The sequence below is a fragment of the Halovenus amylolytica genome (assembly GCA_004015825.1).
GTDB lineage: Archaea > Halobacteriota > Halobacteria > Halobacteriales > Haloarculaceae > Halovenus > Halovenus amylolytica.
Genome location: SAYS01000009.1, coordinates 113,373 through 162,976, shown reverse-complemented (window position 1 = coordinate 162,976; position 49,604 = coordinate 113,373). Strand labels below are relative to the sequence as shown.

At 59.0% G+C, this 49,604-nt stretch carries 51 protein-coding genes, 3 tRNA genes and 1 pseudogene; 33 read left to right on the top strand and 22 right to left on the bottom strand.

Annotated elements, in window-relative coordinates:
* The first annotated feature begins 140 nt into the window (after nt 1–140).
* The 6 genes and pseudogenes from EOW68_RS09865 to EOW68_RS09840 all read left to right on the top strand — a co-directional run bounded on the left by EOW68_RS09865 (nt 141) and on the right by EOW68_RS09840 (nt 7,477).
* On the top strand, nt 141–761 hold the full coding sequence (locus tag EOW68_RS09865) for a J domain-containing protein (protein ID WP_128224986.1): 621 nt from the start codon (nt 141–143) through the stop codon (nt 759–761).
* A gap of 171 nt (nt 762–932) precedes the next feature.
* Nucleotides 933–1,148: pseudogene (locus tag EOW68_RS09860) on the top strand (RNA-guided endonuclease TnpB family protein); the annotation flags it as partial.
* 711 nt (nt 1,149–1,859) lie between these two features.
* Complete coding sequence (locus EOW68_RS09855) at nt 1,860–3,218, top strand: PQQ-dependent sugar dehydrogenase (RefSeq protein WP_431358850.1); 1,359 nt, start codon at nt 1,860–1,862, stop codon at nt 3,216–3,218.
* A 413-nt stretch (nt 3,219–3,631) separates the two neighbouring features.
* A complete protein-coding gene (locus EOW68_RS09850; protein WP_128224984.1) occupies nt 3,632–4,558 on the top strand; it encodes a hypothetical protein in 927 nt (308 codons plus the stop codon).
* Between the two features lie 207 nt (nt 4,559–4,765).
* Nucleotides 4,766–5,896 (top strand): hypothetical protein, encoded by a 1,131-nt coding sequence (locus EOW68_RS09845; RefSeq protein WP_128224983.1) that lies wholly within the window; start codon nt 4,766–4,768, stop codon nt 5,894–5,896.
* Between the two features lie 585 nt (nt 5,897–6,481).
* Complete coding sequence (locus EOW68_RS09840; RefSeq protein ID WP_128224982.1) at nt 6,482–7,477, top strand: DUF7983 family protein; 996 nt, start codon at nt 6,482–6,484, stop codon at nt 7,475–7,477.
* A gap of 48 nt (nt 7,478–7,525) precedes the next feature.
* Here EOW68_RS09840 and EOW68_RS09835 read toward each other — a convergent pair whose 3' ends face one another.
* From EOW68_RS09835 to EOW68_RS09825, 3 genes are all read right to left on the bottom strand, one after another.
* Nucleotides 7,526–8,020 carry a DUF8045 domain-containing protein gene (locus EOW68_RS09835; RefSeq protein WP_128224981.1) on the bottom strand — a complete coding sequence of 165 codons (495 nt, stop codon included), beginning with the start codon at nt 8,018–8,020 and terminating at the stop codon, nt 7,526–7,528.
* Nucleotides 8,021–8,117: 97 nt separating this feature from the next.
* On the bottom strand, nt 8,118–8,414 hold the full coding sequence (locus EOW68_RS09830; protein ID WP_431358848.1) for a DUF8065 family protein: 297 nt from the start codon (nt 8,412–8,414) through the stop codon (nt 8,118–8,120).
* A gap of 188 nt (nt 8,415–8,602) precedes the next feature.
* The gene (locus tag EOW68_RS09825; RefSeq protein WP_128224980.1) at nt 8,603–8,920 is read right to left on the bottom strand and encodes a hypothetical protein; all 318 of its coding nucleotides are present in this window, start codon (nt 8,918–8,920) and stop codon (nt 8,603–8,605) included.
* Between the two features lie 94 nt (nt 8,921–9,014).
* On the opposite strand from EOW68_RS09825, the gene EOW68_RS09820 reads away from it, so the two are divergent.
* A complete protein-coding gene (locus EOW68_RS09820; protein WP_128224979.1) occupies nt 9,015–9,359 on the top strand; it encodes a DUF8612 domain-containing protein in 345 nt (114 codons plus the stop codon).
* Nucleotides 9,360–9,442: 83 nt separating this feature from the next.
* Here the strand turns inward: EOW68_RS09820 and EOW68_RS09815 are convergent, their stop codons facing one another.
* A complete protein-coding gene (locus tag EOW68_RS09815) occupies nt 9,443–10,795 on the bottom strand; it encodes a DUF790 family protein (protein ID WP_128224978.1) in 1,353 nt (450 codons plus the stop codon).
* Complete coding sequence (locus EOW68_RS09810) at nt 10,782–12,191, bottom strand: DEAD/DEAH box helicase (protein WP_128224977.1); 1,410 nt, start codon at nt 12,189–12,191, stop codon at nt 10,782–10,784. Before EOW68_RS09810 ends, EOW68_RS09815 begins: the two co-directional genes overlap by 14 nt.
* Before the next feature lie 339 nt (nt 12,192–12,530).
* On the opposite strand from EOW68_RS09810, the gene EOW68_RS09805 reads away from it, so the two are divergent.
* The 3 genes from EOW68_RS09805 to EOW68_RS09795 all read left to right on the top strand — a co-directional run bounded on the left by EOW68_RS09805 (nt 12,531) and on the right by EOW68_RS09795 (nt 17,949).
* On the top strand, nt 12,531–13,634 hold the full coding sequence (locus EOW68_RS09805; protein ID WP_128224976.1) for a hypothetical protein: 1,104 nt from the start codon (nt 12,531–12,533) through the stop codon (nt 13,632–13,634).
* Entirely contained in the window at nt 13,627–15,942 is a 2,316-nt protein-coding gene (locus EOW68_RS09800) for a hypothetical protein (protein WP_128224975.1), read from the top strand. The genes EOW68_RS09805 and EOW68_RS09800 overlap by 8 nt, the downstream gene beginning before the upstream one ends.
* Nucleotides 15,943–16,833: 891 nt before the next feature.
* Nucleotides 16,834–17,949 (top strand): tyrosine-type recombinase/integrase, encoded by a 1,116-nt coding sequence (locus EOW68_RS09795; RefSeq protein WP_128224974.1) that lies wholly within the window; start codon nt 16,834–16,836, stop codon nt 17,947–17,949.
* A 14-nt stretch (nt 17,950–17,963) separates the two neighbouring features.
* Here the strand turns inward: EOW68_RS09795 and EOW68_RS09790 are convergent, their stop codons facing one another.
* The 3 genes from EOW68_RS09790 to EOW68_RS09780 all read right to left on the bottom strand — a co-directional run bounded on the left by EOW68_RS09790 (nt 17,964) and on the right by EOW68_RS09780 (nt 20,601).
* Nucleotides 17,964–19,067, bottom strand: a complete 1,104-nt coding sequence (locus EOW68_RS09790; protein ID WP_128224973.1) for a tyrosine-type recombinase/integrase — start codon at nt 19,065–19,067, stop codon at nt 17,964–17,966.
* Between the two features lie 245 nt (nt 19,068–19,312).
* A tRNA-Glu gene (locus EOW68_RS09785) sits at nt 19,313–19,387 on the bottom strand.
* Between the two features lie 62 nt (nt 19,388–19,449).
* Complete coding sequence (locus EOW68_RS09780; RefSeq protein ID WP_128224972.1) at nt 19,450–20,601, bottom strand: helix-turn-helix transcriptional regulator; 1,152 nt, start codon at nt 20,599–20,601, stop codon at nt 19,450–19,452.
* Between the two features lie 248 nt (nt 20,602–20,849).
* Here EOW68_RS09780 and EOW68_RS09775 point away from each other — a divergent pair, with 248 nt between their 5' ends.
* Nucleotides 20,850–21,095 (top strand): hypothetical protein, encoded by a 246-nt coding sequence (locus tag EOW68_RS09775; RefSeq protein WP_128224971.1) that lies wholly within the window; start codon nt 20,850–20,852, stop codon nt 21,093–21,095.
* Between the two features lie 5 nt (nt 21,096–21,100).
* Here the strand turns inward: EOW68_RS09775 and thyX are convergent, their stop codons facing one another.
* Entirely contained in the window at nt 21,101–21,844 is a 744-nt protein-coding gene (gene thyX / locus EOW68_RS09770; protein WP_128224970.1) for an FAD-dependent thymidylate synthase, read from the bottom strand.
* Between the two features lie 73 nt (nt 21,845–21,917).
* On the bottom strand, nt 21,918–24,002 hold the full coding sequence (locus EOW68_RS09765; RefSeq protein ID WP_128224969.1) for a DHH family phosphoesterase: 2,085 nt from the start codon (nt 24,000–24,002) through the stop codon (nt 21,918–21,920).
* A 312-nt stretch (nt 24,003–24,314) separates the two neighbouring features.
* On the opposite strand from EOW68_RS09765, the gene EOW68_RS09760 reads away from it, so the two are divergent.
* A complete protein-coding gene (locus tag EOW68_RS09760; protein ID WP_128224968.1) occupies nt 24,315–24,629 on the top strand; it encodes a hypothetical protein in 315 nt (104 codons plus the stop codon).
* Between the two features lie 18 nt (nt 24,630–24,647).
* On the opposite strand, the gene EOW68_RS09755 is transcribed toward EOW68_RS09760, so the two are convergent.
* Nucleotides 24,648–25,709, bottom strand: a complete 1,062-nt coding sequence (locus tag EOW68_RS09755) for a M20/M25/M40 family metallo-hydrolase (protein ID WP_128224967.1) — start codon at nt 25,707–25,709, stop codon at nt 24,648–24,650.
* A gap of 260 nt (nt 25,710–25,969) precedes the next feature.
* Here EOW68_RS09755 and EOW68_RS09750 point away from each other — a divergent pair.
* The 13 genes from EOW68_RS09750 (at nt 25,970) to rpsB (ending at nt 32,039) form a co-directional block, all read left to right on the top strand.
* A tRNA-Ser gene (locus EOW68_RS09750) sits at nt 25,970–26,052 on the top strand.
* Nucleotides 26,053–26,067: 15 nt separating this feature from the next.
* Nucleotides 26,068–26,589 (top strand): 30S ribosomal protein S13, encoded by a 522-nt coding sequence (locus EOW68_RS09745; protein ID WP_128224966.1) that lies wholly within the window; start codon nt 26,068–26,070, stop codon nt 26,587–26,589.
* Entirely contained in the window at nt 26,590–27,114 is a 525-nt protein-coding gene (locus EOW68_RS09740; RefSeq protein ID WP_128224965.1) for a 30S ribosomal protein S4, read from the top strand.
* A gap of 1 nt (nt 27,115) precedes the next feature.
* Nucleotides 27,116–27,499: a 30S ribosomal protein S11 gene (locus EOW68_RS09735; protein WP_128224964.1), complete on the top strand. Its 384-nt coding sequence runs from the start codon at nt 27,116–27,118 to the stop codon at nt 27,497–27,499.
* A 3-nt stretch (nt 27,500–27,502) separates the two neighbouring features.
* Nucleotides 27,503–28,279 carry a DNA-directed RNA polymerase subunit D gene (locus EOW68_RS09730; protein WP_128224963.1) on the top strand — a complete coding sequence of 259 codons (777 nt, stop codon included), beginning with the start codon at nt 27,503–27,505 and terminating at the stop codon, nt 28,277–28,279.
* Nucleotides 28,280–28,381: 102 nt separating this feature from the next.
* A tRNA-Leu gene (locus tag EOW68_RS09725) sits at nt 28,382–28,466 on the top strand.
* Nucleotides 28,467–28,484: 18 nt separating this feature from the next.
* The gene (locus EOW68_RS09720; RefSeq protein WP_128224962.1) at nt 28,485–28,835 is read left to right on the top strand and encodes a 50S ribosomal protein L18e; all 351 of its coding nucleotides are present in this window, start codon (nt 28,485–28,487) and stop codon (nt 28,833–28,835) included.
* The gene (locus EOW68_RS09715; protein ID WP_128224961.1) at nt 28,832–29,269 is read left to right on the top strand and encodes a 50S ribosomal protein L13; all 438 of its coding nucleotides are present in this window, start codon (nt 28,832–28,834) and stop codon (nt 29,267–29,269) included. The genes EOW68_RS09720 and EOW68_RS09715 overlap by 4 nt, the downstream gene beginning before the upstream one ends.
* Complete coding sequence (locus EOW68_RS09710; RefSeq protein WP_128224960.1) at nt 29,263–29,661, top strand: 30S ribosomal protein S9; 399 nt, start codon at nt 29,263–29,265, stop codon at nt 29,659–29,661. The genes EOW68_RS09715 and EOW68_RS09710 overlap by 7 nt, the downstream gene beginning before the upstream one ends.
* A gap of 6 nt (nt 29,662–29,667) precedes the next feature.
* Nucleotides 29,668–29,868 carry a DNA-directed RNA polymerase subunit N gene (locus EOW68_RS09705; RefSeq protein ID WP_128224959.1) on the top strand — a complete coding sequence of 67 codons (201 nt, stop codon included), beginning with the start codon at nt 29,668–29,670 and terminating at the stop codon, nt 29,866–29,868.
* Between the two features lie 2 nt (nt 29,869–29,870).
* Complete coding sequence (locus EOW68_RS09700) at nt 29,871–30,050, top strand: DNA-directed RNA polymerase subunit K (protein ID WP_128224958.1); 180 nt, start codon at nt 29,871–29,873, stop codon at nt 30,048–30,050.
* 19 nt (nt 30,051–30,069) lie between these two features.
* Nucleotides 30,070–31,269 (top strand): phosphopyruvate hydratase, encoded by a 1,200-nt coding sequence (gene eno, locus EOW68_RS09695; protein WP_128224957.1) that lies wholly within the window; start codon nt 30,070–30,072, stop codon nt 31,267–31,269.
* Nucleotides 31,266–32,039, top strand: a complete 774-nt coding sequence (gene rpsB, locus EOW68_RS09690) for a 30S ribosomal protein S2 (protein WP_128224956.1) — start codon at nt 31,266–31,268, stop codon at nt 32,037–32,039. Before eno ends, rpsB begins: the two co-directional genes overlap by 4 nt.
* A 40-nt stretch (nt 32,040–32,079) precedes the next feature.
* On the opposite strand, the gene EOW68_RS09685 is transcribed toward rpsB, so the two are convergent.
* A complete protein-coding gene (locus EOW68_RS09685) occupies nt 32,080–33,234 on the bottom strand; it encodes a S1C family serine protease (RefSeq protein ID WP_128224955.1) in 1,155 nt (384 codons plus the stop codon).
* A gap of 36 nt (nt 33,235–33,270) precedes the next feature.
* On the bottom strand, nt 33,271–34,143 hold the full coding sequence (locus EOW68_RS09680; RefSeq protein WP_128224954.1) for a CheF family chemotaxis protein: 873 nt from the start codon (nt 34,141–34,143) through the stop codon (nt 33,271–33,273).
* Nucleotides 34,144–34,263: 120 nt separating this feature from the next.
* Here EOW68_RS09680 and EOW68_RS09675 point away from each other — a divergent pair, with 120 nt between their 5' ends.
* The 3 genes from EOW68_RS09675 to EOW68_RS09665 all read left to right on the top strand — a co-directional run bounded on the left by EOW68_RS09675 (nt 34,264) and on the right by EOW68_RS09665 (nt 36,023).
* A complete protein-coding gene (locus tag EOW68_RS09675) occupies nt 34,264–34,983 on the top strand; it encodes a metal-dependent hydrolase (protein ID WP_128224953.1) in 720 nt (239 codons plus the stop codon).
* 119 nt (nt 34,984–35,102) lie between these two features.
* Nucleotides 35,103–35,501: an OsmC family protein gene (locus EOW68_RS09670; RefSeq protein ID WP_128224952.1), complete on the top strand. Its 399-nt coding sequence runs from the start codon at nt 35,103–35,105 to the stop codon at nt 35,499–35,501.
* A gap of 69 nt (nt 35,502–35,570) precedes the next feature.
* Nucleotides 35,571–36,023 (top strand): DUF5799 family protein, encoded by a 453-nt coding sequence (locus tag EOW68_RS09665; RefSeq protein ID WP_128224951.1) that lies wholly within the window; start codon nt 35,571–35,573, stop codon nt 36,021–36,023.
* On the opposite strand, the gene EOW68_RS18670 is transcribed toward EOW68_RS09665, so the two are convergent.
* Nucleotides 36,020–36,160 carry a DUF7557 family protein gene (locus tag EOW68_RS18670; RefSeq protein ID WP_431358847.1) on the bottom strand — a complete coding sequence of 47 codons (141 nt, stop codon included), beginning with the start codon at nt 36,158–36,160 and terminating at the stop codon, nt 36,020–36,022. The genes EOW68_RS09665 and EOW68_RS18670 overlap by 4 nt on opposite strands.
* A gap of 80 nt (nt 36,161–36,240) precedes the next feature.
* Here EOW68_RS18670 and EOW68_RS09660 point away from each other — a divergent pair, with 80 nt between their 5' ends.
* The 3 genes from EOW68_RS09660 (at nt 36,241) to EOW68_RS09650 (ending at nt 40,204) form a co-directional block, all read left to right on the top strand.
* Entirely contained in the window at nt 36,241–38,091 is a 1,851-nt protein-coding gene (locus tag EOW68_RS09660) for a S9 family peptidase (RefSeq protein WP_128224950.1), read from the top strand.
* Nucleotides 38,092–38,281: 190 nt separating this feature from the next.
* A complete protein-coding gene (locus EOW68_RS09655) occupies nt 38,282–39,550 on the top strand; it encodes an MFS transporter (protein ID WP_128224949.1) in 1,269 nt (422 codons plus the stop codon).
* 282 nt (nt 39,551–39,832) lie between these two features.
* Nucleotides 39,833–40,204, top strand: coding sequence for a cupin domain-containing protein (locus EOW68_RS09650; protein WP_128224948.1), 372 nt, complete (start codon nt 39,833–39,835; stop codon nt 40,202–40,204).
* Between the two features lie 175 nt (nt 40,205–40,379).
* Here EOW68_RS09650 and EOW68_RS09645 read toward each other — a convergent pair whose 3' ends face one another.
* Genes EOW68_RS09645 through lonB form a run of 4 tightly spaced genes read right to left on the bottom strand, consistent with a single transcriptional unit; the run spans nt 40,380 to nt 44,417 of the window.
* Nucleotides 40,380–40,820, bottom strand: a complete 441-nt coding sequence (locus EOW68_RS09645) for a high-potential iron-sulfur protein (RefSeq protein WP_128224947.1) — start codon at nt 40,818–40,820, stop codon at nt 40,380–40,382.
* Between the two features lie 42 nt (nt 40,821–40,862).
* Nucleotides 40,863–41,291: a dCTP deaminase/dUTPase family protein gene (locus EOW68_RS09640; protein WP_128224946.1), complete on the bottom strand. Its 429-nt coding sequence runs from the start codon at nt 41,289–41,291 to the stop codon at nt 40,863–40,865.
* Between the two features lie 42 nt (nt 41,292–41,333).
* Nucleotides 41,334–42,242, bottom strand: coding sequence for a CPBP family intramembrane glutamic endopeptidase (locus EOW68_RS09635; RefSeq protein WP_431358846.1), 909 nt, complete (start codon nt 42,240–42,242; stop codon nt 41,334–41,336).
* 6 nt (nt 42,243–42,248) lie between these two features.
* Entirely contained in the window at nt 42,249–44,417 is a 2,169-nt protein-coding gene (gene lonB / locus EOW68_RS09630; RefSeq protein ID WP_128224945.1) for an ATP-dependent protease LonB, read from the bottom strand.
* Nucleotides 44,418–44,591: 174 nt separating this feature from the next.
* On the opposite strand from lonB, the gene EOW68_RS09625 reads away from it, so the two are divergent.
* Entirely contained in the window at nt 44,592–45,086 is a 495-nt protein-coding gene (locus tag EOW68_RS09625; RefSeq protein WP_128224992.1) for a nicotinamide-nucleotide adenylyltransferase, read from the top strand.
* 104 nt (nt 45,087–45,190) lie between these two features.
* On the top strand, nt 45,191–46,471 hold the full coding sequence (gene dnaG / locus EOW68_RS09620) for a DNA primase DnaG (RefSeq protein ID WP_128224944.1): 1,281 nt from the start codon (nt 45,191–45,193) through the stop codon (nt 46,469–46,471).
* On the opposite strand, the gene EOW68_RS09615 is transcribed toward dnaG, so the two are convergent.
* The 4 genes from EOW68_RS09615 to EOW68_RS09600 form a co-directional block, all read right to left on the bottom strand.
* Complete coding sequence (locus EOW68_RS09615) at nt 46,468–46,899, bottom strand: DUF7575 domain-containing protein (protein ID WP_128224943.1); 432 nt, start codon at nt 46,897–46,899, stop codon at nt 46,468–46,470. The genes dnaG and EOW68_RS09615 overlap by 4 nt on opposite strands.
* 52 nt (nt 46,900–46,951) lie before the next feature.
* The gene (locus tag EOW68_RS09610) at nt 46,952–47,632 is read right to left on the bottom strand and encodes a type I 3-dehydroquinate dehydratase (RefSeq protein ID WP_128224942.1); all 681 of its coding nucleotides are present in this window, start codon (nt 47,630–47,632) and stop codon (nt 46,952–46,954) included.
* A 38-nt stretch (nt 47,633–47,670) separates the two neighbouring features.
* Nucleotides 47,671–48,567, bottom strand: coding sequence for a methyl-accepting chemotaxis protein (locus EOW68_RS09605; protein WP_128224941.1), 897 nt, complete (start codon nt 48,565–48,567; stop codon nt 47,671–47,673).
* A 69-nt stretch (nt 48,568–48,636) separates the two neighbouring features.
* Complete coding sequence (locus EOW68_RS09600; protein ID WP_128224940.1) at nt 48,637–49,602, bottom strand: transcription initiation factor IIB; 966 nt, start codon at nt 49,600–49,602, stop codon at nt 48,637–48,639.
* Nucleotides 49,603–49,604 lie beyond the last annotated feature (2 nt).

Sequence of the window (49,604 nt, the reverse complement as noted above, 5' to 3'; positions counted from 1 at the left end):
CCGGGATGGTCTCCGAGCGGAGACCATCCCTGGAGAAGCTCAATTAGCCTTTGCTGAGGGTACATATCCCCTTGATTGGTCGCCTACTACGAGACAGTGGCGAAATTCGTCGGGGCTAAACACGTACGATTTGAGTAACAATGACCGAAACATATTATCAGCGTCTGGGAGTGTCCCAGAACGCTGACCAGGCCGCAATCAAGCAGGTATGGCAGGAAGCAGTCAAGGAGAACCATCCAGATCAGAACGACGACCCCGACGCTCAACAGCAATTCATCCAAATCAAGGAAGCCTACGACGTTCTATCGGATTCTGATAAGCGAGCACACTATGACGAGATCGGCCATGAAGAATTTGTGGATGATCGACAGCGAAATACCAGTCAGGACTCTCAAGAGGCATACCAGCGTGACCGGACGCAGCGAGACTCCGCGCAGAGTTCACAAAATGGGCAGACTACGTGGAGTGCAAATACGCGTGGCCACGAAGCGGCAGAACACGTCTGGACACCTGGCTCTGGACCAACAGCTGATACAGCTCCGCCAACGGGGACTGCTGATGCGAGTTTTGGGAAACGAGCTGTCGCATACGGTGCGCTCGTTCTTATTCCAGCGATGCTTTCGGTTGTCCTCTTTACCAGTGTGACAGACGGAATACCTCAATACGGGATTAAGGGAGGCATCAGTGCTGGCGCGATCGGTGTAGTAGCGCTCGCAGTTGGCATTGTCTATGGGCTCTTATTAGTGCCGAGTGGTTGCTAGATACGGACCGCCGTCTCTGGAAACCATTTTAATAGTTCGATTCAGCCACATCACGACATCGGGCATTCGAATGGCAATCTCACTGCAATCAGAACTGACGCGACGCTTAAACTCACCAGACAGGGCATCTATGACGGGATCGCAGAAGATTCGGATGCAAAACACTTCTCGACGGACGGCAATCGTGTCGAACGAGGACTGTACGTCTGTTCGTCGTGTGACCTGGTAGCGAATGCGGATTGTAACGGGGCGGAGAATATGCGACAGAAAATAACTCCGAGTCCTCACGGTGAGGATAGGAGTAACGGCTATGTGACACAGCCATCGGTACATCCGTTCGACCGCGAGAGCAGGACGTTCAGCATGAGAGAACAGAGCGTATCGTAGACCAGCGAATATCCCACTGCTCGGTACGGGAAGCCTCATCGTTCACGGCGAGGGGGATGTCACCCTTCGATTATCGTGATCCTTTCACGAGGTTCCGATATGAGCGGATAGATTTCGACCTGATCTGCCGTATCACAGTCGTTTGTCGCACTTCCCGAGGGTGGCGTGTCGCACACGATCAGTAATCGTGTGTCCTGGTTCCGGGGTAATTCTTCTATGGTTGACAATGAGGCAAACCCGTTGCCGTCGAGGAAAAATTCGACTTGATATTCGATTCCAGTATCGTACGTCAGCCATGCCGTACACCGATCCTCTGCGTGAACCGCGGCAAGATCCGCTTCCTGACTCAAGAGGACGTCTGCAACGTCGGTACCAATCGTACACAGGGCCCGGACGAATGTCCGTGGGTCTACATTCCACAGGCCGAGCACTTCCAGATCGACAATAAATCGAGGACTCGTGAAGACAGAGCCGGGGTCGGCGACATGAATTGGGAAATGCCGTGCAGTTCGGTCGAGCATCGGCGGGGTACGGTCGGATGCGAACATCTGCGCTCTTGTTTTCGGATCTCGTATGTAAATCCAGCTTTATACCTGGCTGACACGTATCCGGGGCTCTTGAGTATCAAGTATCCAAAATTCAGAACGAGAGACCGAGACAAGAGGCGACTCGAATGAGGGCGATTACGTTTTTGTCTGTGCCTGCCATTGCATAGACATGAATCGTCGCCAGTTTCTGACCACGTCGGCGCTTACCGTAACGGGACTCGCAGGCTGTAGCGCCGCGAGTAAGACCGATGGAAACGGCAGCGACGGGGCGGATGGAGCCGAGTCGAACAGTGAGCAGTTCGCGGGCCTTCCGGACACAGTCGGTTTAGACACGCTGACCAGCGGCCTCGATGGTCCGGTTGACGTGGTCTTCGGAGACGGCCGCCGGTACCTCGCCGAACAGCGCGGCACGATTCGGGTCCACGAGGACGGTACGTTGCGGTCGGAGCCGTTGCTTGATCTTCGCGAAGCCATCGAAACAGGCGGTGAGAAGGGGCTCCTCGGTGTCGCCGTCCACCCTCAAAGCGAGGAGCGGTTGTTCGTGCGGTACTCTGCGCCGTCGCGGCCAGGAACCCCCTCGAATTACAGTCACACGTTCGTCCTCGCTGAATTTCGCATCAGTGACGATGGGACCTCGGTACGTCCGGATTCCGAACGAACGGTACTGGAGATTCCACAGCCCCAAGGCAACCACAACGCGGGCGACATCGCGTTCGGGCCCGACGGCTACCTCTTCGTGGCCGTCGGAGATGGTGGTGCGGGCGGTGATCAGGGCCGCGGGCACGTTACCGACTGGTACGACCGTGTCGAGGGCGGGAACGGACAGGACGTGACCGAGAACCTGCTAGGGAGTATTCTTCGGATCGATGTCGACGCTGACCCATCCAGGCCACCGCTCCGTGGGACTCCGGCCGACCACGGGCCTGACGCCGGGTATGCCATCCCAGCAGACAATCCGCTGGTCGGTACGACGGGCCTGGACGAACACTTCGCGTGGGGCTTACGCAACCCCTGGCGGATGGCGTTCGATGGCGACCAACTCTACGCCGGCGATGTAGGACAGTCTCGCTTCGAAGAGATTGACCGAATCGAGGCCGGGGGCAACTACGGCTGGAACGTTAGGGAAGGACGACACTGTTACGGCGCTGAGGAATGCCCGGACAGCACACCAGCGGAGATTCGAGGTGGTGAACGGCTCCGTGAACCGGTCGTCGAGTACCCACACTCGGGGGCACCCGTCAGTGGTATTTCGGTCATTGGCGGGACGGTTTACCGTGGGTCGGCGCTGCCCGGTCTCGACGGACTGTACGTGTTTGGCGATTTCCAGGCTGACGGTGAACTGTTTGTCGCCGCACCTACCGACGCGGGGCAATGGCCGACGACGGTCCTTCCGGTCGCAGCCGGCGACGCAGGGCGGCTGCACCGAATCCGATCGTTCGGCCGGCACGACGGTGACGTATACGTGGTCGGCATCGGCACGGACGGCGGCGCACTCCACCGACTCGTGCCGGGTGGGGAATAACCATTGACTTGCGTCGACAGGCGAGGCATGTCCGCAATTAGAATGACACGGTGCCGCGAGCTGGCGGGAGATGTGGGACCGGGTGTGTCCACAATTAACCTAACATGACGGACTCAATATAGGTACACGCGGGGAGAGGGGGTGTGTCCGCAAAAGATTACCGCGTTGCGGCACGAGCCTGCTGTGAATCGGGTGCCTTCCAGAACGCACCATGTATACTGTAAGAATCATGTTCGAGGCGGGAGTGGCTGGAGCGGTCGTGGTCCGCCGGTCATGTGAGTTAGTGTCATGCAGAACTGTTTGAATTGCGATAAAATTACCTATGTAAACGTTAGGATAGTATCGATACGGAATCGATAGGGGCAGCAACTTTGCAACCACTTAAGAGGGTATACATAATTCGATACGACGTCATGCAGTCGAATCTGTTCGAGGCGATGGAGAATAGCAAAGTGGAAGTGCAGCGGGACGCGGGCAATCGAGTTGTCTCGGCGTTTCGGGATGACGATGCTCATTTGATCGTCATCCGGGAGCGGGAAACCGATGATGTCCAGTTGAAACGGGTGCCTGCAACCCGGACGGCCGTGGTGAAACATGAGAAGCTCTGGACGATTCCCTCCAATTGGGAGGAACGGATCCGAATCCGGGATGAACCCGCTGACTATCTCGTGTGTCACATCCCTGAATCAGGCGTGGACGTTGTCGTACAGATGCCGGGGCAGAACCAGGCCACCGATTCGCAGTTCCGGGTAGAGAAGTTTGGGACGCTGGAGATTGAAATCGCTGATGAACCGAAGTACAATCGGCTACACAAGGCGATCGTGAGCTTGGAGGCCCAAGATGAGACGCCGGAGGAGGTAGTTGCGGCGCTGCGAACGTTGGCTGAGAACTGGCGAACGTTCACCTGGAAGTACACCAGTCACATGCGCAAATGGGGGCACAAAGCGGTATGGCGGTACTTCACGCGAGATGATGTTGCGACGGTTGATTCGTGGGTCATTGATCCGTGGGAGGGAGATCGAGATATCACGCACCTCATTTGGGAGAGTACGGGTATTGGCGGCGAGATACGCGGGCAATTGGTGAGCAGGTTGCTTGAAGCGGGTGTCGTCTCTCCCTGTCCCGAGATGCATCTCAAGTTCGAAGAGCGACGAGATAGCCCGGTTGGATACGAGATGGAGGCACTCATTGAGGCGGGCTGTGCACCGACTGCGGCCATCGATTATGTGATGGTTGTGTTGCGTGGCGGGTCAGCATCCGCGTGGGCTCGCTCGCGTGACGTGAGCGAAGAGAGGGTTCACGAGCACATCTCGGCAGTTGAGGAGACGCTCGACGCCTAAGCGGGGTTATGCACGCCACCCCGCCACCGTGTCGCTGTGCGGCAGGCACATTCACGACGGCCATTGGATGCTGATGAGAGGGTGACTTGCTGGCTGATTTTCGCCGATTTACCCATATAAAGGTTAGGAAAATCGAATTATAAGGTTCTTTTCCCCGGAATAACTTTACATACTATTATATGTGCGGGGTTGATATAGACAGATGTAATGGTACCTGAAGATGACGTCCCCGCGACTGACGCGAACGAATCGACCGGTGGCAGCGTTGATCCTGACATTCGACCAGATATTGCGACAGACAAGAGGTTCTACCCGCCCGCAGATGCCACGGACAGCACTCGTCCCGAGACGGTAGATGCGACTGCGGACGCCACACAGCCACAGACACAGACAGGCACATCGGACGACGACCGCGAGGTTCTGAACTCCGAGTCGGCGCGGCGAGCCAAAACACAATTCCGACGCCGAACGGACAGCAAGGTCGTGAGCACCGCGTCGGTAGACGAGGGGTGCGTGCTCACGCTCGACAGTGAAAGCAGTGGCGAGTGGATGACTCGTGTCCCGGCGGAGCGACGAGCAGTGTTACAGGAGCAACGACTCTGGAGAGTGCCGGACAATTGGGAGCGTTTCGCCAGAGTTGCGAACGAGCACGGCCCCGATGAACTCCTCTTCTACATCCCGGAATCCGGCGTGTACCTTGTGCTCTTGGACCTCGAACACGGGGGCGCAGCGCGGGCAGGCTACCGCGTGGAGACACTCGGACAACTCGTCGTGAAAACTGAGTTGCCTGATAAATCGGCACTGACAGAGTTGCTGCGACGGATTGAAAACAGTGATGACGACGACATCGCCACGGCAGTCATAGACGCGTTGCAACTCCTCTCGAAGCGCTGGGACCACTTCGAAAGCAGCTATCGAATGTACTATGACAAGTGGAGTGACGAACGCGCGTGGAACGCATTCAAATATCACGACGATGTGATATTCGAGAGTTGGTCGATTGAACCGTGGGACAACCGACAGACTGTCGGGCATTTCATCGACGAAGTCTGTCAATCCACGCCCGACGTCTCCAGGTCGGTGAATGACCTGTTGATGGAAGCAGGGGTGGTGTCGCCGTCACCAACCGTCACGATATCGCTGCAGGACAGACGGTTCCCGATTGGGTACCGCGTGCAAGCGCTGGTTGAAGCAGGTTGTTCGCCGGGCGAAGCAGTGGATTACCTTATCGAGCGTTTCGAGGATAATATTCGTGCCTCGTGGGAGTCCATCCGGGAAGCAGATGAGTCGACAACCCGCGAAAACGTGCGAGCAGCACGCGACGCGCTGTATTCTTAATTCGTCCTGATTCTTCGGTGACGGTTGTTTGCGTCCATGATCACGTTACTACTGTCTGGAATACCCGGCGACCGAGGGCAATAATAGACAATACTGGCCCAGGGATTTGTATTGCTGCACGCGCCAGCACCACCAGATCAGATCAAACAATGGAATCTTTGAAAGTAGAGGAGTGCTCTGCTTTCACCGAGAGTCAGTGGCGTAGACATCACGGTTGAACGGTGGGTGAAACCGTTTGAATACGCGCTGGATGACAATCCGTGGCACTGACAGCAGAAGGGTTTGTCCGCAACAGCTCGGTGGGGTGCGTCGTGACGATGTGTATTAGGGGCATCCGTACGGTAGATTGATTTGCCCTATGAGGACGTTGCCGCTCATCCGGTGAGAGTATGATGAGTGTCGACACAACAGTGTTCATACTCTGCAGCACTGACGCCACCTCTCGGCGTGCGCCAGTACGCCACCTGCTGCACAGGAACAATGAAAGCTGTGGAACCACCGGACTACTCACGTTTCGATGGCCCGAGGACAGCGCAAACGAACCACACCCACACGATTTTACCGCTCGCTGCCGACGATGCTGGTATGTCCTTCCGCGTGACGTGGTCCACGTTGGTGGAGGAACTCGACGCGCTCCCTGAGGGAGCGACGCTGCGGACGCCGCTTTCGCACAAGCGGTGTCGTATCTCCGATGTCCAAGAACACCGCGTCATCATCGAGTTTCTCGACCGCGAGCACGATGAGACACGGCCGTTACAGCGCGACCAGTTCGAGACGCTGTACCAACGGATCACTGACAAACCGGACGGATTCGAGCTTGATCGACTGCCACCTGACGCCGACCCGTATCCAGCAGTCCTGAGCGTCCACCCACACTTCGAAGTCGATGAAGAGAATGGCGTGATCGTCGAGACAGAAGCGGAAACCACGAGCCAGGTACTGGAGGCTGCCGATGACACTGACGCCGACGCGACACATCGAACGGAACCGGACTTGGATGTCTACTGGGATGCGCTGCTTCTCGTTGACGCCCTCGAACGACACGACGTAACCACGCTTCAGGATATGGAGACAGACGAACTCGTCAACATCTACACGCTCCTCTCAGACGTCCAACGCAACGCGGACGATCTCCGCCAGGACGTAGCCGATGTGCTCCTCAGCCGGTCACACCACGACCGACCAGTCAGCGGCCCCTTCGGATCAGTCCAGCGGACGACGCGACGCAATCGGTCGCTGAAAGATGAGGACGAGGTTCTGGACACGCTTGCGGAGGCCGGGATTGACCGCGAGCGGGTGATGGGGGTTGACCGCGACAAGGTCGATGATGCACTCGCCGTCACGGATCTTTCCGAATCTGATGTCTACGAGATCGAAGAGTCAGCGTACGTCCGGAAGGCCGAGGTGGATGAGGACCGCAAAGAAACACGACTACAGGGACTCAAGGATCAACTTGCAGCGACCGAGGGCGAAGAGGCCGCCGACCTTCGTGACGAGATCGAAGCCCTCGAAACCCGGATCGAGGAATTGACTGAATTCAAATCAGGTCGGGAGTTCCACACGCAGGCTGGCAGCGAGTAATAGGATGACGGCTGATGGTGGAGACTGATCTGCGAGGCAAACGAATCGCTACCGGAGTTCTGCGCCACAGGTCGGACAGAAGCGTTCGTCGCCGTCCAGCAGGTGGAGACACTCGACACAGAAACGGTTGCTCGGTGCGGTGGCGATCGCTTCAAGGAAGTCCATCGCAGTCTGGTCTTCAACACCTGGTCCGTAGCCATCAGCATAGCCTGGCAGCGTCGAAGCCCATTTGACGGTCCCCCCATTATCGATGAGTGCGACGTTGCCGGCGATGTCAAGCTTGCCGTACCGTTTGAACCCTTCCGAGGGAGTCGGCTCAATGGACTGGTTCAGGGCACGATTCCGTTTGAGGTCACGTTCGTAGACGGCTTCTGGCGTCGCAGACCGCACCTCACCAGGGAACTCCGTAATCGGCCCGTGTTGGTCGTCGATCCGATCAATCTCCACCACGATGCCGTGGTCATCATGGAGTGTCCGCAACAGTCGGAGCACGTGCTCGTGCCACTCTCGGATATCGGCGTCAGCATAGTATCGGAGTCTCATGGTCAAACAATGGTACGAGTATTCATTCGAATGATTGTACAATCCACTGTATAACGTGTAGTAACCGTTCCAGTCAGGTTTAGAATCATGGCCGAGGTTACTCGGACTGCAGAAAGTCGCTCGTATCTCTCCGCATTGCTTCACGGAACGCTTCCCTGTCTTCAATCATACCATCGACGGTATCGTCCCCAAACTGCTGTCGCGCTTCATCTTCCGATATCTCGCCGCGTCGCCACTGCTCGGCGATCCGTATTTTCGCCGCGTCATCCGGCGAGGTCTCTTCGGGCTGGTCGCCAAGAGCGCCGATACAGGCTGCGAAGCCGGCATCGATGAGATCACCGATGTGACTCTCAACGCCGTCCTCGATGATTGCGGCGAGATCCTCTCTGGTCACCGTTCTCGTGCAGATAGGACAGGATCGCGTACCTAGTGGCGTGTGCAAGCGCTGCTTTCCGCGCAACCGCATCGTCAAGTGTACCGATGACTCGTCAAATCAGTCTCTCGCTCGGAATGTCACGGGATATCCATCTCAGTCCCAACTGTGGACTGGCTAGATTATCTCCCCTGAGCGCACATCTACAGTCACGTCCACTCGTGGTTATCCCACCCCTCGTAGTGCTTCAGCCGACTCTTGATTTCGAATGGTTCCCACTCGCACTCGTGGTAGAGAAGGTCAGCGAGTGCTCCGAACTCGCTACTGTTCAGTTCGATGCCCCGCTTGCCCCGGTTGATGATGTAGGGGGCGGAGCGGAGCTCGTCGAAAACCCCGCTCGCGGTGTCGTAGTCACTCGTCTCGATGGCGGATATGGAGAGGAGGTTCGCTTCGACGATCGGAGACCCCCAACGGTGCTCGGCTATCATCGCCGCGAGGAGGGCACATTTCACCGACGGCTTGCGCATATCCCCTTATTTCCACCCTCGTTTGATAAATGTATGTTAACACCTGTTTACACTGAGAGAAACAATTATGTACGCCAGCCGGCATAGCAAAGACATGAGCGAGTCAACGCGGACGCACCCGGCCGAAGAGAAGGACACCAAGGAGGCCCGCCTTGAGAACCCTACTGGCGTCCTCCATCTCTTTCAGCACGAGAGTGTCCCCATCCTCCTCGACGCCATCCTCACCCTTCCTCCAGGTCGGGAGTTCAACAAGACGGAACTCGCCGATCACGCCGGCGTCACCCGGCAAACGGTGAGCAACTACATCGACCTCCTGCTGGAGACTGACGTGGTCGAAGAGGTTCCGAACACCTCGCCCCGCCGGTACCGCGTCGCCAAAAGCGATGTCATTCAGGAACTCTTCGAGTTAAACAGCGCGCTGAACGTCGCCGGCGAATAGGGCTCGTTTCCTGCTTCGGCTCATCCTCTCTTCGAAGTGTATTGCGAGATTCAACACACACAACGTCACAATTAACGAACCACTCAATTACATTGAGCTGCGTCAACGGCGTGTTCCTCGGCCAGATCCACGACGTCATAGACATGAATGCCGGATTTGAACCAGAGCAGGCGGTCGCTCGTGCCGTCGAAATCGGCTGCTGAGCAGGCCAGCCGCTCGGAAACCGCGACGAGCAGATTGGCACGGTCTGCGCTCCTGATCTTCGCCAGTTTCTCATCGAGGTACTCGGGTGTCCAGAACCCGACGATCTCCAGCAGTGCCCGCCGTCCGTCAGGGTGTTCGAGAGCGAAGTCAGGAAGCATCACTTCAGCCCCCAAATCCAGCACGTCGTCTTCCCGGATGAGGTCCCACTCCGTGGTCGCCCGGCCCCACTTCCGGGCGAGCGTGCGCTCCACGTCGCTATCGAAGTCATCCTGCGCAGTATAGTGCGACGAGAGACCAGCAGTGTGGTTGAGGTCAAAGGAGAGCGTCGAATCCTGCGGCCCGGTGTCGTCTGCGAGGATGTCTGCGTGCATCTCCCACCGGTCGCACAACGGCAACGCGGGAAGGAAATTCGCCATCCGGATCCCGTACTTCTGTGTCTGCGAGAACAACGATGCGGGGCCGTCCAAAATCGCTTCGTATCCATCTGCGACGTCCGTGGTCGGGACGCGGCTCCCGGTCTCGTCGATCGGGTAGATCTGATGCATCAACCCGAACAGCTTCACGTAGCTGAACACGGTGCTGAAGTGATCCCACACGCGGATCCGCATCCGCGTTGCGTCGTACAGCACGGCCTGGGCTAACGCGAGGTTGTACCGTGTGAGCAGCCACTCGACAGTGACGGTGTCGTCCGCGTAGGATTCCTCGCTATCGCCGGTCAGTCGCGTTGTCGTCGTCCCCTCGTCCGAGGGCTCATACGCGTCGGCAACGCGGTCGCCGAACCGAACGAGTCGCTTGTTGTGATCAAGGTCTGCGTACATCCCCTGATAGCACTCTTCGAGCGAGATGCCGAGCTGGTCGGCGACAGCACTGTAGACCTCCAGTTTCTGCGTGTCCTCACCGAGAGTCGGTTGCCGGACGATGGGATACGACGTGTTTGCTTTCTCGAATAGCCGCTGCCGGATTTCGCGTGGGGCAGCGGCAGCGACGGTGTCGAATTCGCTTTCGTCGTGCAGCAGTTTCGCCAATCCCTGGATGATCTTGTAATCCGTATCCGCGACTGTGAGCTGGTTGATCGTCTCTTCTAACTCACCTTTGGGTTCGCCAAGGTGGTCTTCGAAGAGCTGGATGAGTTCCCGTGCTGTCTCTCGATATTGCGGATCGTCCGGATCGATGAACAGGGGTGAGACCGTTCCGTTTCGCCGCCGGGAGCGGGCAAGGTCAGCTGTCAGCACTGGTTGACACCCCCTGTCGGCGATGCGACGAGACGTACTGCTCCATCGTTGCTTCAGCGATGATTTCGTAGAGGCGAGCGGGGTGGCGGTCGTCGGTCGGCCGGAGGATGCGGCCGAGGCGTTGGGCGTACTGGCGTTTCGACGCACTGCCCGAGAGGATGATGCCGACGTTCGCGGCTGGCACGTCGATGCCCTCGTCGAGGACTTGCGAGGTGACGAGCATCGAGTACTCGCCGGATCGGAATCGCTCTAGGATGTCGGTGCGTTCGTCCGTGTCGGTCTGGTGGGTAATGCACGGCACAATGAATTCTTTGGAAATGTCGTACGCGAAGTCGTTGTTGGCGGTGAAGATGATCGTTCGGTCGTCGTGATGGCGTTTGAGAAGGTTGTCGAGCGTATCGAGTTTTTTCGCGGCCGTGCGGGCGATTTCTTCAGCGCGCTGCTTGGCAATGAGTGCGCGCCGCCCGTGCGGGTCGTACGACGTGCGTTTGAGGAACTCCTGATAGTCATCTTCCTTCCAGAGGTCGAAGTCGTGGGTATCGACGTAGTCGCGGTAGATCTGGTACTCTTCGTCGTATTGCTTGCGCTCTTCAGCTGTGAGTTCGACGCTGAGATGGATGGTTTCATACTCGCTGAGGTACTCGCCGGCCAGTTCATCGACAGCTTCCTCGTAGACGACAGGGCCGATCAGTTCATCCAAGACCTCGTGTTGCCCGTCTGCCCGTTCGTATGTCGCGGTGAGCCCGAGTCGATACGGGGCGATCGTCATTTCGGGGATCTGCTGGTAGGTTGGTGCTGGCAGGTGATGCACCTCATCCACGACGAGCAGGCCGAACCGATCGCCGTACTCGTTGATATAGCGATATGCTGAATCGTACGTCGTCACTGTAAGGTCGGTCACGGTGTGGCTGCCACCGCCAAGCACGCCGACTCCATCGGGGAGTTGCTCGCCGAACGCGTTGGTAAGCGTGGCGTGCCACTGGTTCATGAGATCAATCGTGGGGACGACGACGAGAGTACTCACACCGGCGTCGGCGATGGCCTGGACGGCAAGGAATGTCTTCCCGCTGCCGGTCGGGAGAACGACACTCCCCCGGCGGTCGTGGTCTGCCCACGCTGCTAACGCGGCCTGCTGATAGTCGCGCGGTTCGATGGACACTGCGGGTGTCAGGTGAAGATCACGGTACGACCGCGCCGCGTCATCGACCGTCTCAACCGTCGTCGTAGCTTCGTCCAAGGTTGCCTGCCCGTCGGTCGCTCCGGCCCATGCTCGCAGGGCGCGGTAGTGGTGCGCTCGCGCTCGATACTCGTCAACGCGGTCGTCCCACTCTGCGTAAGGGATGGTATCAGGCACGTCTTCGAGGAGGATGGTTCCATCGTCGAACGCGATACGCATCTCGTTGGTGGGCTACGAGACGCGCGATACTTGTTCTTGCCGGGCCCGAAACAGACAGGGAGTGGCAAACCACGGAAACGGTCGTGCTGTGAGTCCGGGGACCATGCTGTGAATCTGTCATAGAGGGGCTGTACCGCCAGTTCTTGGCAATCCCTTATGCCAATCCGGAGTCTAGAGTAAAATACGTCTAAACGAATGAATGACAAACCAGATGATAACCAGTATACATTCGATGCATTTGATCGAACTCAACAACTCGGGGAGACGTACCAGTGTTCTGTCTGTGGCTATGAAAGCGAGACGAGAGAATCTGTAGAAAACTGCCACCCATTAGAACGAGTGAGACACGAACAGGAATCGTCCGTCACCGGCACAACCAGTTCCCACACTGGCTTCGTCTATCCACCGCAATTGAACCCCGAGGTGCAAGCGTTGTTCACCGAAGTCGAGTCGGCAATCCAAGCAGCTGAGCAATCGAATCCGCTGGCCGCCGCGCGTGACGTGATTGTAAAGAAGGTATCTGGTAATCCCTTCCAGTCACGCGCATTCCAGTTATTCGCGCACTTGGTGTTCTTACAGCAGTCGTGGGTGCTGCCGGGCTACCCCTGTTCCGTCAGCACGCCGGATGCGTGTTCGACTGGCATCCGCGAGTTCTGTCTGCTAGACGATCAGTTCAGTGGGGAACTGTCCATGAACATGATCGAGGACTCGGACATGATTCGAATCGAGCGGATCTACCGGGCGAAAGTCTACAGTACGACTGCCGAGTTCGCACGTCGATCACAAATCCTCCCTGATCAGTCACGATGGAAGTGGACAACCGAGCGAATCGTAGGCGATGACTCGTACCTTACGAACGTCATTTTCGACGAAGGGACCGCGCATAACGCTGTCGTCGCACGAAGTCGAGAATGGCTTGCGACACATCCAGTGGTTGATTGGGTGTGCGCACCACACGTGATGGGAGATCCTGTCGGGACACAGGCCGGGTCACGGTTCTCGTTTGGATCGACTGACTCGGAGCCACCCGCGGGACCGGTCAAGATGTTCGACTTCGCAGGGTTCGTCGAGGAGCACTCCCCGAGGTTGGCTGTCGTTGGCTTTGTCCTTGACGATGAATCCCCTGCTGAAATCCAAGAACAGATCGCACGCGCTGCTCCGACTGATGCGGCCGTCGTGCTAGTCTTCCCGACGCGACAAGCGATCGTTGACTTCATCGCACACGCCGACTCAAACGGATGGTTTCCACATGAGTCCGTCCCGCTTGATGATGTTGCCGAGCACTACAACCGACAACCAAGCATTCCAGCAATCAACGAGGAGTTCTCGAAACAAGCGTTAGAAACCGACAAGCTGCGGTTTGTCTCCAGAAAACAACTCATTGATGAGTTCATCGACCCGGTGAGTGTGTTCCCGGAACACGTGGTGCGGAGGGATGCGTAACCGGACGATGCAGCCACGTACGAACCAGCGAAATGCTGCACGGGCAATCCTCCTCCCGTTAGACTGTACGACCGAAACACTGGAGCGATTGTTTGCCGCTGAGCCAGAGGCGACACTGTCCAGCAAACGCGGCTTTAACGAGTATCTCCGCGCGGCACTCACACAACACGACATCACGCCGGCGCCACCAGCGGGAGCCACTGAAATCAGTGAGTTAGCAACATTCGCGGCACTCGCCGCACTGCGCATTCACCACGCGGATCCACTGAAGGGGACCGAGTACGAGGACCGGGAACCGCCCGGCAGCGCAGAGTCACGCATGCTTCGCACCCCGTTAGCGAAGCACCCGGGGCTGACGAACTTTTGCATCCGCGCACGAAATTACTACATTGCAACAATCACGTGGCTGTTCGAACACGAATTCCCGCCGGAGTTACAGGCAGAAATCGCGGCTGTCCTCCTCGCCCGTGATCCACCGGGCACGTCAAACCAAGCACCGTACCGAACGTATGCTAACACTGATCCGGAAACCGTTCATCATCAGTTTCGTGACCGAACAAACGTTACTGACGACTTGGTTTGGATTGATATTGATCAAATCTCACGGTGCTGTCAACTGCTGCCATGCATTTCGAAATTTATCTCTTCTTCTATCGACAGCCTCTCGCGTCTGTGTATCGGAAACGGGGGGCTCAACATGCCGAAGAAACTCTTCCGACTGAAGCTAGCGGAATACGCCTGGCACGGGTGGGCCAGGTTGGTCCACATCGCACACAACACGCTTGCTGTCCACGCCCGCAAACAGCTTGTAGACGGTACTCCATCCGTGCAGAACCACATCTTCTCCCGCTTTCGTCGTAATAATCCGATCTACGCCCCATATTACGCGAGCAATTCGAAGAACCCACAGCGAGAATGGAGACAGAAAACGACGACAACGAAACCCATTCAGATTGAGGACAAGCGTCTCATCACTGTGGTTGACTGCATCCGGGCGTCTCCGCTGTTATCGTTTGGAACACCACTACCTGTTGAGAGACTCTTTGACTACCTGAAAGCATATTTCCCACCGCCACGCCGTCCAGGAAATGATATTGGTTCTCGAAACACACTCATCAAAGCACTTGCAAACGCCAAGAGTAATCGTGTCAAGCTGTATCATGCTGACGAGACGTCAAACCTCGTTTGTAAAATTCCGGCCCCCAAAGACACACCGATCTACCCACCGGATGAACCGAATTTTTGGGACAGGTATCTCCGACTCCAGTCCAAGCAACGGGATGCCACCGTCAATCGGAAATGGATTAACGACGCAGATGGGTACCGGCAAGTTGTTGAACCAGTACTCCCACAGCAAGCCTGGCAGACACTCAACCCGAACTACGAGCTGGCGGTTAATCACGCACAACGAGCTGCTGCGCAGGCCCAATCAACAGTTCCGTCACTCCACGATGTCGAACCGGTCAGAGATGTTGGATCTGCACTCGCGCTCACCGATGATGAACTGATTTTTCTCACCCGGATTGGACTTGCGATGGAGCGCAAAATCGCTGATTTCTCCCTGACGAATAGCATGCGAGCGCTTCGGTATCGAGCCGATGGGACGAAACTCAAAGTGGACGAGGACAAATTAAAAGATCTCGATTGGTTGGAGGTCCACAAAGAAGGACTTAGCGTGCTCTACACCGTTCCAGCTCCCAAACGGAAACTCTTGGGTATCGAAAACAGTTCACATGACGGCTACGGTGAAAAGACGACGAAAGAAAAATCCGTCCACAGAAAGGCAATTGATCTGTGCGCTGCTGCGTTCGCTACGAAACCCGATGTCACGCGCGTCGTGCGATATCATGACCTCTGGCGGCTCCGCTCAACCGCCTGCGAACCTGTTCTCGAACAAAACGACCTCCTTTCGACACGGGTAGACGTCATTGCGTTTAACAGCGGAACTCCCAAGTACGTCGCCGAAGTCGAAACGATGTCAAATGAGCCGTCGCGGTCACACCAGTGTGTTAAAAAACTCGCAGCCTTTTCAGAAATCGACGGTATCAGGACCTCGCTCGTGGCTCCGAATCCAGACCACCTGTGGGAGATTATGAAGCACTTAGATCACCCGAACTACTTTGATTTCGACTCATTCCCTGACTCAACTTCGGACAATTACGGTCGATCCGAATGGGACACAAAACTGGATAACGAGGGGATTTTCGGTCAATACTTCGACCAATTAGACACGTATCGGTCGCTTGCTCACAAAACACCCGACTCGGAATCAGACTCCTACGACTACAAAATCGTCGGCAATTCATAACTGCAGACGCGCCACTGAGTAACCATAATCCGTCCACTCGTGTACCGGCTAGTAATGCGGCTGCTACATGGCTTCTATCACAGTACGAACATACAATACTCCGGCCACTCCCGATCGCCCACATACATCATCAATAACATCAACTAGAACGCGAAGCGAGGGGGTACATGTATGGGGAGGTTATCACAAAGATTGACTCGTTACAGACGTCCTGAGATCCACTTTTGATAGGTTTGTTGCTATCTAAACTTGTAGTAACATGCGAAAATCCCGATGCCCACGCATCAAATATCGACAAGATCAAGGAAACGTACCAAATCATGCTAATTCGTTCTATAAGCACGAATAAACTGGTTTAATAATACTTCAATATTTCCAGGGGCCGATGAGAAAGATGATAACGTTCGAAAAAGACCGTATTTGTACCAAAGAGCTACGAACAGCCGTTATATTGAAATCAGCCGTTAGTTGGCTGATATAAATGTAAAATATATCATTAGTAAAATGTTTGTAAAACGCCGATGTCTTCAAACCCCGAGAGGTTCCGTGGGACTTACTCGTAGCCCCCTATCGATTGATTCGGAAGGCCCTCAGATACTTTCTACTACTTGCTCGAAAACTATGTTCGATTGCTTTGTGCTCTTTTATTTGAGAGGTGGAAGAATTCAACATACGAGCTGGCATCGGAGAGAGACTGGCTCCCCCGTTCCATCATACGAACCTCATTTACCTTAGGTAAAGTAGGCTCCTCACCTACTGCACGCAGGTGAGGTAACTTCGGGACCTACTCAGGGCAATTCTTTAAATACGGCTATTTCATTTATTTCTCCGAACCGATGACAGACAGCGTCCCTACACCGACTAACGATCTCAACTGGAGGTGGAAGAACGATGAGCAGTAGCGAGGGGGACGGCTCTGTCATCTCTGAAGACCAGTTGGCCGATTTGAACGACCGTCAGCGAGAAATGTACTCTGAGAAGTTAGCCAGATTTGCTGATTATTTGACAACAGAAGGAAAAGAGCCGATAAGAGATATCGGCTATGCTGAAGACTCAGTCAATGAACGGGTTTTCCGATTTCATCGGATGATGAAGTGGATTTGGAACAATGAAGAACCGACGATAGAATTCACTTCGGAGCAGGGAGATACCGTGAATAATGCCCTAGAAACCGACTCGTTTCGGAAGATAGACGGGGAACGATTCGCTGAGGGATCGAAGCGTAAATTCAACGACGTCCTGCGAAACTGGTTCAAATTCCAGAGTATTGATTGGGAACCTGAATACATATTTTCCGACGGTGAACCACAAAATCAGCCAGATCCGTTCCACAAGAAGGAACTCAGGCAGATATGGGAAGCATCACTCGAATATAAAACAATTCCGAGTTATAACAACTTAACTCCGAGGAAACGTGACGAAAAGAAAGCTGATATCGCACAAAAGCTCGGGAAGCCAAAAGACGAAGTCCGACCTGCCGATTGGGACCGGATCAACAAGTGTTGGAAGATTCCATCCTTAATCCGCTCGACCAGAGGTCAGGGGTGGCGACCGGATATTATCGGGAGGATGGAGGAGGGGTGGTATGAACCGGAGACACAGACGATCCACATTCCGAACGGTGAAGCACCGAAGAATGATGCGTCGTGGAATCCGACGCTGTCCGACGAAGCAGCCTTTGCACTTGAGAAATGGCTCGACCAACGTGAGCTCCGGAGCAAATACGATGGTCGAGACGAAATTTGGCTCAATCGAGAGGGGAATCCGTATAATTCCGGGAGCCTGAATGATCTCCTTGATAATCTCTTGGAGGAAGCTGAAATTAGTTCCCGCGGCAGAAACCTTGTCTGGTACTCATTTCGGCACAGCGTTGGCACCTACGTATATGAGGAGTACAAAGATTTGGAGATTGTCGCCGAGCAGCTCCGACAAAAAAGCAAAACATCCGCAAGTAAGTACGTCCACCCACTGCCGGAACTCAAGAAAGAAGCTGCAGAGATAATGTGATTTTGGGTGGTAAGTCACCCCATACGGTCCAGCGCGTCTTGTCGGTCTTCAACGGGTGTCTGGTCATACTTCATTGTCGTCTCAGGGCTCTTGTGACGCAGCTGTGCCTGTGCTGCTGCGAGGTCTTCTTCGCGGGTCATGTAGGTCCCGACTGAGTGTCGAATGGCATACCAGCTCATCTGCCGGTGTTCTGTATTGATTCCGGCAATCTCACAGAGCCGACGCAGCAGATACCGGAGCGATGAGACATCGTAGACATTCCGCTGCCGGGTAAGCCAGATTGCATCCGTGTCGTCGTACGCCGGATATGCACGGCGTTCCCGCAGCCACCGCGAAAGCATTGCTGCAGTTCGATCACGAAGGCCGACAACCCAATTGTCTCTATTTTTTGCACTGTCATCCTTCGGAATTCGCAGCACACTATTGTCCAGATCAAGCCACGAGACATCTGACCGTTTGACCTCAACCGGTCGAAGTCCCGCATCAAGACTCGTCCAGACGAGCGATGGGATTTTCCAGCCGTTGGCACGCTCCCAATCGTCGGGTGACACGTCTGATTTGGGTTTCTCGAAGCGCTGTGCGAGATACCGCTTCCAGCGGTCCCGTTCGGGGGGTGAGAGATTGTTGTAGGAGGGTATCGATCCGTACTCAAGTGCTGCATCGCGGATCGCCCCGCGCTCTTCTCTGGTGAGGTAATCTCTCGGCTGTGTGCTACTATCGGCCGCAAACGTGATGTCCGGCTCCCATTCGCCGCGTCCCCGCTCATGTTGGAGCCACTTGTAGAGCATCTTCGTCGATTTCTGGCAGTTCCGCTTGTGTGTCGCGCTCACGTCACGACGGGCGAGATGATCCATCCACTCGTCGGCATGGTCGTGAGTGAGATTTACCGTATATCCACTCTCCAACTTCCAGACGAATCGGTAGAATCGATCCATTCGATACGAGCGTGGTTTGACCGTCCCTTTGGCGTATCCCTCTGCTTTGTCTGGCTCTTTCCCGTAGGTCAACAGCCACTGGAGGCACTCTTCGCGTTCGGAGCGATAATCGAGTAACTGTCGATGATTTAAGAACGACTCCGAGTTCTCGGTGACAACTGGATAGTCATCGAGGTCAATCATCGTCCGACCTCCCTATGGCGATTTGATACCAGTCCTGTGAGCTTGTATACGGTGGGCAAATTTTAGAATCGCCAGACAGCAGTCGATTGGCAGGTCTGTCCTGCGAGTCCAATAGGTGGGGCAAAACGGGAAATCGCAAGACTGCGCGGTTGTGTGTGAATCCTTCGAATCGCATTGGTCTGAGCATTGAGTGAAGTCACCTGTTATTCACAAACCAGAACCGCAAGAAGGAAGCCGGATTAGGATGCTCCGATTGGGATTTGAACCCAAGTCATTGCCGTGAGAGGGCAATATGATTGGCCGGACTACACCATCGGAGCGCGACAACGAAACGTTGCGCTGGTGTAGTTTTAATCATTGCGTTTTACCCCCGCATTGGGTGTCACTCTCCCTCATCATCGAACGGTGAGCCTGCAGCGTCCGGTTCCTCGCCCGAGAGACTGATAATGTTCTCACGGCCAACACGAAGCTTACTGATTACACCTTCGTCTTCCATATCAGAGAGGAGCATACTGACTTTGGATTTCGACCACTCGGTTTGCTCGACGATGCTGACCTGTCGCATCCGCCCACCATTTTCTTCGAGGAGTTTTAGCACACGGTCCTCGTCCGAGAGCAACTCCTCTTCCGGAACAGACATCTCCTCAGCGACTGGAGTCGTAGTACTCTTGTCCGCCGATGTTGTCGCTGGGGTCGTACCAGCCGGCTGGTTCCGATTCGAAACGTACCAGATCGTGCCGCCCCCCAGACCAACGAGCACCAGTAGTGCGAGAAAAATCGGAAGCATCGTGGTCGATTCCTGTGTGGATTCCCCATCTGTCACAGGTGTCTCGTCCTGTCCAGTGGACAGCTCCGACCTGGCAGGCATCAGTGTGACATTCGGTTCACCAGTAGCAAACTCCACGGGGCCGTCCCATCTGATCCATCTACTGCCACTCAAGTTGTCCGTCCTCTCGAGGCTGTCCGGGTCGGGTTCGACAGTGGCAAACTGGAGATTCTCGCCAGTTCGGATACGAAGGCGCTGCTGGTCAAGAATCCCGAACCCGCCGTCGAAGACGTCCGAGACGACGACACGGTCGTTCCTGACCTGGGCGAACTCTTCCCAGCGGAAGGACATCTCGACGACCCCATTCTGGTTGGCGTCGTCGTAGTAGGCGTCCCGCTGGAACCCTGTTGCGACCATCTCGCGACCAGTCACGTTCGCCCCACTGCTGGTGAGTCGATCCGCACGAAGCTGGAAATTCTCGAAGGTGTCGGTTTCCTCGGAGACGAACCGATCGGCGAATGTTTCGAACTGCTCGATTCGCTCGGTATCGACACTCGAAATATCTTCCTTGATCGCGACACGCCAGCGCGCGTCACCCGACTCGAACACCGTTATTTCGAAGACAGTCCGGTCGACCTCATCGAGTTGTGCAAACGCCGGGGCCGGATCTGATTGAGCGACCCCGCCCGCTGGATCGGCGAGAACAAGTCCTGTAACTAGCGTTACGACAGCAATAACAGCCAGTCCCACAGCCAACCCGCGATGCATCTATCATAGGTCACCAGAGGGTGGAATAAAAACACTGCGCCTGCTACTAGCTCGTTCAACTGTTCGGTACTCTTCGTCCCGACACGGCACCAGCGGTCGACCGACTATCACCCAATGCGAACAGCTGTTCCAGACCACGACGATCTATTTCTGTGAGCGTTCCTAATCAGTTAGGTTAGTCATACTAGATAGATACCAACTAGTTAGGTGTTAGATACAGACACGAAGCGTGCTTTGTATATTGTATAATGGTAGAACGCAACACAACCGACACCGAAGCCGACGACGTAGATATCGCGAGCGCAGCACAGAAGCTCAGGGACTCTTTCGAAGAGATGAGCACGCTCACGGACGAGCTTTCCGGGACGATGACCGAGGTAGCAGATGGCTTTGCATCGTTCAGTGATTCGACCAGAGGACTTCGTGAGAGCGAGTCAGTTCGCGTCGAATCCTCGGCCGGGCGGCAGTCCGGTCACGCGGTCGCAGACGACTGAGAGAGTCAGGGGGCGAGCCGGTTTTTCCGGTTTTTCATCTCCGCTTCGTACTGTTCGAAGGTGATCGGACACCACTCGGCAGCCAGATCGAGGATAGCCTCGGTCATCTGGCGGATCTCCCACTGGGCGTCGGCCGCAGCGCGCATATCGGCGACGTGCATCAGCATTCTGGCGTTCATCGACATCACCATGTTCACTTTCGTTCCGATCGGAAGGACGTAGCGCGCGTCTTCCGGCGGGAGCCCCATTTCGAGCAGTTCCTGATAGGAGTCGAATGCGTTCTCGATCGTCTCGCGGAACAGTTCCTCGCGGCGCTTTGCTGTCTCGTCGTCGACAGGGCCGGTGTCCTGATTCCGCCCGACCCAGTCGGGATCGTCGACAGATGGCGGAACGACGACCATCTCCCCCTCGCGGACGTCTGCCGGATCGACATCGTCGAAGGAGACGTACCGCATCGACTGAACATCGAAGGAGACGTGCCGGTGACGAGTGATCTGTGCCATACAGGAACGGCTGATCCCCTTGACAGCAAAGGTCGCGTGGGGATGCTCGAACGGACCGAAGTGACCGTGATCGAGTAGGTGGTGGATGAGTGTCTCCTGACGGTCTTCGAGCGAGTCGCCGCCGACTTCCTCCATAATCTCCTCGAAGGATGTCTCGCCGACAAACTCCTCCATGTAATCGTTGCGCGCGGCCTGGCAGATGAGCCGTTCGGGGTCCTCCGTCGCTTCGAGTAACTGGACGTCCATACAGATGCGACTGGCCTGGAGTGGTATAATTCCGCTGGTCGCACCTCGAAAGACGGTACCGAATCGTCAAAAATCAGGCCGCAGCGACGGAGGAGAGTTCGGCTCCGAGCGCTTCGAGCAGCGCCTCACGGGCGTTGTCGCGCTCCCCGACGAGGAATTCGACGCGTCCCTCGCGAGCGCCACGGACGTCCAGTGCAGCCCCTGGTGCGTGTTCGCGGGCAGCCTCGGCGACAGATCGGACGTCGACGTCCGTATCACTCCGGATGTACGCTTCGTCCTCGCCGATCCCGACGAGCGCAACGCCATCCTCCCGGTGTCGGCGGTAGAGTTCCTCGAGCAGCAGCGGCGTTGGCGGGAACTCGTATTTGTGCGTGTAGGCCTGGGTATCCAGCACGAGGATCGTCTCACCACCTGCATCGAACTCCTCCAGATTCGCCTCTGCAGTTTCGATCTCCGAATCCATCCGGGTCCGGTACTGCTCTGCGACGTGTCCGGCGAGCCCGACAGGATCGTCTGCCTCGTCGGCAAAGAGCAGATCCGAGATGAGTTCGCGTTTGTCCTCGTAGGACTGGTAGAAGGCCTTGAGCGCGACCGCTTCACGGAGGTTCGTGGTATCGTCGGGCTCGTAGCCGGCCTCCGTGGCGAGCTCGACGTACTGCTCGGGAGTGTCCTCCCAGAAGCTGATCGCCGGCAGGTGGCGCAGATCGTCACGAACGTCGGCGTTGACCTGTGCTGCGACGTTCGCGCCGAGCACGGTAGCCGTCGTCTCGAACTCGCCTTCGACTGTCGGGCTGACGAGGACGTCGATCGCGTCAGCCACACCCGTCTCGATGGCTCGCTCGTCGATGACGACACGGCGGGCGTCGTAGGTGTCGAGCAGATCGAAGCCGTCGATCGATTCGGCGGTGCCACCGGCCGCGACGAAGACGAAAAGCGGGAGCGTCTCGCCGTGTCGATCACGGTTTTGCAACATTGTCGTCACGTCCTTCGTCGCGTCGTCCATGTCGTACACCGAGCCGTCGAGCGGTCGGCGGTCGAAGTAGTGGTACTCCGAGTCCGCAGAGCCGTGTTCCTCACGCACGAGTGGGAGCGTCGCGCGCTCGATTGCAGCGCTTGCGACGTAGCCGTCGGCGGTTGCTGCGTGGCGGACGACGACCGGACGACCCTCGATGACGGCGCGACGGATCGCGGTCGCGGCGTCACGGATCGGCTCCTCGACCGACTCGACGGCCGGATCCTCGGTCAGGGACTCGAACTCACCGGGTCGGGCACGCTGGATCATCGCCTCGTGCATCCGTTCGGTGACTTCCTCGCGTTCGTCGTCTTCGAGCAGAACTAGCGCTTCGGTTTCGACCTGCAGTTCGTTGCGCCGGCGCTCGACTTCCCCCTCGATCCGGACCACATCACCCTCGCCGACCTCCGGGTAGGCCCGGACACCGGCCTCCTCGAAGGCCGCACATTCGACAGATGCGGTCTCGTCTCGCAGCTTGAACACCGTCGGACCGCTCGTCTGTCGGGCGGTCTCGATCTCACCTTCGAGCCGAACGCGCTTGCCGACGTAGTCCTCAAGTCGGTCGATCGTCACCGACTCGAACTCGGGACCGCTGGTGTCGTCGGTCGGCTCCGGTTCTTCCGACTCCGACGACGGTTCGGCAGATTCGTCGTCCGACTGGTCGTCCGCTGTCTCGGACTCGCTGGAGCTGCTGCGTTCTGTTTTCGAAACGTCGTCGGCTGTTGGCTTCGGACTCGATTCGGCTGACTGGTCCTCTGCTTCGTTGAGGAGGAGTTCCTCGTCGGCGCTCGGATCGTCGACGAGCGCGCCTCGGAAGTGGGAGCGATCCTGCCGGATCGACCAGCCCAGATCCACGTTGCCGTTGTCGCGGACGTTCTGGACCTGGACGTACACCGTATCGCCCGGTTCGAGATCGATACTGTCGAGACGCTGGTCGAGTTCGCTTTTGTGCAAGAGCCCAGTAACGCTGTCGCCGATATCGACAAAAATACCGAACTCGGCGTAGCCGTCGACTGTCCCCCGGTAGTAGCGTCGCGGCGACAGTTGATCGGGCTGGTTTCCTCGGAACTCGAAGACAACGTCTTCCTCGTGAAGTTCACATACGCGGCCATCAGTAGATGAACCGCAGATAATACATGATCCCATTGCATCGAAAAAGCGTGTCCGGCCTAAAACGGTTGTCGAATTGGTGCTGGCGAACTACTGATCGATCGGGGCCGTTTTCGCGACAACGAGAGTATGTGATTATTCGGGTGAACGCTATCAGTTTGAATACGAGTCCCTACTAGTTTCCTACGGGGCTGTCGATGAGAGAAACACGTATACCCGTGGAAGGGAGCGAGAGACCGGTCGCTGGAAGGCTGTACGTGTTGGGACGAGTACCGACAGGTCAACCAAGTTTGGAACCGCTGGGAACCCGGACGGTCACCACTGGATCCAGGACGGAGAGAGAATGGCATGACAGAAAGTGAGCCATACAAGGGCAGAGATCTGTTGCTGGAAGCACAGCAGATCTGGGGCATTCGGAGTCTGATCAACCAGTCGTTGCGCTTTTCGAACCCCTACCGCGCGATGATTATCCCGATCGTACTGGGTATTCTCCTGGCGGCACTCGCGCGGTACACACTGTATCTTGGGATTACCGGCGTCATCGCAACGGAGCTGAGCTTTACACTCGGTGTCGGCGTCTTCTGGCCTGCAGCGCTCGCAGCAGCACTCGGTGCGGACCTGATCAAAAAGGAGTGTAAATTCCAGTCCGGGCTTATCGGCTGAGGGCGACGTAGTCCCGCATTATCGACCGATATCGACGGCGTACTCGTAATCGCCGGCCCGGGCAGCGAACTGACCGAGCAGTTCAGCGGTAGCGTCGAGGTCGGCCAGATCGAGCATCTCGACTGGCGTGTGCATGTAGCGGTTCGGAATCCCGAGGTTCAGCGACGGAATCCCGCTTCGTGAGGTGTAAAAGGCATCGGCGTCGGTTCCGGTCCTGATCCCGGTGGCTTCGAGCTGGATGTCGATCGCCTGCTCCGCCGCGACGTCCCGGACAGCCGCGACTACGTTTGGATGACTCGCGCTCCCGCGCGTGACGGCGGGCCCCTCACCGAGTTCGACACCAGTCCGTTTGTTGCCGGGGGTCCCCGGTTCGTCGGTCGCGTGGGTCACGTCTGTCGCGATTGCCACGTCCGGATCGAGATCGAAGCCGACCATCTTCGCACCCTGCAACCCGACCTCTTCCTGGACAGTACTCACCGCGTAGACGGTCGCGTCCGGGTCGTGCTCTGCGGCCCGACGAAAGCCCTCCGCCGCTGCCCAGATCCCGACGCGATTGTCGAGACCGCGGGCAGCGATCCGGTCGCCTTCCAGTTCCGAGACGGTCTGCTGGAAGGTGATCGGATCACCGCGCTCGACGAGTTTCGCGACCTCGTCGCCGTCCTCGACGCCGATGTCGACGTGCTGTTCGTCGATATCCTGCACCGACTCGTCTTCGGGATCGCGGAGGTGGATCGCTGTCTGCCCGATGACACCGGAAACAGGGCCGTCGTCTGTGTGGATGTGGACGTGCTGGCCCTGAGAGACGGTCCGGTCAGAGCCGCCGATCCGGGCGATCCGGATGTAGCCGTCGTCTTCGATCTCCCGGACGATGAAGCCGATCTCGTCGCTGTGGCCCGCGAGCGCGACGGAGGTGTCGTTCCCGTCGAGTACTGCGACGGCGTTGCCGTAGTCGTCAGTCCGGATCTCGTCGGCGTACTCGGAGACGTACTCGACCCAGACCCGCTGGCTGGGGGATTCGAACCCGGAGGGACTGGCTGTTTCGAGTAGTGCGTCGAGAAACTCTCGCTGACTCTGGTTCATACAGGCCATTTGGCCGGGGCCGTGGTGAATTTACCGCTTGGTTACCAAATGTTGATATTCTGCGTATAGGCGAACACTGGACGGTTCCGGATCGGCAGACTGGAATCGGAATTATCCAATCGACAGCTGTGACCGACCCACACGGTCACCGAGCCACTTCGTTGTGTTTAAATACACCGGCACAGGAGTACTGAGTAGAATCGTGTAGGGGCTCCGGCCCCGAGTCCGTAGCAGGGCGAGAGTAACCCGACGATACGCGAGTCGTGGTAGCCAAGCGGCCCAAGGCGCATGGTTGCTAACCATGTGGCATAATGCCTCCGGGGTTCGAATCCCCGCCACGACGTCTAACACCCAATCCATGAGTGCAGAAGAACCAACAGACGGGGACGAAGTTGACGAGGACATTCGTTACTTCGTCCGCATCGGACAGACCGACCTCGACGGCACCAAGTCAGTCGAGCGGTCGCTGTCCGATCTCGACGGTATCGGCCGGCGTTCAGCCCGAATTATCGCCAACAAGGCAGGCATCGACCGCACCGCAACCTTCGGTGCGCTCGAAGACGACGAGATCGAGTCGATTACCGATCTCGTCCAAGGCTTTGCCGACGAAGTCCCGGACTGGCTCGCGAACCACCAGAACGACTTCTTCGCTGGCGAAACCACCCACGAGATCGGCAACGATCTGGAACTGACCCGCCGACAGGACATCAACCGCATGAAGATGATCGACTCCTACAAGGGAGTTCGACACAAACGCGGCCAGAAGGTCCGCGGTCAGCGGACGAAGTCCACGGGTCGATCCGAGGGGACCATCGGGGTCAACGTCGAAGCAATCAAAGAGGAAGCGGCGGAAGCCGCCGAAGAAGAGGAGGAAGGATAAATGGCGCTTGGATCAAACACGAAGTTCTACGAGACGCCGAACCACCCATACCAGGGAGAGCGCATCTCCGAGGAGACGGGACTTTCGGGCAAGTACGGACTGAAAAACAAAGAAGAACTCTGGCGTGCACAGTCCGAACTGCGCCAGTACCGCCGCGAGGCCCGACGCCTCATCGGCGACGCCGGCGGAGACGCCGTCGCAGCAGCCGACGAGGGTGCGGACTTTCTCGCTCGACTGCAGAAACTCGGCATCCTCTCGGACGAGGAGTCACTCGACGAGGTGCTGGCGCTGGACGTGACGGACATTCTCGAACGGCGACTCCAGACGGTCGCCTACCGGAAGGGACTGGCCAACACGACAGAGCAGGCCCGGCAGTTCATCAACCACGGCCACGTGCGAGTGGACGGTCGACGCGTCACCATCCCCTCCTACAAGGTCGAGGTTTCCGAGGCAGACACCGTGGAGTTCGACAGCAACTCGCCGCTGACGGACGAACTCCACCCGGAACGAGCGGAGGAACAATAACATGGCAGACGACGACATCTGGGGCATTGCCCACGTGCACGCATCGTTCAACAACACGATCATCACCATCACGGACCAGACCGGCGCCGAGACGCTGGCGAAATCCAGCGGTGGGACGGTCGTGAAGCAGAACCGCGACGAGGCGTCGCCCTACGCCGCCATGCAGATGGCCGAGACGGTCGCGGAAGAGGCCAAATCACAGGGTGTCGAAGGCGTCCACGTCCGCGTTCGCGGTCCTGGTGGCAACCAGCAGACCAACCCAGGGCCGGGCGCACAGGCGACGATCCGTGCGCTGGCCCGAGCCGGGCTGGAGATCGGACGGATCGAGGACGTCACCCCGATCCCACACGACGGAACACGCGGTCCGAAAAACGCAGGGTTCTAACACATGCCTGAATACGAGGTCCAGTTCGTCGAACGAGACGACCGGACGGCCCGATTCGCCGTCCGGCCGATCACGCCTGCGTTTGCCAACGGCATCCGCCGCGCGATGATCGCGGACGTGCCGACGCTGAGCGTCGACACCATCCGCTTCGTCGAGAACTCGAGTGTGATGTTCGACGAGCAGATCGGACTCCGGCTTGGATTGGTGCCGCTTACGACCCCACCGGGTGAGTTCGAGATCGGGGAGGAGGTCACACTGTCGATCGACGTCGAGGGGCCAGAGACGGCCTACTCCGGCGATATCGTCACCAGCGACGAGCTGGTCCAGCCCGCCGACGACAACATCCCGATCATCGACCTCAAGGAAGACCAGCGGCTGGAAGTCGAAGCAGACGCTGTGCTGGACGTCGGTCGGGAACACGCCAAACACCAGGGCGGCGTCGCCGTCTCCTACCGACACCTCCAGCGCGTCGAGGTCGTCGGCGAGAAAGGCGAGTTCGACGACGACGAACCCCAGATTCTTCGGGGTGTGATCGAGGAGGCTGCGGCCGAACACGCAGTCGGTGACGCCGAGAACGGCGACCTGGTCGCCACCGAGACCTTCGACAACGATCTCACGAACCGGTACCCTGGCAAGGAACTCGAAGTGACCGACATCGAGGACGCCTTCGTCTTCGACGTCGAGACGGACGGTTCGATGAGCGCGGACGATCTGGTGCTCGAAGCGATCGGCACGATCGAAGACCGCGCAGCGGAACTGAAGGAGACAGTACAGCTATGACAGGCACGTCCACTCGACCTGCGACTGCCCTCGCGCTGGAGAGCGGCGCGAACCGGCGGATCGAAAGCGGTTTGAGTGGACGAACACCAAGAGAAACTGCGTGCAGGGATAGCCAAGTCTGGCCAACGGCGCAGCGTTCAGGGCGCTGTCCCGTAGGGGTCCGCAGGTTCAAATCCTGCTCCCTGCACTTTTTAGGAGGTAGGTCATGAGTAAAACGAATCCGAGACTAAACAGTCTCATCGCCGATCTGAAGTCGGCTGCCCGGAACTCCGAGAGCAACGTCTGGAGTGACGTTGCGGATCGACTGGAGAAACCCCGGAGTACACACGCAGAAGTCAACCTGGGCCGCATCGAGCGGTACGCACAGGCTGACGAGACCGTCGTGGTACCCGGCAAAGTCCTCGGCAGCGGCGTCCTCCAGAAGGAGGTCGACGTGGCCGCTGTTGACTTTTCCGGCACAGCGCAGACGAAAATCGAACAGGTCGGAGATACCATGAAACTAGAAGAGGCACTCGAACAGAACCCAGACGGAACGAACGTACGGGTGATCCGATGAGCACCGCGAGATTCGACGCAGACGCGGTCATCGACGCCCGTGACTGCATCCTCGGTCGTGTGGCCTCACAGGTCGCCGAGCGCGCACTCGATGGCGAACGCGTCGCCGTCGTCAACGCCGAAGACGCTGTGATCACCGGCCGCAAGGAGCAGATCGAAGCGAAATTCGAGAAACGACGGGAGGTCGGCTCCGACCGCGGACCGGCCTACCCCAAACAGCCAGACCGCATCTTCAAGCGGTCGATCCGTGGCATGCTACCGCACAAGAAGCCACGCGGTCGCGAGGCATTCGAGAACGTCCGTGTCTACCTCGGCAATCCGTACGAGGAGGACGGAGAGATTCTGGAGGGCACCTCGCTGGATCGACTCTCGAAGATCAAGTTCGTCTCCCTCGGGGAGGTCAGCGAAACACTCGGAGCAAACGTCACATGGTAACGAACACATCAGGCAAGAAGAAGACGGCAATCGCACGGGCGACAGTCCGTGACGGTACCGGCAAGGTACGAATCGACAACACGCCCGTCGAACTGGTCGATCCGCAAAGCGCCCAGCTGAAGATGCTGGAGCCGTTCCGGATCACCGACGACGACCTCCGAGACGACGTCGATATCGACGTCAGCATCGAAGGTGGCGGCGTGATGGGTCAGGCAGACGCCGCGCGGACGGCGATCGCGCGTGGGTTGGTCCAGCATACGAACGACGCAGAACTGCGTGATGCCTACATGGAGTTCGACCGGTCGCTGCTCGTCAACGACGTTCGACAGAGCGAGGCCAAAAAGTGGGGCGGTCCGGGTGCCCGGGCGCGCTACCAGAAATCCTATCGGTGATCATCCATGATGGTACCAGTCCGGTGTTTCACCTGCGGTAACGTGGTCGGCGAACACTGGGAAGAGTTCAAACATCGGACCCGCGAGGCCGACGAGCCGGAGGATCCGGCGAAGGTACTCGACGAGCTGGGCGTGGAGCGACACTGCTGTCGCCGCATGCTCGTCTCACACAAAGATCTCGTCGACATCGTCGCCCCGTACCAGTAACCATGCCACGCACAGACAACAGATACGAACGGGCGCGGATCATCGGTGCGCGAGCGCTGCAGGTCGCCTACGGCGCGCCTGTACTGATCGACACCGAACAGACCGAGCCGATTCTCATCGCTGCCGAAGAGTACGATCGGGACGTGCTCCCGTTCACGGTCAGACGGGGGTACGACAGATGACAGAGACAGGTTGTGTACTATGACACTGATCACAGATATCCAACTCCGACGTGTTCTCGATTCGCGAGGGAACCCGACAGTCGAAGCGGACGTGCGAACCGAAAGCGGCGGCTTCGGCCGTGCCAAAGCGCCATCCGGCGCAAGCACGGGCGAACACGAGGCGATCGAACTCCCCGCCAGCGAGGCAATCGCCAGCGCACGGGAGAATGCCGTCCCGCGACTCGTCGGCGAAGTGTACGCCGGCGACCAGCGCGACGTCGACGCCACGCTACACGCCGCTGACGGTACGGACGACTTCTCCGGCATCGGCGCGAACAGCGCAGTCGCCATCTCGATGGCAGCCGCGAAAGCCGCCTCGGACGTGCTGGGCGCACCACTGTTCCAGCATCTCGGCGGCACCTTCCGGGGCGACGAGCTCCCGACGCCGCTTGGCAACGTCATCGGTGGCGGTGAACACGCTGCCGATGCGACCGACATCCAGGAGTTCCTCTCCGTCCCGGTCGGCGCCCCATCCGTCGAAGACGCCATCTTCGCGAACGCGGCCGTCCACGCAGCAGTCTCCGACATCCTCGGCGAGCGCGATATCGCTGCCGGGAAAGGCGACGAGGGTGCGTGGGCACCGTCGATTTCGGACGCGGAAGCCTTCGAGATCATGGAGGAAGCGACCGATCTCGTCGAAGACGAGGTCGGTTTCGAGATCCGCTTCGGACTGGACGTCGCCTCCGCAGAGATGTACGAGGACGGCGAGTACCAGTACAGCGATGGCTCGAAGACGACCGACGAGCAGATCGAGTACATGGCAGAGCTGATCGAGGAGTACAACCTCGTCTACGTCGAGGACCCACTCGACGAGAACGACTTCGAGGGCACTGCCGAACTCACCGGGAAAGTCAGCGACCAGGACGTGCTGATCTGTGGTGACGACCTCTTCGTGACGAACGTCTCGCGGCTCGAACGCGGGATCGACGAGGCGGCCGGCAACAGCATCCTGATCAAGCCCAACCAGATCGGAACGCTGTCCGATGCCGTCGACGCCATCGAACTGGCGACCGAGAACGGCTACGAGTCGGTCATCTCCCATCGCTCCGGCGAGACGGAGGATACGACGATCGCACACCTCGCGACCGCAGTAAGCGCCCCATACATCAAGACGGGCGCCGTCGGTGGCGAGCGAACGGCAAAACTGAACGAACTAATTCGAATCGAGCAAAACGCATGAGTGGAAACGACAACGAAGGTCTCGACGCAGCCGAGTCCGACGTCGATCCGGAGCAAGCGGAGGAAGCGCCGGAGAACGTCGACACGGCCGCGGAGACTGACGAACCTGCAGAATCGCCGGCCGAGGCCGAGGAGGCCGAGGCTGAATCAGACGGCCCGGACCTCGACGAGGACGTCATGTCCGACGAGGAAGCGGATCTGCTGATCCCCGTCGAGGACTACCTCGGCGCGGGTGTCCACATCGGGACCCAGCAGAACACCGCCGATATGAAGCGGTTCATCCACCGCGTCCGGACAGATGGTCTGTACGTACTGGACGTGTCGATGACCGACAGCCGCATCCGGACGGCTGCGGATTTCCTGTCCAACTACGAGCCAGAACAGATCCTCGTGGCCTCCTCGCGGCAGTACGGTCGGTTCCCGGCCGAGAAGTTCGCGACCGCTGTCGGTGCACGCGCCCGAACTGGCCGCTTCATCCCGGGGACGCTGACCAACCCGAAATACGACGGCTACATCGAACCCGACGTCGTGGTCGTCACCGACCCGATCGGTGACTCACAGGCAGTCAAGGAAGCGATCACGGTCGGCATTCCAGTGATCGCGATGTGTGACTCCAACAACACGACCAGCAACGTCGATCTGGTCGTCCCGACGAACAACAAGGGGCGAAAAGCACTCTCCGTCGTCTACTGGCTGCTGGCAAACGAGACACTCGACCGACGTGGTGCCGAGCCATCCTACAGCCTCGAAGACTTCGAGACCGATATCTGACGCTGTTTTTGCGGAGTTGTTCTGTTCGTGGCGCCCGGAGTTACACCTCTGGGTCCGGCCGTGAACCGACAGTAACGTCGACGGTCTCGCGTTCCCCGTCGCGGACGACCTCGATCTCGATAGTGTCACCAGGAGTGGTTTCGAGGGCGAGAAACGCAGAGAGCCGTTCGCGGTTCTGGATCGTCCAGTCGCCCATCCGGACGATCACGTCGCCGCCGACCGGAACCTGCCTGCCTCTGACCCGCTCTGTCGTCTGGGTACCACGCAGGGTACCGGCAGCTGGCCCATCCGAGACGACCTCACCGATGTAGACGCCCCAGCGGACACCGTCGAGATCGTTTGCGTCGATAATGCCGGGAGTCACGTCCCGCAGTCCGACACCGAGATAGGAGTGTTCGTACGTACCGTCCTCGATCAGTTCCGGGACCACCTCGCGAACCAGCGCTGCGGAGATAGCGAAGCCGACGTTTTCGGCCGGGTTCGCCTGCGATCCCCTGATGCCGGAGTTTATCACGCCGACGACCTCGCCGTCGTGAGTGATCAGGGGGCCACCGCTGTTGCCGGGGTTGAGCGCGGCGTCTGTCTGAACGCCGTCAGCGATCGAAAACGGCGTGCGGGGGATCTGGATCGTCCGGTTGCGGCCACTGATGACGCCGCTGGTAAAGGAGCCAGTGAGTTCGAAGGGGTTGCCGACGGCAGCGACCCGTGTGCCGACGGGTGGCTCTTCGTCGACGAGATCGAGCGGCGTCGCTTCCTCGGGCTTGTTTTCGGCTTCCAGTACCGCGAGATCGCTGTAGAGATCCGTCCCGACGATACTCGCATCACGCCAGCCGATATCGGTAAACCAGAGGAAGGGATCACTCCCCTCCCGGACGACGTGTTCGTTCGTCACGAGGTAGTCGTCGTCGTACACCCACGCCGTCCCGGCCGCTGCACCCTGCATGCCACCTTCCATCCTGACGGCAGTGACAGAGTCGACGACCTCCTGATAGACCCCCGACAGCTGTGAGTCCGCCTGTATCTGCTCCTGTTGCGGGGGGCGCTGTGGATCGTTCGAGAACTGTGCTGTCTCTGTGGTGTTGGATTCCTCCGGCGAGTCCGTCGGTGCGCCGAGTGAGCAACCCGCGATCGCAGTCGAAAGTGCAATACTAGCCGATGCGAGAAATGTACGTCGCGAGGACCGCTCGTCATCCATACCAGTGCAAAGGCTGCGAGCAAAATAAATCTCCGGTCACTCGTTTACCTGTTCGAGATACTGTGTGACGACGATCTGACCGGTCGTCGTCAGCTCCGGCCCGCCGGAGCCCCGCCGGACCAGCGAATCCGTCTGTAAGGAGTGAAGGAGTTTGCGGACGGTGTCGGGGGGAAAGTCGAGCACATCCCGGGCAGCGACACCGGTCCCGCGGGTCGAGTAAATCGTGACGAGCGTCTTGATCTCCGCCTCCGACAGCGAGAGTTGCTGCAGCGAGGCCAGCCGCTCGTCGTACTGCCGGCGGAGATATCGTCCGAGAAGCGAGAGCGTCCGTGGTGAGTCGGTCAGGGCCTGTGTCGTGATCGCCGTCCCGTCCGCGAAGTGACGAACCTCGATCGCGGGTCGTTCCTGCCCGTCGGCCGCCTGCTGGTTCCGTGTGAATCCGACCACGCCATCGATATCGATACCGACCGTACTGTCGTCTGTATCGAACGTGACAGCACTGGTCGAAATAGAGAGCAGCGCCGACTCGAAGGCAGCACCTGTGACGCGACCGCCACGGGTGGCAGGATGTTTGACCCTGACGAGTGTGTTGTTGAGGATCGTCTTGAAAGTCGCGGTCGTGAATTTGCGGACGAGTGACTCGTCGGCCCCGATCGCAGCGACGACGCGTTCGTCCCCACTGTCGTAGGCGATCGTCACACCCATCCCAGGGAGCGAATCGAACAGCGGTGGAATCGAACCGGTGTTGATATCGAAGATCGACTCGAGTGGAATCGAGAGTCGCTCGTCACCGGCCTCGAAGGCGAGTTCGCCGTGGCGGAGCACCACTGTTGCCGTCTGGGGCCCGGTCCAGTCGGGACTCTCCGCGACAGCCGTGGCCGAAAACCTTGCCAGTGGCGCAGAACTCATCGGAACAGGAAGCTGTTTGCTGTAGAGGAAAATAAAGTTCGCGGCAAGGATCGATCGGCAGCCGAACCACGGGCCGAAGGAGTCGATTATAAGTAACAACCAGCCGAATGACGGTGTGCAATGGAACTCACATGGCACGGCCACTCGACGTGGCAGGTCGAACTCGGTGGGACGACACTGCTGATCGATCCCTTCTTCGACAACCCGAAGACGGAGATGGCACCCGAGGAACTGGATCCGGAGTACGTCCTCCTGACACACGGCCACATGGATCACATCGCCGACGCCGGTGCGTTCACCGACGCGACGGTCGCAACCACGCCGGAGCTGGCCGGGTTCGTCGTCGACGAATACGGCATCGACGAGGAGAATACGATCGGCTTCAACCTCGGTGGGACGGTCGAACTCGGGGATGCCTTCGTCACGATGGTCCAGGCAGACCACACCAACGGGATGGAAACGAGCTACGAGTACTCGGGCGGCCCGCCAGCAGGCTACGTCATCTCGGATACGAACCCGACGAAAGTCGCCGACGAGGAGTCAGAGACGTTCTACCACGCCGGCGATACGGCGCTGATGTCCGAGATGAAAGACGTCATCGGACCGTTCCTCGAACCGGACGTCGCTGCGCTGCCGGCCGGGGATCACTTCACGATGGGACCGCTGCAGGCTTCGATCGCCGCCGACTGGCTGGATGTCGACTACGCGATGCCGATGCACTACGATTCGATGGCAGTAATCGAACTCGACACGCGCGATTTCGAACGGGCAATCGAGGGGAACGCACCGGGTGTCGAACCCGTCATCCTCGATGGTGACGAATCGTTCACCTACGAGTAGGTACCGGTCAAGCCCCTCGCCGTCGAGGGCGGACGACCAGTCAGAATCCACGCGGTCACCGGCAAGCGCTGACAACACAGGTAGTATTTTCACTACTGCCGATAGATATACAGAGGCATATGGCAGACATCGAAATCGATAGCACGAGCACGGAAGGGTACGCAACGACGAACGTCATCGGCGACTGGGAGCTGGCCATCGACGCGACAGGCGAGGAAGGGCCGGACCCGAACCAGGTACTGGTCGCAGATTATGCCTCCTGTTTCATCCCGGCTTTCCGCGTCGGGGCGAACAAGGAAGGGTTCAGCGACATCGGCACCGTCAACATCGAGGCCTACGCCGATATCGACGAGGAAGACGACCTCGAATCGATCTACTTCGACGTCCACGTCGAGGAGTCACTCGGGGATTCGATCGAGGACGTCGTCGACCGCGCCGAAGATATCTGTCACGTCCACACAGCACTCCGAGAAGAGCTCCACGCCGAGGTCACCGTCGAAGACAGCGTCGATTTCTAACGACACCTCACGGCCGGGCGGGAGTCCCACAACAGTAACACTTTCACCAGCCTGGTCCGAAAGCGGTGTATGACCAACGGCTGGCGAGACCAGCTTGCTGGAGCCCGGATGCAGGTCGACCAGCAGTTCAACGACCGTATTCTCGGCTCCGAGTTTTCCAACCAGGAGTGGGGACTCATCATGACGGCCGTCGAGTTCGATATCCAGCAGCCGGACGATCCCGACCAGGCAGAGCTCGTCGCGGATACTGACAAGATCGCCCAGGTAATTCCGGAACTGGATAATCTCCCACAGGGGATGGGTGGCCCACCCCAGAGGCAATCGGACTCCGGGGGTGACGGCCTGTTCAGTGGACTCAAAAGTGCACTCGGGCTAGGCGGTGGCTCCGAGGGGGACAACGTCGACGAGCAGAAGCTCGAATCGGCGACCGCACTCGTCGAGGAGTACACGACAGAGTTACAGACACATCTCGAACAGGAAGGCCGCTGGGAGATGCTCTGTGAACGGGCGAGTCAGAGTTAGCCCGCGTGAAACAGCGTCAGTTCCTCTGCTTCGTAGATATTGATGAGTTCGTTTACGATCTCGTCGTAGGACTCGTCCTCGACTCGAAGACCGTCCAGTCGCTCTATGGTCTCCTCGTCGAGTTCTATCTCGGACATACATGTTAGTTCGAGTGGTATTCTCTTAAATGGTCGGCCGGCACACAACTGCTATGTGAATTCCACCCGTCAGTGAGAGCGTGAGCGAGTACGACCTCGAACGGTATCTGACAGTCCGGAGCGCGTACGGCGGGTCGATCGGCCCCGACGGGCGGCTGGCCTTCCTGCTGGATACGACCGGTGTCGGACAGATCTGGACGCTCGACGACCCCCAGATGTGGCCCACACAGCGAACCTTCTACGACGAACCGGTCTCCTTCGTCAGCTACGCACCGGAGCGCCCCGAGCTCGTCTTCGGGATGGACGAGGGCGGCAACGAACGCATGCAGCTATTCCGCCTCGGCGAGGATGGCACCATCACGCCGCTTACCGGGATGTCCGATGCGAAACACCGCTGGGGCGGGTGGAGTTCCGACGGTGAACAGTTCGCCTTCGCCTCGAACCGCCGGGACGAATCGGTGTTCGACATCTACGTGCAGGGCCGGACAGACCGTGGCGACGATGCGGAACTGATCTACGAGGGCGAGGGCTGGCTCTCGGTTGGTGGCTGGAGTCCCGACGACGACGCGCTTATCCTCAGCAAGGCGTATTCGAGTTTCGACCAGGACGTCTACGTTCTCGATCTCGAAACGGGCGAGCGCCGCCATCTCACGCCCCACGACGGGAATATCCGATACAGGAGCGTCCAGTGGGGTCCATCTGGTGAGTGGCTGTATCTCGTCACCGACGACGGGGCAGAAACGCTGTATCTCGCGCGAATGGACCGGGTAACCGGCGAACTCGAACAGCTCCGCAGCGGTGGCGAGTGGAACATCGACGGTGTGGCAGTGGACGACGAAACTGGGGCACTGATCTACTCGCGAAATGTCGACGGCTACACCGAACTGACGCTCTGTGAACTCACCGAGTCCGGCGATGTGCGGGATCTCCCGATGCCGGAACTTCCGGGTAACGTCGCTGGCGGCGTCAGCTTCGGCCCCGACGGCGATCGGTTCGCCCTCTCCTCGTCGGGCCGGTCGGAGAACACGAACGTGAGCGTCGTGGATCTGGCGGGGTTACGAGCCATCGGCGCAGCCGACTCCGACGCAGACAGTTCGAGTCTCGACAGCACAGTCACCCGCTGGACACGGGCCTCGACTGCGGGTATCCCACCCGAGACGTTCGTCGAACCGGAGCTGTGCCGGTACCCGACCTTCGACGACCGCGAGATTCCAGCCTTCTTCTCACTGCCGGAGACGGTGCCAGACGGTGGCGTGCCGGTCATTGTCGACATCCACGGTGGTCCGGAGAGCCAGCGCCGGCCCTCCTTTTCGGGGCTGCGACAGTACTTTCTCTCGCGTGGCTACGCACTGTTCGAGCCGAACGTTCGTGGCTCGTCGGGGTACGGTCGCAGCTACGCCCACCTCGACGACGTCGAAAAGCGGATGGATTCAGTCCGGGATATCAGATACGCGGTCGACTGGCTCCAGTCCAGAGATACGATCGCTCCGGACCGGATCGTCGCCAAGGGCGGCTCCTACGGCGGATTCATGGTACTCGCCGCACTCACCGAGTACCCCGGCCTGTGGGCTGCCGGCGTCGACGTCGTCGGGATCGCGAACTTCGTCACCTTCCTCGAAAACACCGGCTCCTGGCGGCGCGAACTCCGTGAAGCGGAGTACGGCTCGCTCGAAGCGGATCGGGAGTTCCTCGAATCGATCAGTCCGACCAACAACATCGACCGGATCGAGGCCCCACTGTTCGTGTTACACGGTGCGAACGATCCGCGAGTACCGGTCGGAGAGGCAGAACAGATCGTCGAGCAAGCCCGTGAGCAGGACGTACCCGTCGAGAAGCTGATTTTCGACGACGAGGGCCACGGTATCTCGAAACTGGAAAACCAGATCGACGCATACAGCAGGGTCGTCGACTTCCTCGACGAGCACGTCTAGCTGTTCTGGGAGCGGTATAGCAGCTATCGGCCTTTGGTCTGTCGTGCACAGAAACGCCTGCGCCGAACGGAGTCCGCACAGAATTGTCGTCGACCGAGCAAAGATGAGACAGATTTTGATCTATTCAACATGGTTTATAATCCCGTAGCAGAAAGTACCAGTATTGCCTGGGAACCCCAGGATTTAGCTAATGGGATTAACTACGAACGACCGCGCCATTGCCCGGTTTACGATGCTCGGCCACGCGCTCGTCCACTGGTACGAGCTCTCGATTCCGATCTTCCTCGTGGTCTGGCAGGATTCGTTCGACGTCTCGATCGCGTTTATCGGCCTGATCGTCGCGCTCGGCTACGCGCCCTTCGGCATCGGTGCGCTACCGGCGGGGATACTCGCCGACCGATTCGGCCCCAAGCGACTAATTTTGGCCTGTTTCGCAGGGATGAGCCTCTCCTTTTTCGCGCTGGCCTTCGCGACATCGATCTATCTGATCGGTGCAGCACTCGTCGTCTGGGGAATCGTCGCGAGTGTCTACCACCCGGCGGGGATGTCGCTGATCAGCACTGGTGCGGAGAGACAGGGGACGGTGTTCGCCTACCACGGGATCGCCGGCAACGTTGGGATCACGCTGGGTCCGTTCGCGGCCGCGACGCTTTTGATCGGGTTCGACTGGGAGATCGTCGCTGCACTGCTCGCGGTGCCGGGAATCGCTGCCTTCCTCTACGGATTGCGCGCTGATTTCGATACGACGGCCGCCGTCGAGGAGGATATCGACGCCGATGCCGGCACGCCGATTACAGTGCCGGCATTCATCAGGAATACGAAGACGCTCATGGCGAGTGCCTTCCTCGTCGTGTTCGTCATCGTCACCTTCGAGGGGCTGTTCTATCGCGGGATCCTCACCTTCCTGCCGGATATTCTCCAGGGCCTGCCGGTCATGGAGGGGATCGAACTGCAGGCCGGCCTGCAGGGGATCAAGCCCGGTGATTACATCTTCGTCGGTCTGCTCGTCGTCGGGATGGGCGGGCAGTACGCCGGCGGCAAACTCACGGAACGGGTCCCGGTCGAGCGGGGGATGGTCGCCATCTTCGTAACGCTGGCTGTGCTCGCTCTCGTCTTCGTCCCGGTCTCCGATCTGGGTCTCGGCCCGTTGCTCGTGCTCTGTGGCCTGATCGGATTTTTCCTCTTTGCGATCCAGCCGTTCTACCAGGTCGCAGTCGCGCAGTACACCCCGCCCGATACCCGTGGGCTCTCCTATGGCTACACCTATCTGGCGGAGTTCGGCTTCGGGGCCGCGAGTATCGCAATCGGTGGGTACCTCATCGGCGGGTTCGGGCTGCCGGCGTTTTTCACGGTGCTCGCAGCCTTCGCAGTCGTCGGTGCCTCACTCGGTGCCGTCCTCCTGTTCGGCGCAGATCGGATCGCGTTCATCCAGAGCTACGAGCAGGAAACGGCGGACTGAGGCGGATTCATACTGGTAGCTACAAGGAACTGAAGAATTTCAACCCCACGTGGGGTGAGTCGAACAACGTGAGGCGATCCTCGTGAGCACTTGTTCTCACGGGGGCCGAATAGCTGTCCGAATGGACAGCCACCAGTATCAGTTACTCTCCTGCCAGTGATCGTGCCGTCGAAGCTGTCGCCGTCTTTTTGTGGCGTCACTGACCTTCGTCTGTCACCCGGTCTCGATTACGACACGCTCTCCCGAGCCAAGATCTAACAGCAGGGCCGGCCTACAGCCAGTATGGCAGAATCGATCCCACGGATCAGACGGGCCGAGGATATCGAGTACGAACCACTGGATGCAGCAGACGGCCTCTCGAAAGGCGTTCTCGTCAACGAAGCCTACGGTGCGCCGAATATCGCACTACGCAAATTCGTTCTCGACGCTGGTGCGACAGTTCCAGAGCACACAAACGAGATCGAACACGAACAGTACGTACTCTCCGGGGAGTACGTCGTCGGCATCGAAGGCGAGGAGTACACCGTCGCTGCTGGCGATACGATTCATATCCCGGCAGGCGCGGTCCACTGGTATCGCAACGAGGGAGATGAAGAAGGGGTCTTTCTCTGTGCGGTGCCGACGGGTGACGACGAAATCGAGCTTGTGGAGTGAGCTCATAGCGATTATTGCGAGTTTTCACTGGCGTGCTGAAACTCACCGCAGTACTCACCATCAGTCGGGTGATAGTGATTGTTGCGAGTCTGTACCCCTCTGGCGACACAAATTCTGTGTTACACGCCGTGACACGTCGATATCCGTGACTCGGTCACGAAAATAACCGCAACAATCAGTATGAGACGTAGCTCACACACCAGCCGTCGGGTTCGATGCGTCCGGCAACGATCGCACAGGCACCGAGGCCGTCGCCGTCTTTGTCGGGAATGTAGTACCCGCAGCCGGCACACTGCCTGCCACCCTCGGGGACCGACTGGTAGTTGACGCCGCGTTTCGATGAAAGCGAGTCCGGATCCCGGACGGTCCCGTCGAGGGCTCGTGCGTTCTCGTAGACCGCCGGAACTGGCCCGAGTCGTCTATCGCCGACAGTGTCGTCGTGGTGGTGTCGTCCGTCGTCGATACTGTCCGTTCCCCCCGGTCCGTTGTGGTGACGGTCGTCATCCCCCATCCCTGGACCACGACGATCATCGTCGTCACTGCAGCCAGCGAGCGCGCTGACTGCCGACACTCCAACAGCTGCGAGAAACCGTCGGCGCGAATGTCTGTTGGACATTACTTGGAGCTACGACAGCAGCCCTGAAGTACACAGTGATATCTAGAGGGGGTCGGCACCCACCAGTGTCGAGACGCGAGCGTTCTCCTTGATCGCCAGCCCAGCACCGCCGACAGAGAGTGGGACCTGAGGCAGTTCCGTCACGTGCAGCGTCGGGTGGAAAACACCCCGGGCAAGCAGTTCGTCGCGCGTCTGCAGGACGAAAGTCAGATCATCGGCGGTGATTTCTTCGTTGTATTCGACGAGATACTGGCCCTCGTCGAGGTGCCACCACTCGTAGTCGTCCTCATCGTGTCGTTTCTCGCTATCGTGCGGCTCGATCTCGGCAGCTTCGAGTTCACCACCGCCGAAATCTACGCGGCCGGGCTCGGTTATCTCGTACACCTCGGCGACGGTCAGATCGAAGCCGCGGCCCTCGGTCTGCGTTGGTTCGTGGACGATCCCCGAAAGAAACTGTCTGTACTCGACCATCTGTATCGGACTCTGGGTGTGCCTCGTACATTAAACTGGGAGCTACCGGTGGACGTGTATCGTGGAGAATAGCTCGACACCCAGATACTCGTGGACGAAAAATTCCAGCCCGTTGATCAGATAGTGGGCGACGATCACGACAAGAAGGCTTCCGGAGACAATATACCCTGCTGCAAGAACGAACCCGAGCACACCCGTCACGACGATGCCGACACGGCCCTGGGCGCCGTGGCCCAGCGCGAAGGCGAGCGAGGCGGCGACTGCGAGCAGCCACGGCGAGAGATCGAACCCAGCCGCAGGAACGCCGATCAGCGCACCACGAAAGAGTAACTCCTCGGCGATAGCGATAATCGGCAAGACGAGTCCGAACAGGACGAACCAGCCACCAGTCGACTCCGGCGCCATCGTCTCTCGAAGCGCCTCGTCGTAGGATGCACCGACAGCGTCGGCGACTGTCGTCGAGAGTTCGTTGCCAACCCAGAGGACGGTTCCGAACACGGCTCCGAACAGGAGTGCCTGCAACCCGGTGCTCGCCGGGTCGCCTGTAACACCGAAACCGCTGGCAGGAATCTCGAAATACCACGCCGCAGCGACGAGAACCGCGATGACCAGTCCCTGCGTCGCAGCGACGTTTGCGAACAACGCAGTGGACGTGAGCTCGATCTTCGGCCCCTGCGTACCATCGCCGTACATACTCTCTTCGTCTGGCCCCTGGCTGGAGTCACTCTCGACGCCGGCTGCCTGCTCGCCGAACGCACTCTCTGGCGGTCCGTCGTCGAACTGCTCGCCGACTGGATCTACGGTCTGGGTGGTCTGATCTCTCTCTGTGAGAGTACCCGACTCGGCCGTCGTCGACTGGCTATCGAGCAGTTGCTGGGACTGTCTCGCCAGTACGAGCAACAGAACAGTAAGAACGCCCGCGACGGTCGTAAAAAGAGCCCACTCGGCCACAGGTAGTTACTGTGGACTCGGGCTCCCACTGCCGGGACCGACCTCGCGTTCGAGTGCGCGACCGGTGATCGATTTGAGCCGGTCGACGAGCGAGTCCTTCTCTGGCTCGCCGGTCAGCGCCACGTCGAGTACTTCCGAGATATGGGAGACCGGGATGATCTCGACCTGTTCTCTGTACTCCGGCTCGATCATGACATCCTGTTCGTTCGACTTCGGGATGATGATTTTGTCGATACCGGATTTCGCGGCTGCTTCGATTTTGTGGGTAACGCCACCGATCGGCAACACGTCACCGCGAACCGACAGCGAGCCGGTCATCGCGACACCCTGATCGACCGGGATATCTTCCAGCGAGCTGATCACGGCCGTCGCGACGGTGATCGACGCGGAGTCACCGTCGACGCCGCCCTCTCCGGCCTGGACGAACTGGATGTGGATATCCTTCTCGGAGATATCCTGATCGCTGAACTTCTTGATGATCGCGGAGACGTTCTGAACCGACTCCTCGGCCATCTCCTTGAGCTGGCCGGTGGCGATCACCTGACCGGGCCCCTGCGATGGCGCGATCTCGGCCATCACCGGCAGGACGATCCCGGAGTCCTGGCCCATGACTGCGAGGCCGTTGACTCGGCCGACAGCACCGCCTTCGGCGACCGTGAGTTCGTAGTCTTTCCGTCGCTCGATGTACTCGTCTGCGAGCTGTTGTTCGATCGAGCGCGAGCGACCTTTCGCCTGCAGGACATCGTCACGTTCGGTGAAGTCCTTGTCTGCGGCGCGGGCGATGTCGCCTGCGACGCGGACCAGACCACCGAGGTTCCGCAGTTCCAGCGTGAGGTGGTCTTTCCGACCCGCACGGCGCTGGGCTTCGAGGATGATCTCCTCCATCGCGTCCCGCGTGAAGTGTGGCAGGCGGCCGTCTTTCTCGACTTCCTGGGCCACGAACCGGGCGTACTTCCGGCGCATCTCGGCCGTGTCGTCGATGGTGTCCTCCATGTACACCTCGTACCCGTAGCCTTTGATCCGCGAGCGCAGGGCGGGATGCATGTTCTCCATCGCGTCCATGTTCCCCGAGGCCACCATGATGAAATCACAGGGCACCGGTTCGGTCTGGACCATCGCACCCGAGGAGCGCTCACTCTGGCCGGTGATCGAGAACTCACCTTCCTGGATCGCGGTCATCAGCTTCTGCTGTGACCTGATGTCGAGGGTGTTGATCTCGTCGACGTACAGCACGCCTTTGTTGGCCTTGTGGATCGCGCCAGCCTCGACACGGTCGTGACTCGGCGTCTCCATCCCACCGGACTGGAACGGATCGTGCCGGACGTCACCGAGCAGTGCACCGGCGTGTGCGCCGGTCGCGTCCTCGAACGGTGCGGTCTGCTGGTTCGCCGTGTTGACCAGCAGATTCGGCACCATCGAGTCGCTGCCGCGTGAAATGTATCGGAAGGCGAGATAGATGATACCGGCTGCGAGAATCCCCATCAGGATCCGCTGGACGATAATCAGCGCATACCCCAGCACGAGGGCGATGATGATCCACATGATGAAGGTGCGCATCTGGTTGCGCTTGCGAGCCTCTTCCTTGTGGGCCTCGACGATCTGTTCGCCCTTGCCGGCTGGGACGGTCCGGACTTTCGGCTCGTTGCCGTCGTCCGGGTTGTGATAGACCAGCACATCCTGCAGCTCCTCTTTCGGGAGCAGCTGGCTCATCGCCTTCGCGAGCATCGACTTCCCTGTCCCGGGCGAGCCGATCATCATGACGTGCCGGCGCTGCTTCGCGGCCTTCAGAACGATATCACGGGCGTGGTCCTGCCCGATCACCTGATCGACGAGCCGATCAGGTACCTCGATATCCGCAGACGAATCTACCTGCAGACCGCCGAGTAGGTCATCTTCTTCGATTTCCTCGTCGATCTCCATGTCGTCGTCGACGTCGCTACCCAGTGCATCTTCGAGCGGGTTGCCGTCTTCCTCCCGCTCGCTGGCCGGCTGTGACTCGTCACCGGGTGTTTCGGGAACCGGAACGTCCGCTCCAGCGTCGATCCGGCTGTCTGGTCGATCAGCCGACTCCTGGATGTTCCCGTCCGGGTCGTCTTGAGACTCGTCAGACGCCTCGACGGTCTCGTCGGCTTCCATTTCCCGGTCGGTATCCGGGACTTCTGTATCCTTGCTCATACAAACGTTGCTACATAGGATCGGAAGGGCTGTCGACTGATATACTTTCTCCCCTTTCAGGAACTGACCTGCGAGAAAACCACCGGACAGCGAGACGTCTGACGGATCGCGAGCGAAAGCTCGAAAAACCCGCCTTTAATATATACTGGTACCAAATTTCCGCCAATGACACCGATCCGGGGCTGTCTGATCGGCCGTTTTCAGCCGTTTCACAACGGGCATCTGCAGGTCGTCGAACGGATCTCTGCTGACGTCGACGAACTCGTCATCGGTATCGGGAGTGCTGACGCCTCCCACACCGTGAAAAATCCGTTTACAGCCGGCGAGCGGCTGATGATGATCCGCAAGACGCTGGAACCGTACGAGATTACGGATTACGTCGTTCCGATCGAAGACCTGAACCGAAACTCCGTCTGGGTCAGCCACATCCAGAGTATGGCGCCACGGTTCGACGTGGCCTACTCCAACAATCCACTCGTCGTCCGGCTGTTCGAGGAGGCCGAAATCGAGGTGCGACAGACGGAGATGTTCAACAGAGAGGACCTCAAAGGCTCAGAGATCAGAGACGGGATCATCGAGGGAGAGGGATGGCGGGAGTGTGTTCCCGACGCCGTCGCTGCAGTCATCGACGAGATCGACGGCGTCAGCCGACTCCGGCAGATCGGGTGAGTCCGGCCCAGTTTTTCCAGTCGTTCCCGCCAGCTATTTGCACGTTCCTACCGTACGGTCTGATGACAACAACCCGGCGTCCACGAAACTGGACCAGGTGAGCTATGCAATATTCGGCAAAATATATCATTCACGCGGATGTGCGCACGAGCGGGGTCGTCGAGCGAAGCGACGTCGTCGGTGCCATCTTCGGACAGACCGAGGGGCTCCTCGGTGAGGGGATGGATCTCCGGGATCTCCAGGAGGCCTCGAAAGTCGGACGTATCGATGTCGATATCGACTCTGAAGGCGGTCGGTCGTTCGGAACGATCAAGATAGCTAGTGGACTCGACCGTGTCGAAACGGCAGTCCTCGCGGCCGGGCTGGAGACCATCGAGCGGGTGGGACCGTGTCGCGCGAACTGTACGGTCTCGAAAATCGAAGATGCCCGCGCCGCGAAACGGCGGGAGATCGTCGACCGGGCCACGGAACTGCTCGCCGAGTTCGACGAGGAGACGCTGACCAGCGATCGACTCATCGACGAAGTACGCCAGCGCTCCCAGGAGTCAGATATTACCGAGTACCGGGGATTCCCGGCCGGCCCACGAGTCGCCGACAGTGACGCGATCGTCATCGTCGAGGGACGGGCCGACGTCCGGACACTGCTTTCCTACGGGATCAAAAACGCGGTCGCCGTCGAGGGGACGGATATTCCCGACGAAATCGCCGGGCTGACCGCGGAACGGACGACGACCGTCCTGCTGGACGGTGACCGTGGCGGCGATCTCATTCTACGCGAACTCGCACAGGTCGGTGAGATCGATTACGTGGCCTTTGCCCCGAGTGGCCAGTCCGTCGAGGATCTCGACCGTGCGGCAGTCATCTCGGCACTCCGGAAGAAACTCCCGTACGATCAGATAAGCGAGACCAGCACACCACGGGAAGCGTTCGCACCGACTGACGGCGGCACCGTCGAACCACTGACAGCCGACTCGCTGGACTCGGTCGACGACGAGACCGACAGTGGCCCGGCTGTAGACGAGGCGACGAACGGGGACAGCGACAGGACAGCCACTGACGAGACAGCCGGCTCGGCGGAGTCGGGACCGGAAACACTGGGCGATCACATCCGGGCCGTAATCGACGGTGAGACAGAAACCGCCAGACTGCTCGATCAGTCGTTTGCCGTCCTCGAAGAAATAGCGGCCGAGGATTGTTTCGATGCTATTGCAGACGCCGACGAGGTGCCACACGCAATCGTCATCGACGCGACGGTCGGTCAGAAACTGCTCGATATCGCCGCCCAGCGCGGTGTCGAACAGATTATCGCGACGGAGACTGGTGAATCAGTCAAACAGCCAGCAAACGTCCGACTCCACAAAGCGAGTGAGATCGAACTCTCCTAATCAGATTGCTCGTCGTCGAGTTCCGTCGTACACCAGTGACAGAAGTCGATATCCTGGTCGAGTTCTTTCCCGCAGTTCGGGCAGTGCTTGACGCCCTCTGTCTCGGTCCGCGTGACGTAGTTGTTGATGTGGCGTGTCATCAGAATGACGTCGACGACACAGAACAGAGAGATTCCAAAGAGGACGACAGTGCCCTGCGTCGAAAGCGACTGGCTTGCCTCCAGGATCGCGCTGACGGAAAGCGACTCCGGAACGGCTCCGGACGGGACGAAGGCAAAGGAAGTGAGTATCGAGAGAGCGAGCCACAGCACTGCACGCCCCCACAGGCGGAGATAAAAGTGACCGAGCCCCGGAACGATCACGGTGAGCAACACCGCGAGCCAGGGCCGTTTCCGTGAGAACTCGCGCGACGTATTCGATTGTGCCACTATACACGGAATGAGACGACGAACGGTATGTAACTTTTCTGGTGTGGACAGCCTAGACCGTTGTGTTCGGCTGGAGTTGTGTGATCAGCGACCGGAGTTCTTCGAGGGCGTACTGCCCCGGAGCGGTCGCTCTCGCGGGATCGACCGGCGCGTAGCCGATCCGGGAACCATACAGCGGCGCGACGGCCCGCGAGTGACGGCCCGCCTCCCCCATCGCCATCGTCGCCACAGTCGACCCGTCGACTGTGCACGAGCGTGTCACCGACAGCAGATCTAGAACGTCGTCCGGCGACTGTGCGGTCACGGCAAGCTTGCCGACATCGCCGTGTTCACAGGCGCGTTCGAGCGTCGATTCGAGTTCGGATCTGGCCGGCGTTCCCTCGAAATCGTGCGACGAGACGATGACTGAGACGTCCTCTTCCCGTGCCGTCTCGACGACCGGACGACAGGCATCGATCGCTTCGAGTTCGACATCGACGGCCTCGACACCGGGTAACTCGACGGCCGCCTGGAGTTGCTCGATACGGTCCGGGTCGTCGGGTGCCTGACCGCCTTCCCACTCGACTCTGTTCGTGACGATCAGCGGGAGGCTGCCGTCGTAGGAGCGCAGCGATTCGAGACCACCGGCCGTCAGATCGAGACGAAATTCGAGCGCATCCGCGTTCTCGCGAGCAGCGGGCTCTTCGCCCAGCGTGGCCGTACTCGCTGCGAGGACGAACTGCTGGAAATCCATAGAGTCCGTACTCAGCCAGCCACAAAAATAGCTGGTGGTTATCGATCTGACTGCTCGATGACCGAACGGAGCTGTTCGATCTTGGCCGTCTGCTCTCTGTTCGCGGCGACGATCCGTTCGATCTCCTCTGCGACCTCGGTCGCGTTCTCGGCGGTCGCGTCGATCATGCTGGCGACCTCTTCCGTACTCGCCGCCTGATCGTCCGTGGCCGCAGCGACCTCTTCGGCCCCCTGGGCAGCCTCGCTGACGGACTCGTCGATGCGCTGGAGGATGTCGACGGCGTCGTCGACCTGTGCCATCCCGTTTTCGATCTCCTCGCTGGATTCGTCGAGGCTGTCGACGGTCTCCTCCATATCCTGTTTGATGTTCGCGACGAGGGTCTCGATCTCAGTCGCGTTTTGCTGTGACTCCTCGGCGAGGCTTTTGACCTCGTCGGCGACGACGGCGAACCCCTCGCCGGCCTCACCGGCACGGGCGGCCTCGATCGAGGCGTTCAGCGCAAGCATGTTGGTCTGGTCGGCGATATCGTTGATCACCTCGACGATCTCGTCGATCTCGTCGACGCGTTCACGCAGTTGTGTCACATCGTCGGAGACAGCCGAGTTCGCTTCGTCGACCGAAACCATCGCCTCGATGGCGTCGTCTGCGATCCCCCGCCCCCGATCGGCGAGTTCCCGGGCGTCGTTGCTGACGGTCTTGACCTGGTTGGCGCTGGAGGCCACCTCCTCGACAGTCGCACTCAGATTCGCGACCTCACTCGAGACCTCCTGCATGGTATCTGATTGCTTCTGTGCCAGATTGCTGATCTGTTCGGAGCTTTGCGAGACGTTCTCGGATGCATCCAGCAGTTCGTCGATCGCCTGCCCGATATCCTGGTCCGCAAATCCGCCGTCAGAAATAGCTCGTCGTGCTCCCCCGTCGGGCTGCTGATTCATACTCGAAGTGCCACGCCACTTCGGATTAAACGTACTGGCTCAGTTATCAACAGTGATTTTGGATTCCGATCAGGCGACCGGAATGTCCTGTTCGGCTTCGAGCAGTTCGTGGTACCGGTTGCGGATCGTCACTTCGGAGATATCCGCGACCTCGCTGACTGCCGCCTGCGTCGTCTTCTCGTTGGTCAGCAGTGCCGCAGCGTAGACGGCTGCCGCAGCCAGTCCGACCGGCGATTTTCCGGAGTGGACGCCCTGCTCTTTCGCGTTCTGGAGTAGTTCGCGTGCGCGGCGTTCGGCCTCTTCGGAGAGTTCCAGCGAGGAGGCAAACCGCGGAACGTAGCTCTCGGGATCCGCCGGCTGGACCTCCAGTCCGAGTTCCCGGACCACGTAGCGGTAGGTTCGTGCGATCTCGCTTTTTTCGACACGGGAGACCTCCGTGATCTCGTCGAGGGAGCGCGGAACACCAGCCTGTCGCGCAGCAGCGTACACCGAGGCCGTCGAGACACCCTCGATGGAGCGGCCGGGCAGGAGGTTCTCGTCGAGAGCACGCCGGTAGATGACACTCGCCGTCTCGCGGACGTTTTCCGGGAGGCCGAGCGCGGAGGCCATCCGGTCGATCTCGCCGAGTGCCTGCTTGAGATTTCGTTCCTTGGAGTCCCGGGTACGGAACCGCTCGTTCCACTTCCGCAGGCGCTGCATCTTCTTTCGCTGTTTGCCCGAGAGGGCGTTGCCGTAGGCGTCCTTGTCACGCCAGTCGATGTTCGTCGACAGCCCCTTGTCGTGCATCATGTTTGTCGTCGGGGCACCGACGCGGGATTTCTCGTCTTTTTCCTTGGCGTCGAAGGCACGCCACTCCGGTCCGCGGTCGACGGAATCCTCCTCGATGACGAGGCCGCAGTCCGTACAGACTGTCTCGCCGTGTTCGTCGTCGACGACGACGTTGCCACCACACTCGGGGCAATCGAGCGTCTCGTCAGTCTGCTCTTCTGTCTGTTCTTTCTCTGTCGTCCGTGTGCGAGTGTTAGAGTTACTCATTG

What these genes read in the sequence shown, in the direction of transcription:
- EOW68_RS09865 (WP_128224986.1), top strand. Translation starts at nt 141, where the DNA reads ATGACCGAAACATATTATCAGCGTCTGGGAGTGTCCCAGAACGCTGAC.
- EOW68_RS09850 (WP_128224984.1), top strand. Translation starts at nt 3,632, where the DNA reads ATGCAGTCGAATCTGTTCGAGGCGATGGAGAATAGCAAAGTGGAAGTG.
- EOW68_RS09845 (WP_128224983.1), top strand. Translation starts at nt 4,766, where the DNA reads ATGGTACCTGAAGATGACGTCCCCGCGACTGACGCGAACGAATCGACC.
- EOW68_RS09840 (WP_128224982.1), top strand. Translation starts at nt 6,482, where the DNA reads ATGTCCTTCCGCGTGACGTGGTCCACGTTGGTGGAGGAACTCGACGCG.
- EOW68_RS09835 (WP_128224981.1), bottom strand. Translation starts at nt 8,020, where the DNA reads ATGAGACTCCGATACTATGCTGACGCCGATATCCGAGAGTGGCACGAG.
- EOW68_RS09825 (WP_128224980.1), bottom strand. Translation starts at nt 8,920, where the DNA reads ATGCGCAAGCCGTCGGTGAAATGTGCCCTCCTCGCGGCGATGATAGCC.
- EOW68_RS09820 (WP_128224979.1), top strand. Translation starts at nt 9,015, where the DNA reads ATGAGCGAGTCAACGCGGACGCACCCGGCCGAAGAGAAGGACACCAAG.
- EOW68_RS09810 (WP_128224977.1), bottom strand. Translation starts at nt 12,191, where the DNA reads ATGCGTATCGCGTTCGACGATGGAACCATCCTCCTCGAAGACGTGCCT.
- EOW68_RS09800 (WP_128224975.1), top strand. Translation starts at nt 13,627, where the DNA reads ATGCGTAACCGGACGATGCAGCCACGTACGAACCAGCGAAATGCTGCA.
- EOW68_RS09795 (WP_128224974.1), top strand. Translation starts at nt 16,834, where the DNA reads ATGAGCAGTAGCGAGGGGGACGGCTCTGTCATCTCTGAAGACCAGTTG.
- EOW68_RS09790 (WP_128224973.1), bottom strand. Translation starts at nt 19,067, where the DNA reads ATGATTGACCTCGATGACTATCCAGTTGTCACCGAGAACTCGGAGTCG.
- EOW68_RS09780 (WP_128224972.1), bottom strand. Translation starts at nt 20,601, where the DNA reads ATGCATCGCGGGTTGGCTGTGGGACTGGCTGTTATTGCTGTCGTAACG.
- EOW68_RS09775 (WP_128224971.1), top strand. Translation starts at nt 20,850, where the DNA reads ATGGTAGAACGCAACACAACCGACACCGAAGCCGACGACGTAGATATC.
- thyX (WP_128224970.1), bottom strand. Translation starts at nt 21,844, where the DNA reads ATGGACGTCCAGTTACTCGAAGCGACGGAGGACCCCGAACGGCTCATC.
- EOW68_RS09765 (WP_128224969.1), bottom strand. Translation starts at nt 24,002, where the DNA reads ATGGGATCATGTATTATCTGCGGTTCATCTACTGATGGCCGCGTATGT.
- EOW68_RS09760 (WP_128224968.1), top strand. Translation starts at nt 24,315, where the DNA reads ATGACAGAAAGTGAGCCATACAAGGGCAGAGATCTGTTGCTGGAAGCA.
- EOW68_RS09755 (WP_128224967.1), bottom strand. Translation starts at nt 25,709, where the DNA reads ATGAACCAGAGTCAGCGAGAGTTTCTCGACGCACTACTCGAAACAGCC.
- EOW68_RS09745 (WP_128224966.1), top strand. Translation starts at nt 26,068, where the DNA reads ATGAGTGCAGAAGAACCAACAGACGGGGACGAAGTTGACGAGGACATT.
- EOW68_RS09740 (WP_128224965.1), top strand. Translation starts at nt 26,590, where the DNA reads ATGGCGCTTGGATCAAACACGAAGTTCTACGAGACGCCGAACCACCCA.
- EOW68_RS09735 (WP_128224964.1), top strand. Translation starts at nt 27,116, where the DNA reads ATGGCAGACGACGACATCTGGGGCATTGCCCACGTGCACGCATCGTTC.
- EOW68_RS09730 (WP_128224963.1), top strand. Translation starts at nt 27,503, where the DNA reads ATGCCTGAATACGAGGTCCAGTTCGTCGAACGAGACGACCGGACGGCC.
- EOW68_RS09720 (WP_128224962.1), top strand. Translation starts at nt 28,485, where the DNA reads ATGAGTAAAACGAATCCGAGACTAAACAGTCTCATCGCCGATCTGAAG.
- EOW68_RS09715 (WP_128224961.1), top strand. Translation starts at nt 28,832, where the DNA reads ATGAGCACCGCGAGATTCGACGCAGACGCGGTCATCGACGCCCGTGAC.
- EOW68_RS09710 (WP_128224960.1), top strand. Translation starts at nt 29,263, where the DNA reads ATGGTAACGAACACATCAGGCAAGAAGAAGACGGCAATCGCACGGGCG.
- EOW68_RS09705 (WP_128224959.1), top strand. Translation starts at nt 29,668, where the DNA reads ATGATGGTACCAGTCCGGTGTTTCACCTGCGGTAACGTGGTCGGCGAA.
- EOW68_RS09700 (WP_128224958.1), top strand. Translation starts at nt 29,871, where the DNA reads ATGCCACGCACAGACAACAGATACGAACGGGCGCGGATCATCGGTGCG.
- eno (WP_128224957.1), top strand. Translation starts at nt 30,070, where the DNA reads ATGACACTGATCACAGATATCCAACTCCGACGTGTTCTCGATTCGCGA.
- rpsB (WP_128224956.1), top strand. Translation starts at nt 31,266, where the DNA reads ATGAGTGGAAACGACAACGAAGGTCTCGACGCAGCCGAGTCCGACGTC.
- EOW68_RS09685 (WP_128224955.1), bottom strand. Translation starts at nt 33,234, where the DNA reads ATGGATGACGAGCGGTCCTCGCGACGTACATTTCTCGCATCGGCTAGT.
- EOW68_RS09680 (WP_128224954.1), bottom strand. Translation starts at nt 34,143, where the DNA reads ATGAGTTCTGCGCCACTGGCAAGGTTTTCGGCCACGGCTGTCGCGGAG.
- EOW68_RS09675 (WP_128224953.1), top strand. Translation starts at nt 34,264, where the DNA reads ATGGAACTCACATGGCACGGCCACTCGACGTGGCAGGTCGAACTCGGT.
- EOW68_RS09670 (WP_128224952.1), top strand. Translation starts at nt 35,103, where the DNA reads ATGGCAGACATCGAAATCGATAGCACGAGCACGGAAGGGTACGCAACG.
- EOW68_RS09665 (WP_128224951.1), top strand. Translation starts at nt 35,571, where the DNA reads ATGACCAACGGCTGGCGAGACCAGCTTGCTGGAGCCCGGATGCAGGTC.
- EOW68_RS18670 (WP_431358847.1), bottom strand. Translation starts at nt 36,160, where the DNA reads ATGTCCGAGATAGAACTCGACGAGGAGACCATAGAGCGACTGGACGGT.
- EOW68_RS09655 (WP_128224949.1), top strand. Translation starts at nt 38,282, where the DNA reads ATGGGATTAACTACGAACGACCGCGCCATTGCCCGGTTTACGATGCTC.
- EOW68_RS09650 (WP_128224948.1), top strand. Translation starts at nt 39,833, where the DNA reads ATGGCAGAATCGATCCCACGGATCAGACGGGCCGAGGATATCGAGTAC.
- EOW68_RS09645 (WP_128224947.1), bottom strand. Translation starts at nt 40,820, where the DNA reads ATGTCCAACAGACATTCGCGCCGACGGTTTCTCGCAGCTGTTGGAGTG.
- EOW68_RS09640 (WP_128224946.1), bottom strand. Translation starts at nt 41,291, where the DNA reads ATGGTCGAGTACAGACAGTTTCTTTCGGGGATCGTCCACGAACCAACG.
- lonB (WP_128224945.1), bottom strand. Translation starts at nt 44,417, where the DNA reads ATGAGCAAGGATACAGAAGTCCCGGATACCGACCGGGAAATGGAAGCC.
- dnaG (WP_128224944.1), top strand. Translation starts at nt 45,191, where the DNA reads ATGCAATATTCGGCAAAATATATCATTCACGCGGATGTGCGCACGAGC.
- EOW68_RS09610 (WP_128224942.1), bottom strand. Translation starts at nt 47,632, where the DNA reads ATGGATTTCCAGCAGTTCGTCCTCGCAGCGAGTACGGCCACGCTGGGC.
- EOW68_RS09605 (WP_128224941.1), bottom strand. Translation starts at nt 48,567, where the DNA reads ATGAATCAGCAGCCCGACGGGGGAGCACGACGAGCTATTTCTGACGGC.
- EOW68_RS09600 (WP_128224940.1), bottom strand. Translation starts at nt 49,602, where the DNA reads ATGAGTAACTCTAACACTCGCACACGGACGACAGAGAAAGAACAGACA.